The sequence below is a fragment of the Acinetobacter sp. YH01009 genome, from assembly GCF_013420765.1.
Taxonomy (GTDB): domain Bacteria; phylum Pseudomonadota; class Gammaproteobacteria; order Pseudomonadales; family Moraxellaceae; genus Acinetobacter; species Acinetobacter amyesii.
Genome location: NZ_VOYE01000004.1, coordinates 115,344 through 173,014, shown reverse-complemented (window position 1 = coordinate 173,014; position 57,671 = coordinate 115,344). Strand labels below are relative to the sequence as shown.

Annotated in this window: 57 protein-coding genes, 4 tRNA genes and 2 pseudogenes (2 of these 63 cut by a window edge); 20 read left to right on the top strand and 43 right to left on the bottom strand. The window is 40.0% G+C overall.

Annotated elements, in window-relative coordinates; translation table 11 throughout:
- The 8 genes from FTT76_RS06595 to FTT76_RS06560 all read right to left on the bottom strand — a co-directional run.
- On the bottom strand, window positions 1-1,743 hold the 5' portion of the coding sequence (locus FTT76_RS06595) for a bifunctional aconitate hydratase 2/2-methylisocitrate dehydratase (RefSeq protein ID WP_180007287.1). 897 nt of this gene lie to the left of the window's left edge; the window shows 1,743 of its 2,640 coding nt (coding positions 1-1,743); its start codon is at window positions 1,741-1,743; the stop codon falls past the left edge of the window.
- Between the two features lie 297 nt (window positions 1,744-2,040).
- Window positions 2,041-2,310, bottom strand: coding sequence for a hypothetical protein (locus FTT76_RS06590; protein ID WP_078193937.1), 270 nt, complete (start codon window positions 2,308-2,310; stop codon window positions 2,041-2,043).
- A gap of 296 nt (window positions 2,311-2,606) precedes the next feature.
- The gene (locus FTT76_RS06585; RefSeq protein ID WP_180007288.1) at window positions 2,607-2,966 is read right to left on the bottom strand and encodes a hypothetical protein; all 360 of its coding nucleotides are present in this window, start codon (window positions 2,964-2,966) and stop codon (window positions 2,607-2,609) included.
- 112 nt (window positions 2,967-3,078) lie between these two features.
- Entirely contained in the window at window positions 3,079-3,516 is a 438-nt protein-coding gene (locus FTT76_RS06580; protein WP_180007289.1) for an I78 family peptidase inhibitor, read from the bottom strand.
- A gap of 499 nt (window positions 3,517-4,015) precedes the next feature.
- Entirely contained in the window at window positions 4,016-4,432 is a 417-nt protein-coding gene (locus FTT76_RS06575; RefSeq protein WP_180007290.1) for a heme-binding protein, read from the bottom strand.
- A gap of 103 nt (window positions 4,433-4,535) precedes the next feature.
- A complete protein-coding gene (gene hemL / locus FTT76_RS06570) occupies window positions 4,536-5,834 on the bottom strand; it encodes a glutamate-1-semialdehyde 2,1-aminomutase (protein ID WP_180007291.1) in 1,299 nt (432 codons plus the stop codon).
- 35 nt (window positions 5,835-5,869) lie between these two features.
- Entirely contained in the window at window positions 5,870-6,490 is a 621-nt protein-coding gene (gene thiE, locus FTT76_RS06565; RefSeq protein WP_078188828.1) for a thiamine phosphate synthase, read from the bottom strand.
- Between the two features lie 596 nt (window positions 6,491-7,086).
- Window positions 7,087-7,470: a DUF962 domain-containing protein gene (locus FTT76_RS06560; RefSeq protein WP_180007292.1), complete on the bottom strand. Its 384-nt coding sequence runs from the start codon at window positions 7,468-7,470 to the stop codon at window positions 7,087-7,089.
- 321 nt (window positions 7,471-7,791) lie between these two features.
- On the opposite strand from FTT76_RS06560, the gene FTT76_RS06555 reads away from it, so the two are divergent.
- Entirely contained in the window at window positions 7,792-9,252 is a 1,461-nt protein-coding gene (locus tag FTT76_RS06555) for an inorganic triphosphatase (RefSeq protein WP_180007384.1), read from the top strand.
- A gap of 224 nt (window positions 9,253-9,476) precedes the next feature.
- On the top strand, window positions 9,477-9,908 hold the full coding sequence (locus FTT76_RS06550) for a hypothetical protein (protein ID WP_168378945.1): 432 nt from the start codon (window positions 9,477-9,479) through the stop codon (window positions 9,906-9,908).
- Window positions 9,909-10,008: 100 nt separating this feature from the next.
- Here FTT76_RS06550 and FTT76_RS06545 read toward each other — a convergent pair whose 3' ends face one another.
- Window positions 10,009-10,179, bottom strand: coding sequence for a hypothetical protein (locus FTT76_RS06545; protein ID WP_180002979.1), 171 nt, complete (start codon window positions 10,177-10,179; stop codon window positions 10,009-10,011).
- Window positions 10,180-10,609: 430 nt separating this feature from the next.
- Window positions 10,610-11,242 carry a hypothetical protein gene (locus FTT76_RS06540; RefSeq protein WP_180007293.1) on the bottom strand — a complete coding sequence of 211 codons (633 nt, stop codon included), beginning with the start codon at window positions 11,240-11,242 and terminating at the stop codon, window positions 10,610-10,612.
- Between the two features lie 106 nt (window positions 11,243-11,348).
- On the opposite strand from FTT76_RS06540, the gene FTT76_RS06535 reads away from it, so the two are divergent.
- Both FTT76_RS06535 and FTT76_RS06530 read left to right on the top strand, forming a co-directional pair.
- Window positions 11,349-11,750, top strand: coding sequence for a DUF3144 domain-containing protein (locus FTT76_RS06535; RefSeq protein ID WP_180007294.1), 402 nt, complete (start codon window positions 11,349-11,351; stop codon window positions 11,748-11,750).
- A 172-nt stretch (window positions 11,751-11,922) separates the two neighbouring features.
- Window positions 11,923-12,987, top strand: a complete 1,065-nt coding sequence (locus FTT76_RS06530; protein WP_180007295.1) for an amidohydrolase — start codon at window positions 11,923-11,925, stop codon at window positions 12,985-12,987.
- 81 nt (window positions 12,988-13,068) lie between these two features.
- On the opposite strand, the gene FTT76_RS06525 is transcribed toward FTT76_RS06530, so the two are convergent.
- Window positions 13,069-15,837: a pitrilysin family protein gene (locus FTT76_RS06525; RefSeq protein WP_180007296.1), complete on the bottom strand. Its 2,769-nt coding sequence runs from the start codon at window positions 15,835-15,837 to the stop codon at window positions 13,069-13,071.
- 149 nt (window positions 15,838-15,986) lie between these two features.
- Window positions 15,987-16,808, bottom strand: a complete 822-nt coding sequence (locus tag FTT76_RS06520; RefSeq protein WP_180007297.1) for a PhzF family phenazine biosynthesis protein — start codon at window positions 16,806-16,808, stop codon at window positions 15,987-15,989.
- A 104-nt stretch (window positions 16,809-16,912) separates the two neighbouring features.
- Between FTT76_RS06520 and FTT76_RS06515 the strand changes: the two genes are divergently transcribed.
- Both FTT76_RS06515 and gloB read left to right on the top strand, forming a co-directional pair.
- A complete protein-coding gene (locus tag FTT76_RS06515; protein WP_180007298.1) occupies window positions 16,913-17,521 on the top strand; it encodes a flavin reductase family protein in 609 nt (202 codons plus the stop codon).
- Window positions 17,522-17,630: 109 nt separating this feature from the next.
- A complete protein-coding gene (gene gloB, locus FTT76_RS06510; RefSeq protein ID WP_180007299.1) occupies window positions 17,631-18,362 on the top strand; it encodes a hydroxyacylglutathione hydrolase in 732 nt (243 codons plus the stop codon).
- A gap of 89 nt (window positions 18,363-18,451) precedes the next feature.
- Here gloB and FTT76_RS06505 read toward each other — a convergent pair whose 3' ends face one another.
- Window positions 18,452-18,718, bottom strand: coding sequence for a hypothetical protein (locus FTT76_RS06505; protein ID WP_257223241.1), 267 nt, complete (start codon window positions 18,716-18,718; stop codon window positions 18,452-18,454).
- Window positions 18,719-19,158: 440 nt separating this feature from the next.
- On the opposite strand from FTT76_RS06505, the gene FTT76_RS06500 reads away from it, so the two are divergent.
- Window positions 19,159-19,362, top strand: coding sequence for a hypothetical protein (locus tag FTT76_RS06500; protein ID WP_078188846.1), 204 nt, complete (start codon window positions 19,159-19,161; stop codon window positions 19,360-19,362).
- Between the two features lie 297 nt (window positions 19,363-19,659).
- On the opposite strand, the gene FTT76_RS06495 is transcribed toward FTT76_RS06500, so the two are convergent.
- The 6 genes from FTT76_RS06495 to FTT76_RS06470 form a co-directional block, all read right to left on the bottom strand.
- A tRNA-Leu gene (locus FTT76_RS06495) sits at window positions 19,660-19,744 on the bottom strand.
- 73 nt (window positions 19,745-19,817) lie between these two features.
- Window positions 19,818-19,902, bottom strand: a tRNA-Leu gene (locus tag FTT76_RS06490).
- Between the two features lie 36 nt (window positions 19,903-19,938).
- Window positions 19,939-20,012, bottom strand: a tRNA-Trp gene (locus FTT76_RS06485).
- Between the two features lie 37 nt (window positions 20,013-20,049).
- A tRNA-Leu gene (locus tag FTT76_RS06480) sits at window positions 20,050-20,134 on the bottom strand.
- 107 nt (window positions 20,135-20,241) lie between these two features.
- Complete coding sequence (locus tag FTT76_RS06475; RefSeq protein ID WP_180049397.1) at window positions 20,242-21,066, bottom strand: protein kinase; 825 nt, start codon at window positions 21,064-21,066, stop codon at window positions 20,242-20,244.
- Window positions 21,044-22,555 carry a DUF3336 domain-containing protein gene (locus FTT76_RS06470; RefSeq protein ID WP_180049395.1) on the bottom strand — a complete coding sequence of 504 codons (1,512 nt, stop codon included), beginning with the start codon at window positions 22,553-22,555 and terminating at the stop codon, window positions 21,044-21,046. The genes FTT76_RS06475 and FTT76_RS06470 overlap by 23 nt, the downstream gene beginning before the upstream one ends.
- A gap of 189 nt (window positions 22,556-22,744) precedes the next feature.
- Here FTT76_RS06470 and FTT76_RS06465 point away from each other — a divergent pair, with 189 nt between their 5' ends.
- Complete coding sequence (locus tag FTT76_RS06465) at window positions 22,745-23,623, top strand: ATP-binding protein (RefSeq protein WP_180007302.1); 879 nt, start codon at window positions 22,745-22,747, stop codon at window positions 23,621-23,623.
- Between the two features lie 153 nt (window positions 23,624-23,776).
- Here the strand turns inward: FTT76_RS06465 and FTT76_RS06460 are convergent.
- Both FTT76_RS06460 and tsaD read right to left on the bottom strand, forming a co-directional pair.
- Window positions 23,777-25,108, bottom strand: a pseudogene (locus tag FTT76_RS06460) (esterase-like activity of phytase family protein).
- A 126-nt stretch (window positions 25,109-25,234) separates the two neighbouring features.
- A complete protein-coding gene (gene tsaD / locus FTT76_RS06455) occupies window positions 25,235-26,251 on the bottom strand; it encodes a tRNA (adenosine(37)-N6)-threonylcarbamoyltransferase complex transferase subunit TsaD (protein WP_180007303.1) in 1,017 nt (338 codons plus the stop codon).
- A 146-nt stretch (window positions 26,252-26,397) separates the two neighbouring features.
- On the opposite strand from tsaD, the gene rpsU reads away from it, so the two are divergent.
- A complete protein-coding gene (gene rpsU / locus FTT76_RS06450) occupies window positions 26,398-26,613 on the top strand; it encodes a 30S ribosomal protein S21 (RefSeq protein WP_001136722.1) in 216 nt (71 codons plus the stop codon).
- 39 nt (window positions 26,614-26,652) lie between these two features.
- Window positions 26,653-27,099, top strand: a complete 447-nt coding sequence (locus FTT76_RS06445; protein WP_078193617.1) for a GatB/YqeY domain-containing protein — start codon at window positions 26,653-26,655, stop codon at window positions 27,097-27,099.
- A gap of 103 nt (window positions 27,100-27,202) precedes the next feature.
- Here the strand turns inward: FTT76_RS06445 and FTT76_RS06440 are convergent, their stop codons facing one another.
- From FTT76_RS06440 to FTT76_RS06375, 14 genes are all read right to left on the bottom strand, one after another.
- Window positions 27,203-27,760 carry a GNAT family N-acetyltransferase gene (locus FTT76_RS06440; RefSeq protein ID WP_180007304.1) on the bottom strand — a complete coding sequence of 186 codons (558 nt, stop codon included), beginning with the start codon at window positions 27,758-27,760 and terminating at the stop codon, window positions 27,203-27,205.
- A gap of 46 nt (window positions 27,761-27,806) precedes the next feature.
- Complete coding sequence (locus FTT76_RS06435) at window positions 27,807-28,166, bottom strand: hypothetical protein (protein ID WP_111885700.1); 360 nt, start codon at window positions 28,164-28,166, stop codon at window positions 27,807-27,809.
- Window positions 28,167-28,287: 121 nt separating this feature from the next.
- Window positions 28,288-29,727 (bottom strand): M48 family metalloprotease, encoded by a 1,440-nt coding sequence (locus FTT76_RS06430; protein ID WP_180007305.1) that lies wholly within the window; start codon window positions 29,725-29,727, stop codon window positions 28,288-28,290.
- Window positions 29,728-29,812: 85 nt separating this feature from the next.
- The gene (locus tag FTT76_RS06425) at window positions 29,813-30,784 is read right to left on the bottom strand and encodes a D-glycerate dehydrogenase (RefSeq protein WP_180190164.1); all 972 of its coding nucleotides are present in this window, start codon (window positions 30,782-30,784) and stop codon (window positions 29,813-29,815) included.
- A gap of 20 nt (window positions 30,785-30,804) precedes the next feature.
- The gene (locus tag FTT76_RS06420; protein ID WP_180007307.1) at window positions 30,805-31,452 is read right to left on the bottom strand and encodes a hypothetical protein; all 648 of its coding nucleotides are present in this window, start codon (window positions 31,450-31,452) and stop codon (window positions 30,805-30,807) included.
- A 174-nt stretch (window positions 31,453-31,626) separates the two neighbouring features.
- On the bottom strand, window positions 31,627-33,516 hold the full coding sequence (locus FTT76_RS06415) for a M48 family metalloprotease (protein ID WP_180007308.1): 1,890 nt from the start codon (window positions 33,514-33,516) through the stop codon (window positions 31,627-31,629).
- Between the two features lie 91 nt (window positions 33,517-33,607).
- Window positions 33,608-35,146: an amidophosphoribosyltransferase gene (purF, locus tag FTT76_RS06410; RefSeq protein ID WP_078193623.1), complete on the bottom strand. Its 1,539-nt coding sequence runs from the start codon at window positions 35,144-35,146 to the stop codon at window positions 33,608-33,610.
- A 24-nt stretch (window positions 35,147-35,170) separates the two neighbouring features.
- Entirely contained in the window at window positions 35,171-35,758 is a 588-nt protein-coding gene (locus FTT76_RS06405; protein ID WP_078188866.1) for a CvpA family protein, read from the bottom strand.
- A gap of 5 nt (window positions 35,759-35,763) precedes the next feature.
- Complete coding sequence (locus FTT76_RS06400) at window positions 35,764-36,765, bottom strand: quinone-dependent dihydroorotate dehydrogenase (RefSeq protein WP_078188867.1); 1,002 nt, start codon at window positions 36,763-36,765, stop codon at window positions 35,764-35,766.
- A gap of 90 nt (window positions 36,766-36,855) precedes the next feature.
- Window positions 36,856-37,335 (bottom strand): type II secretion system protein GspM, encoded by a 480-nt coding sequence (gene gspM, locus FTT76_RS06395; protein ID WP_180007309.1) that lies wholly within the window; start codon window positions 37,333-37,335, stop codon window positions 36,856-36,858.
- On the bottom strand, window positions 37,335-38,474 hold the full coding sequence (gene gspL / locus FTT76_RS06390; RefSeq protein ID WP_180007310.1) for a type II secretion system protein GspL: 1,140 nt from the start codon (window positions 38,472-38,474) through the stop codon (window positions 37,335-37,337). The genes gspM and gspL overlap by 1 nt, the downstream gene beginning before the upstream one ends.
- 27 nt (window positions 38,475-38,501) lie before the next feature.
- Window positions 38,502-38,957 carry a histidine phosphatase family protein gene (locus tag FTT76_RS06385; RefSeq protein WP_078193626.1) on the bottom strand — a complete coding sequence of 152 codons (456 nt, stop codon included), beginning with the start codon at window positions 38,955-38,957 and terminating at the stop codon, window positions 38,502-38,504.
- Window positions 38,958-39,036: 79 nt separating this feature from the next.
- On the bottom strand, window positions 39,037-40,110 hold the full coding sequence (locus FTT76_RS06380; protein ID WP_180007311.1) for an NAD(P)H-dependent glycerol-3-phosphate dehydrogenase: 1,074 nt from the start codon (window positions 40,108-40,110) through the stop codon (window positions 39,037-39,039).
- A 60-nt stretch (window positions 40,111-40,170) separates the two neighbouring features.
- Complete coding sequence (locus FTT76_RS06375; RefSeq protein ID WP_218948455.1) at window positions 40,171-40,761, bottom strand: nitroreductase family protein; 591 nt, start codon at window positions 40,759-40,761, stop codon at window positions 40,171-40,173.
- Between the two features lie 212 nt (window positions 40,762-40,973).
- Between FTT76_RS06375 and FTT76_RS06370 the strand changes: the two genes are divergently transcribed.
- On the top strand, window positions 40,974-41,363 hold the full coding sequence (locus FTT76_RS06370) for a hypothetical protein (RefSeq protein WP_078188876.1): 390 nt from the start codon (window positions 40,974-40,976) through the stop codon (window positions 41,361-41,363).
- Window positions 41,364-41,492: 129 nt separating this feature from the next.
- Here FTT76_RS06370 and rhlB read toward each other — a convergent pair whose 3' ends face one another.
- Both rhlB and FTT76_RS06360 read right to left on the bottom strand, forming a co-directional pair.
- A complete protein-coding gene (rhlB, locus tag FTT76_RS06365; protein WP_078188878.1) occupies window positions 41,493-42,644 on the bottom strand; it encodes an ATP-dependent RNA helicase RhlB in 1,152 nt (383 codons plus the stop codon).
- Window positions 42,645-42,743: 99 nt separating this feature from the next.
- Window positions 42,744-42,956 carry a cold-shock protein gene (locus FTT76_RS06360; protein WP_005014923.1) on the bottom strand — a complete coding sequence of 71 codons (213 nt, stop codon included), beginning with the start codon at window positions 42,954-42,956 and terminating at the stop codon, window positions 42,744-42,746.
- Between the two features lie 413 nt (window positions 42,957-43,369).
- Between FTT76_RS06360 and FTT76_RS06355 the strand changes: the two genes are divergently transcribed.
- The 6 genes from FTT76_RS06355 to FTT76_RS06330 all read left to right on the top strand — a co-directional run bounded on the left by FTT76_RS06355 (window position 43,370) and on the right by FTT76_RS06330 (window position 46,919).
- Entirely contained in the window at window positions 43,370-43,564 is a 195-nt protein-coding gene (locus tag FTT76_RS06355; protein WP_078189214.1) for a sulfurtransferase TusA family protein, read from the top strand.
- Between the two features lie 143 nt (window positions 43,565-43,707).
- Entirely contained in the window at window positions 43,708-44,577 is an 870-nt protein-coding gene (rpoH, locus tag FTT76_RS06350) for an RNA polymerase sigma factor RpoH (protein ID WP_078188879.1), read from the top strand.
- A 169-nt stretch (window positions 44,578-44,746) separates the two neighbouring features.
- Window positions 44,747-45,112, top strand: a complete 366-nt coding sequence (locus FTT76_RS06345; protein ID WP_180007312.1) for a DUF423 domain-containing protein — start codon at window positions 44,747-44,749, stop codon at window positions 45,110-45,112.
- A 57-nt stretch (window positions 45,113-45,169) separates the two neighbouring features.
- Window positions 45,170-45,367, top strand: coding sequence for a sulfur carrier protein ThiS (gene thiS / locus FTT76_RS06340; protein ID WP_180007313.1), 198 nt, complete (start codon window positions 45,170-45,172; stop codon window positions 45,365-45,367).
- Between the two features lie 12 nt (window positions 45,368-45,379).
- Window positions 45,380-46,165, top strand: a complete 786-nt coding sequence (locus tag FTT76_RS06335) for a thiazole synthase (RefSeq protein WP_180190163.1) — start codon at window positions 45,380-45,382, stop codon at window positions 46,163-46,165.
- A gap of 67 nt (window positions 46,166-46,232) precedes the next feature.
- On the top strand, window positions 46,233-46,919 hold the full coding sequence (locus tag FTT76_RS06330) for a hypothetical protein (protein WP_180007314.1): 687 nt from the start codon (window positions 46,233-46,235) through the stop codon (window positions 46,917-46,919).
- A gap of 80 nt (window positions 46,920-46,999) precedes the next feature.
- Here FTT76_RS06330 and FTT76_RS06325 read toward each other — a convergent pair whose 3' ends face one another.
- Complete coding sequence (locus tag FTT76_RS06325) at window positions 47,000-47,611, bottom strand: glutathione binding-like protein (protein ID WP_078188886.1); 612 nt, start codon at window positions 47,609-47,611, stop codon at window positions 47,000-47,002.
- Between the two features lie 215 nt (window positions 47,612-47,826).
- Between FTT76_RS06325 and FTT76_RS06320 the strand changes: the two genes are divergently transcribed.
- The 3 genes from FTT76_RS06320 to trmB all read left to right on the top strand — a co-directional run bounded on the left by FTT76_RS06320 (window position 47,827) and on the right by trmB (window position 52,391).
- Window positions 47,827-49,269, top strand: coding sequence for a SulP family inorganic anion transporter (locus FTT76_RS06320; protein ID WP_180007315.1), 1,443 nt, complete (start codon window positions 47,827-47,829; stop codon window positions 49,267-49,269).
- Between the two features lie 289 nt (window positions 49,270-49,558).
- Entirely contained in the window at window positions 49,559-51,499 is a 1,941-nt protein-coding gene (locus FTT76_RS06315; protein ID WP_180007316.1) for a sensor histidine kinase, read from the top strand.
- A gap of 175 nt (window positions 51,500-51,674) precedes the next feature.
- Window positions 51,675-52,391, top strand: coding sequence for a tRNA (guanosine(46)-N7)-methyltransferase TrmB (gene trmB, locus FTT76_RS06310; protein WP_078188891.1), 717 nt, complete (start codon window positions 51,675-51,677; stop codon window positions 52,389-52,391).
- A 103-nt stretch (window positions 52,392-52,494) separates the two neighbouring features.
- On the opposite strand, the pseudogene FTT76_RS06305 reads toward trmB, so the two are convergent.
- From FTT76_RS06305 to pepN, 5 genes and pseudogenes are all read right to left on the bottom strand, one after another.
- A pseudogene (locus FTT76_RS06305) lies at window positions 52,495-53,192 on the bottom strand (GMC family oxidoreductase); the annotation flags it as partial.
- Window positions 53,193-53,237: 45 nt separating this feature from the next.
- Entirely contained in the window at window positions 53,238-53,921 is a 684-nt protein-coding gene (locus tag FTT76_RS06300; RefSeq protein WP_180007317.1) for a class I SAM-dependent methyltransferase, read from the bottom strand.
- Between the two features lie 62 nt (window positions 53,922-53,983).
- Complete coding sequence (locus FTT76_RS06295; protein WP_180007318.1) at window positions 53,984-54,760, bottom strand: Rossmann-like and DUF2520 domain-containing protein; 777 nt, start codon at window positions 54,758-54,760, stop codon at window positions 53,984-53,986.
- 227 nt (window positions 54,761-54,987) lie between these two features.
- Window positions 54,988-55,200, bottom strand: coding sequence for a hypothetical protein (locus tag FTT76_RS06290; RefSeq protein WP_180007319.1), 213 nt, complete (start codon window positions 55,198-55,200; stop codon window positions 54,988-54,990).
- Between the two features lie 332 nt (window positions 55,201-55,532).
- Window positions 55,533-57,671 carry the 3' portion of an aminopeptidase N gene (pepN, locus tag FTT76_RS06285; RefSeq protein WP_180007320.1) on the bottom strand. It continues 471 nt past the right edge of the window, so only the last 2,139 of its 2,610 coding nucleotides appear in the window; its start codon lies beyond the right edge, outside the window — the gene reads right to left on this strand; it ends in the stop codon at window positions 55,533-55,535.

Here is a 57,671-nt window from a genome sequence, read left to right as displayed (position 1 = left end):
GCCAGAGAAGATGTTCTTCTTACCTTTTTTCTCTACAGTTAAGTCGCCTTCTTGGATCGCAACGTAAGGAATCGCATGTACTAGGTCACGTAGAGTGATACCAGGTTGCATTTTACCTTTGAACTTAACAAGAACAGACTCAGGCATGTCTAGTGGCATAACGCCAGTTGCAGCAGCAAACGCTACAAGACCAGAACCCGCTGGGAATGAAATACCGATTGGGAAACGAGTATGCGAGTCACCACCAGTACCAACTGTATCTGGAAGAAGCATACGGTTTAACCAAGAGTGGATAATACCATCACCTGGACGTAGAGAAACACCACCACGGTTCATAATGAAATCAGGAAGCGTGTGCTGCATTTGAACGTCAACTGGTTTTGGATACGCAGCTGTATGACAGAAAGATTGCATAACTAGGTCAGCAGAGAAGCCTAGGCAAGCAAGATCTTTAAGTTCGTCACGAGTCATTGGACCTGTTGTATCTTGAGAACCAACAGTAGTCATCTTAGGTTCACAGTAAGTACCTGGAAGTACACCTTGACCTTCAGGAAGACCACAAGCGCGACCAACCATTTTTTGAGCTTGAGTGAAGCCTTTACCAGTAGCTGCAGGTTGAACTGGAGTACGGAATAAAGTTGAAGGTGCAAGACCAAGAGCTTCACGAGCTTTAGTTGTTAAACCACGACCAACGATAAGGTTGATACGGCCACCAGCACGTACTTCATCTAAAAGAACTGGAGTTTTAAGTTCAGATTCAGCGATTTGAACGCCGTCTTTGAACGCCGTTACTTTAGCAGCAGCGTGGTCGATTTTAAGCGTGATTTCGTCGCCCATGTTCATGTTTTGAACATCGATTTCTACTGGCAATGCACCAGCATCTTCCATAGTGTTGAAGAAAATCGGAGCGATTTTAGAACCTAAGCAATAACCACCGTCTTTTTTGTTCGGAATGTGAGCAATTTCGTCACCAAAGAACCAAAGTACAGAGTTAGTTGCTGACTTACGAGAAGAACCAGTACCAACAACGTCACCTACGTAAGCAACTTGGTTGCCTTTCGCGATAAGCTCTTTGATTTGGCTAAGTGGACCAACTTCGCCAGGAACTTCTGGATTGATACCGTCACGTACGTTTTTAAGCATTGCGTTAGCATGTAACGGAATGTCTGGACGGCTCCACGCGTCTTGTGCAGGTGACAAGTCGTCTGTGTTCGTTTCGCCAGTTACTTTGAAAACTGTAAGTTTGATTTCTTCAGGAACGTCTTTACGGCTAGTGAACCATTCAGCATCTGCCCAAGATTGCATAACTGCTTGTGCATTCGCATTGCCCGCTTTTGCTTTATCAGCAACGTCGTGGAACGCATCAAATACAAGAAGAGTTTTCTTAAGTGCGTCAGCAGCTAATTCAGCAAGCTCTGCATCATCAAGAAGTGCAACTAAAGGAGCAACGTTATAACCACCAAGCATAGTACCTAGTAGGTAAACCGCACGTTCTTTAGTTACTAGTGGAGAAGTCGCTTCACCTTTTGCCAAAGCAGCTAAGAAAGCAGCTTTAACGTATGCAGCTTGGTCAACACCCGCTGGAACACGGTTTTCTAGTAAATCAACTAAAAATGCTTCTTCGCCAGCTGGTGGGTTTTTTAATAATTCAACTAATGCAGCTGTTTGAGCATCGTCAAGTGGCTTCGGTGGGACTCCGAGTGCGGCACGTTCTTCAACGTGTTGGCGGTAAGCTTCTAGCACGGTGTTATTCCTCTTTTTTAAAAAATTATTTACGCATTCCTGCTTTAAATAAAGCTACGCAAATAATATGGACTGCTAAATTTTACTAAAATTCCAGTTAAAAGTTAATGCACTACAAGTGTTTCTTCGTGATGCCCGTTATTTTATAAATAAATGATCCTCATATCGTTTATACATTAAGCAAAATCAATACTTAGAACACGCTTTTCTTGCGCATATTAACTTTTGACTAAAATTAACCATCAAAAAACAGGCAACTAAATGTTGCCTGTTTTTATCAGTATTGGATATTCCACCTTAGTGGACAGTGGTTGCAGTGATATATTGCTGAAGTTCCGCTCGATCGCCTGTAAATCTGAGGCACCATTCGTCCTGACATGTGGTTTGATGTTGATTACTTGCAAAGCTGATATCGACCAAATAGCGTTGAGAAAATTCATCTATTTTTTGGCGTAATGTGACTTTATCTCCAATGCTGAGCACGTAGTTCCCACCACCGATAATTGCTACGCCTTGTTCATCTTCTAGGAGTAGATCTGAGTGATGCATATAACCTATAACGTCCATATTCTGCTCCTCTACTGTTTTTTATTCTCCATTTCATTATTCATTAAAAAGATTTGCTTTTCTATATTTATGATTTAGCAAGTTGTCACAATTTGTATTCCGCTCTGCTTAGGCTATTTTAAAATCTTTAAGCATCTCATATTCAAAGTAACCCGAAGATAAATATGCATTCGCAAAATAAGCATGAACTCCATCATATGGCTAAACAACGGATAGTTGCCCTGTTGTAACTACTCACTGCTGAATAGAGCCTTTAGGTTTTGCTTTACGCGCTTTCTCGCATAAAAAACCGTTCCTTAGAACGGTTTATAATCTGGCATTTCGGTATGCGGTGTTGCGATACATTTTTCAGTAAACTCAGCACGAATTTTTTCACGTGCTGTTTCAACATCAGTATTAATCTCAGCTTGCGGCAAGGCATAAACTTCATCAATGATGTTCAGGATAAATCCTTTGGTGGTTTCATCCTCAATTTTGTTGGCATGCTCAACTGCTTTGTCTTTTTCAATTGCATTTTGACGATCTAACATAATCGTACGTGCAGCATTACCTACACTGCGGCAGTAACCCTGCCACTGCTCTTCAGGGGTTAATGGTTTTTTTTCAGCACAGCCGACCAAAGCCACCATAACGGATAAAGCAAATAACTTTTTCATGAACTTCTCCTTACGAGGGGCAATATAAAAGATCGTAATGGATTTGTCATTTAAATTAGTCGCAACCGAACAAACAAAAAAAGCCCTTTCGGGCCTTTTTTATAAGTTTGCATTAACCACAAGTTGCTTGAATAATCTTTTGATTGATTGGATTTACAGTAACAGTTACGCGCTCTACACGATAATCCATTGTCACAGGCTGCCCAGGTTTGACTAGACGGACAATTTGAGCTTGGCTAATCGCCTTGATCTGATCTTCTGTCAATTTTGCTTGACCAATCAGAGTGTTGGCCTTTTCAGGTACACATTGGGTCTGACTACTACGGAATAATGCCCATTCTTCAACCACTTGCCCGTTTGGCAGATGGCAATACCCCACCTGACCATTTGCTTCATCACGAATCTCAAGTTTACCTTTTTGCTCTACACAATATTGGCTGGCTGGATTTGCTATACCAATTTTTTCTGGCATATTTTCAGTTTGCTGTGTTGTGCTACAACCCGCCATAAGTGCTGTCAGTGCAACTAAAATCCATATATTTTTCATCATGTCTATTTCTGAATATAAAAATTTAACTTATCAAGTTTGTGGTAAATAAACGAGTTGTTTATTGCAGTTTTTAGCAAGCACTCTTTTTCTGTGATTGGGTGTGATATCCAAATTGGGCAACAACACATCCATTGTTCAATAATTAGGAAATCCATGAAAGAAGAATAAAGGATTAAGCTGTATTGGGTTATGAAACCCGTTAAAAACCATTGCTGAACGTTGTCGGGGTAACAAACTAGGATAGAGATTCTATTTAATTGCTGGAATCTATAATTTGGAACTGCGTAAAAATGACTTATAAAAGAGGTCTATTAATTGAGTAAGATATAATCTTACTTCAACAAAGTTATACATAAGTTACTAACATGCTTAATATTTCAGCTCAATCTTAGATTTTTTTCGACTTAATGCTATGACCGAGATTTATCGACATCTAAACCAAAATATATTAAGGCCAATGATTTCGACAAGACTGAAGTATCTATTACGCTCACAATATTTAGTTTTGCTGCGCTAAAAAAGCTTGAATCGCCTGCTGTGCAATTTCAGCATCCTGAAAAGACTTTACGCCAGACACGCCCATTGCACCAACCAACTGCCCTTCATACATAATCGGCTCACCGCCTTCCAGCATGCCTGAAAAGGTATCCATGGTCAGAAAGCCCATTTGACCGCCTTTAATAATGTCTTCAAAAAGTTTTGAAGGACGGCGGCTAATCGCAGAACATTTGGCTTTTTCTAAGCATAGGTTTGCTGTCATTGGCGATGCACCATCCATGCGTTTCATCGCTAACAAATTGCCTGTCTCATCCGTAACCGCAATGCTGACATTAAAACCATTTTCGACTGCATAAGCATGTGCTGTGTTTAGTAAAAATTCTGCATCTGCCAAAGTTAAATAATGCTTGGTTTTCATTTAAAAATCCTTCTCTTAAAAAACTGAACTTAAAACAACAAAAAAAGCCCACAGCAGGCTGCGGGCTTTATTCTAAAGCAGAATTTACCAATTTAAATGAAAATTACTTCATTTTGGCAAAAACTTCTTTCGCCATTTCAATGGTAAATGCAATATCTTCATCGCTATGCGCGCTTGAGAAGAAACCTGCTTCAAATGCTGAAGGTGCTAAGTTTACACCGCGCTGTAACATACCGTGGAAGAAAGTACGGAAAGCATCTACATCACATTTCAGAATTGAATCAAAACCGGTGATTTCAGTTTGATCAGTGAAATAAATACCGAACATGCCGCCCACTTGCTGCGTAAAGAACGGAATGCCCGCTTCGTCTGCAGCTGCCTGTAAACCAGCAAGCAAACCTGCCAATTTTTCAGTCAAAGTTTCATAGAAGCCCGGCTGACGCAAATGTTTAAACATCTCAATACCGGCACGCATAGCCAATGGGTTACCAGACAATGTACCTGCTTGATAGACCTTGCCCAGTGGTGCAATGCATTCCATCACTTCGCGTTTACCCCCAAATGCGCCAACTGGCAGGCCAGCACCAATAATTTTACCCAACGTGGTTAAATCAGGTGTTACGCCATAATGTGCTTGCGCACCGCCAAGACCGACACGGAAACCTGTCATTACTTCATCAATGATAAAGACCGAACCATGCTCATCACACACATCGCGAATTGCTTGCAAGAAACCCTCTATAGGTTTCACCAAGTTCATGTTGCCTGCAACTGGCTCGACAATTACACCTGCAATTTCTGAACCGAATTTTGCAAAGCATTCTTTAAGCATCGCAATATCGTTATACGGCAGTGTTAAGGTATGTTTAGCGAAATCAGCTGGAACACCTGCAGAAGTTGCTTCACCCTCACCCTTTGTCAACAAGCCTGAACCCGCTTTAACCAAGAGTGAATCTGAGTGACCGTGGTAGCAACCTTCAAATTTTACAATCTTGTCACGGCCGGTATAGCCACGAGCAAGACGAATGGCTGTCATAGTCGCTTCAGTCCCTGAATTAGTCATACGAACCAATTCAATAGACGGCATAATTTCGCAAATAATATCCGCCAAAGTCGTTTCATGAACGGTTGGCGCACCAAAACTTAAACCATCAACAGCCGCTTCTTGAACCGCTTTAATAATGTCGGGCTGCGCATGACCTAAAATCATTGGGCCCCAAGAGCCGACATAGTCGACATAGCGTTTTCCGTCTACGTCATAGAGATATGCGCCTTGCGCTTTTTCGATAAATACCGGTGTACCGCCTACACCATTAAATGCGCGTACAGGAGAGTTTACGCCGCCAGGAATATGCTTGCTGGCTTGTTTAAATAATTGTTCTTGCTTAGCAGATAAGCTCATAAAAATTCTCTACTTATTCAATCTAAAAAATAAAATTAAGCTTGTTCAGCAAAAAGCTCAGACCATTCATAAACACGACTGCTTACAGCAGACATTGAACGACCTAATACATCACTAATCACAGCACAAAGATCAGCACCCGCTTCAATCACTTCAGCAGAATTTTCTACAGTTAAACCACCAATTGCACAAATAGGTACATTTAGTTTCGCTTTGGCTTGTTTTAGCGTTTCTAAGCCAATATTGCCTGCTTCAGGCTTAGTTTCAGTCGCAAAAATGGCGCCAAAAGCCACATAGTTTGCACCGTCTGCAATCGCCTGCTCAGCCAGTTCTAAAGAATTATTACAGCTTCGACCGATCAAAACATTTTTAGGTAAACGTGCTACAGCTTCAGCAATTGAACCGTCATCTTGCCCTAAATGTACACCCACACCATATTGAACTGCAGTTTCTAAATCGTCATTAATAACAAAAGGCACTTTGTATTGATTACACATATTTTTCATGTATTCAATTTCATAAGCCTGATCTTCCTTTGCCACTTTTTTACGGCGATATTGCAAAACAGCAACTTCATAAGTTGCCATCGCGCCTTCGAGTTTGGCTAAAAGCAATTCGATAGGATCATCATTGGTAATGAGGTATAAACCACGCATAGTTCAATCACAACTTAAAACTTTTGAATATTATAACGATTAGGTCTATGAAATGTTGCTTGGGGCATAAAATTTTAATGCTTTGCCGCTGAGAAAGTTATATTCCTTTTCACAGGACTGCTTATATAAATGTTTAATTGAATTTTCTGTAGAAAATGGCAAAAAATACCTATTTTCAAGTATAGAACAAAACTGATACAAATTATTTAATACTGCAACAGAAGAACACAAAACGCAGCGCATAAAAACACAACACTTTATAAAAATAATAATGAGTAACCTATTAGACTTTTTGGTGCTTGGTAAGAAACGTTTTGGGGAGCGTTCAGAGCATCAAAAAGTCTAGCCTATTTTTTTTGTGAACATTTTTGTGGTTAAATCTTTCAAACAATAGACCTTTTCTAAGGCCATAAAAAAAGCCTAGAGAAGGTCACTCTAGGCTTGGAAAACTGGGGTTTATCGTCTATTTATCTTTCAGATAAACAGTGAATAAACAATATGAACATTATTAGACTAATCACTCTAAACTTACAAGTCATTTACTCAAAAAAACTACGCCAAAATCAATATAAATTAAACGTTTGATTAATAAATAATTAACTATCAATCTTATCTAAATTACGGTCTTTTAAGCTTAAGTTCCCCTTCACAATATCAGACAGCATGCGCCAATCGGAAATAAAGCTGTATAAAGGCTGCTTGAAACTTGCCGGCTTATTTTTTTCAAAGAAAAAATGTCCGACCCATGCACAAGCATAGCCTGAAACCAGGCCATAAGCAAAATACTTTGGTTGTCTTTTTAAAATTGCTTTTGCAAAAAAATAGAGGCCTATACTGCTGCCGGTGGCATGTAAACGTCGACTCATGATATTTCGATGTTCAGTCAAATAAAACCGATAAAATTGCGAATACTCACGAATAGGTAACTGAAATTCGGGCTTTAAATCTCGATTAAACTCGGGTTGTACTTGTGAATTCATGTTGTGCTCATCCTGAACTTATTTTAACCAACATAGCTTAAAACTCTCCCACTTTAAAGGCGTAAAATTTTATTTTGATCCCATGAAAATCGAACCATTGTGAATTATACAATTGATGGAATATCCATCTTTTAAAACTTTTCTTAGTCCCAAAGCTGAGTTTTCAAATCCGTCAAGTCTTACTTCTCAACTGTTTTTCGCTACAATCGATACGCGTTTAGCTGATAGAAAATTTACGCGCATTTTAGTTTTTCATTTTTATAAAAATTTAAAGATCGCTTCATGCCAGATCATGAAGTTGTGACATCAGGACAGAAAACCATGGTTGAAGTTGAATTAAAGTTCCAGATTCCAGAAGCACGTCGAACTGCATTATTAAAAGCACTCGATCCAAAAAAATCGGAACAAATTCAACTTAAAGCTAAATATTTTGATACCCCAGATCGACAAATGGCCCAGCAGCATGCAGCCTTGCGTCAACGTTTAGAAGGAACGCGCTGGATTCAAACCTTGAAAGCTGCTGGTAAAAGTCACATTGAACGGTTTGAACATAATTTAGATTTGGGTGAATTTGAACAAGCCCCTGCCCTAGATTTATCTGTTTATAGCAATGAAGCTGAAGTTCAGTCGGTTTTAAAAACCACTTTAGGTGATCAGCAAGATTCGCTACAACTTCAGTTTGAAACTGAGATTCTGAGAACTTATCGCGTCATAGAGTTTGAAGATGCCAAGATCGAAGTTAGCTTAGATATCGGCTGTATCCGTAGCAACAATACAGAAACAGAGGTTCACGAAGTTGAATTTGAACTTAAAAGTGGCTCTATTCAATCACTCCTTGCCTTTAGTTTTGAATGGGTTAAAAAGTACCATTTGTGGTTAGATGTTCGTAGTAAAGCTGAAATCGGGAATTTGCTAGCATTGAATCAAACGGTGAGTCCAGCAGTTGAGGCTAAAGAATTTCAACTCAGTAAAAAAGATACTGCCGCAAAAAACTTACGACTTTTAATTGCACAGGACATGCAGCACCTTCTGCCTAATATTGCCGCAATTTCTGCAGGCGTTGCTCAGGCAGAGCACATTATACAAGCTCAGAAAGCACTCCATCATTTACAATTAACCATTTCGCTGTTTAAAGATTGGAACAGTGATATCGTTGAAAAATGGGCTGTGCAATTGGGTGCATTTAAGCAGCAATTTGAACAATTACACCATTTTGAACACATGCAAAATACCTTGGGTGGCCTTTTACAAAACCCAACGACCTCAGAAAATTTAACCAAAGATATTTTGTATGCCAAAGAGAAGTTAGGCAATTTGGTTAAATCGACTCAAAATGTGCATCATTATCTTGAGCTTTTAATGTTTAGTTTGAAAGTCGATGAAGCACCGCAACAACATGATTTTAAATGGTATGCTCAAACTACCCTTCAAAACCAATATAAAGCCCTGCAAGAGGCTTTAAATGATGCCGACATTAACAATTTTGAAAGCTTAGATGTGCTTTCTCAGCGCATACAAGAGCTTAAATTTAGCTTCCCAATTTTGACGTCTATTTATGATGTAAAAAACTTGCAGAAATATAGTAAAGCGCTCAATGATGCACAAGTCGCGGCTCAGGAATATCAAGTCCTTTCCTCTTCTGCACAATATATTCAGCAAACAGAGCTGGAAGCTAGTGATTGGTTTGTTCTCGGCTGGTTGACTGCAAAACAAGAGGTTTATGCAGATAAGCTATTAGAAGCGACCGAGCAATTCCTTGTCAGTCGAAAACTCATTAAATAAAACCTAAGGGAGATTCAATGAGTCTCCCTTTTTTATTTGTATCCTACATTGTCATATAGATATTCATTTGTTGAACATTCAGGTTCATAGTCGGCTATTTTCAATTCATCATTTCCTTAGTTTGACTCAGTTACATTGAAATATTTTGAGAAGCTATTATTTTTGTTTTCTGGATAAAAACTTTTAAAATAAGCTATCTGAAAACTTAGATTCAGGGTGGTTTTATGTTGAAAAGTCACATACCTGTAATTTATCCCCTATTTTCATTTTCACTTATTTTTATATTTTTCCCAATACTGAGTGCTTGTAGTGAACAACATAAGCCTGTGCAAAGTACCGAATTAAGGCGCACGGCATCCTTACAAGTCGAAAAGCCGCTTTCTCCAACTCAAAACTTTGATCAGACACGACGAACCTTTAAAGTCCTGCGCAATAATAATGAGGACTATGGTGATGAGTCTTACCAAATCAAAACCGATGCTGGCACACTGAGTATTTACAGCATGAACTTGAATCCGCAACAAGGTCAGCTACTATCTAGCGTCAAGTCTGGAGAATGTCTCACCCTATCGAGTCAAAGCGACAATTTAATTGCGGTTGACGGTTATATCAGTGTGATGGAATTGGGCGACATTAAAATTCATCCCTGCAAATAAACTTCAATATAGTATTTGCATATCAGTCATTCAAAAAAACTAAGAAAATTGCCTTAAGGCTACACTGCTATTGGGGGTTTAATTCATAATCCATACTGATTTAACCTTGTGCTAATAACCCCCATGATTTCATGGCATTACTCACCATGCGTTGTAATTGTGTCAAGGCCATACCATCACGTGCTTGTATCGTCATCCCTTGCAATAAGGTCATATAAAAATCAGTCAATTGCTCTGCATGAGCCAAACTTTCAATTTCGGCATTTGCCATAGTGGCTATTTTCACATTAGGGCGTGGATTACATAATCCAAAGCATCCTTGTGCAGCGAACTAAATTCACGTTCTAAGTAATATCGTCAACATATTTAATTAACTGATGTTACGCACGTAAAAGTAATTACGCATTTTTAAAATGATTTTTAAGTCTATTCGACGGAGTCTTACATCTAGGGTTTAAATAAAGGGATTAGCCTTCGGCTGGAAGTACTTTTGTTTCGGCAAAAGTACCCAAAACCATTGTCATCCGCAAAACTCGTTCACTAGCGTCTACTTATTCAAAGTATCGCAAAAACATCTTTAAATAGATGTAGTTCTGTCTCAAACACTTGCGGATGACGTTGCCGCGTATCGCTCTTTTATTTGAATCAAATGGCGCTTCTGATGTTACTGCGTAACATCAGTAATTAACGATATTTATTAATTAACGATATTTCCCAAAGATTTTCCACGTATTGTTATCTGCTAAAGGGTCACTATAGCTATCGCTACGGGCTTTACGTGGTTTGTCACGGGCATCCACCAATTTAAACTCGTTTTCGACACTAAGTACAATGCCATTCACATAAAAACGAGTACGGGTATAATCACTTTGCCCATGTTGAAATACATAGGTTCTGAGGTCAATAAATTCACGGTGTCCGACCAAGGCTGCAGTGTCATCGCTGTCTAGCCAATGTCGCATCGCTTGAATTTGATCTGCTTCAAACTGCCCACATTTTTCAACTAAGCTGGCAATACCACGAAAGGTTTTAGATTCTTTCGCACGTGTTTTGTTGATTCGAATACGATCCACATGAAAATAAAAAAGCGGCAGATTCAAATGACTCGGCAAATGGATTGCATCAAGGACTTCATCTTCCACAAAGGGTTGAAATAAGTCTTGAGCACGTTCAATTAAGCCTGTCCACTGTGCATAATATTCGGCTACTTCAGACTGTGTACCATAATAAATGGGCAGCCCTTCTACATTGGCTAAGGTTGAGGGCGGCCAAATATTTTGTCGAAGTAATGCAATATCACTTTTCAGACTTTGCACTGCGATTGCGTCTTGCATGAAGCATTCCATTTTACTTAGGCTATTTTTAGATTAAGTCAAAGGTTTAGTTTCTGCAAGGCTTTGCCTATAATACTGCATTAGATTTTTATGCTAGGACACATTCATGGTTCAAAAGATTGAAGCTACTGATGTAACCGAAGAAGAAGCGTTGAATGCAGCTTTCTTTGAACGTGCGGATGAATTTATTAAACAAGCCAATGAATTTTGTCGTGTTGAAAAAGGTTCTCAAGTTAAACCTGCAGAAATGCGCGGCCAAGTGAGTGCTGCCATGTTATTTGGTACTGCTCGCTTTAATACTTGGGTTGCTGCAAATGGCTTCAAAGATGGCAAAGAAATGCGTGATGCCAAAGATCAAGTGATGTCTTATATTCTTCAACAATTTCAAATGATGCTTGAAGATAATTATGATGAATATTGCGAACAGTTTGAAAACTATCTTCGCTTCCGTCATAACGAAGAATTCCATGCAAATAAGCATGATGACCACCACGATCATCAGCATTAATCAAAAGCCCTTCGGGGCTTTTTTTATACAACTTCTCTTTCACAAAGCTTTGATTTAATATTCAGTCATAACGTTGTATTTTCATCATTCAAACTATTTTCAGTACCTTGCGTATTCGGAAATACAATGAAATACGCAAGAAATGGACATGGTTTTAAGGACAAGGATAGCAATGCAGACGCTCGATTTTGCCATCGTGGATTCACATATACATCAATGGGATCCATACAATACCCCACATGCCGCTTCACTTGCCGTGAAATTATTGGGTAAACATCCCTACTTGCTCGACAAAATGATGCGCTTAGTTAAGCCGCAAGAGTTAATTGACACAGTTGGTTTAACCAAACATGTGACGACACCGTATTTGCCTGAAAATTATAAGCAAGATGCAGGACATTATCTGGTCGATCAAATCGTACATGTAGAAGCGAGCTGGCATGACCATAAAGGCAAAGGGGTGGTTGGTGAAACAAAGTTTATTGAATCTTTAGACTTTAATGCTCAAAAGATTAAACTTGGCGCCATAGTCGGCACTGCAGACCCATGTGACAGTAGTTTTAAGAAAATTCTTAAAATGCATAAACAAGCCTCCCCACATTTTCGTGGCATACGAAAAATGGCAGCTGTACATGAAGACCCAAAAGTTCACGCATGGACCAATGAGCCCCATCTCTATACCAATAAAAAATTTATGAAAGGTTTTGAAGCCCTTGCTCAAATGAATTTAAGTTTTGATGCATGGGTTTATTCAGACCAAATTCGTGATTTAACCGCTTTAGCACGTGCTTTCCCTGAAACATCTATCGTTCTGGATCATTTTGGGACACCTGTCGGTGCCTTTGGACCTGTCGGCTCACATACAGGCTTAACCCAAACTTCACGTGACAATATCTTGTTTCGTTGGAAAGATGATTTAGCTGAACTGGCAAGTTGCCCAAATGTTTATACCAAAATGTCTGGATTATTCATGCCGGTGCTGGGTCATCAGTTTCATAAAGAACAACGCCTTGCATCCAAACAAGAGATTTTCGATTGCGCCTTTCCGCTTATTTCTCATGCTCTACAATGCTTTGGGAAATACCGTGTGATGTTTGGCTCTAACTTCCCGATGGATAGTGTGAGTGCATCCTTGGTGAATATTATTGACGCCTTTTCAGATGCGGTCGCGAGTTATGATCCTGATGCACTGACTTTAGTCTTCCAACAAAATGCCCGTCAGTTCTACCGCCTATAAGTTCGTTAAGAAAATCTTGCTATCAAGTTATCCATTGCAGCTCAAAAAAAATCCTCCATCTGGAGGATTTTTTTATTCGGTTTATTTTTGAGTAGATTTTACGGCTTGACCATATTGGTCAGACATCACCTCAACCAAATGTTCAGGTTGAATATATTTTGTGATGACAGCATCAACATCCGCTTTGGTCAAACTAGCAATGCGTTGATCACGCTTTTCACGATAGTTTAAATCACGACCTTTTTCTAACTGTGGAATCAACATACTATGAATGCGACGGTCATCTTCAAGTGCAGTTAAACGCTTTTTCAAAATACTGGCTTTGGCCGCTTCTACTTCCTGTTCCGTCACGCCATTTTTCAATAAGTTTTGCAACACTTTATGAACAGACTGAGAAACTTGTGCTGATTTACCCGCAGTGTAGTTTGCATCAATACTCAGTACACCTGAATTCACCCATTCATCAAAATTAATGTCTGCACTAAAACCATAAACCAGTGCATTCTTTTCACGTAACTCTTGGGCTAGACGTGAAGACAACTGTGAATCACCAAGTATGTGGCGTAATACTTGTAACGCAGGAGAATCGGTATGCTCTACACCTACAGGTAGAGTCATAATGGCTTGGTAACTACCAAACTCACGCTGTTCAGACAATGCATGCACTTTCTGTGCAGGATACGCTGTAAATGTAGACTCTAAGCGTTGATATGGCTCGCTGGTTTTCCAATCTGCAAATTCTTTTTTCAGAATTTTTTCTATTTGCTTGGTATCAAAATCACCTGTTACCGCAATTTGTGCGTGCTGTGTTTTAAAGAATTTTTGATGTAACTGCTGCACTTGATCACGTGTAGCCGACTCAATTTGTTTTTTCGCAAGTTCCGGTTCGAAGTGATAACGAATATCCCCCGGCTGATAGATCTCGACAATACGCGACAGAGTCATTGCTGCAACGGTATCCGGCTCTGTATAAGGTCGATCCAAACTCGACAAACTTTGCGCTTTGATTAAATCAAATTGTGATTGTTCAAATGCTGGTGCTTTAATAACATCAATGACATATTGCAAAAAGTCAGCAAATTTTTCTTTACGTGCAACCACTTGAATCATGAGACCATTATCATTTGCACTGACCGTTGCACCCCCACCAACATCAATAATTTTATCGGCAATTTTCTGCAAACTTTGATCTTTAGATGCACGGAACATGAGGTAAGCTGTCAAATCTAGTAACTCCCCTTTGTTCATTAAGCTTTGTGCTGTACCAAAATCCAAAGCAATCGTGGCATAGGTTTTGTCATCACGGGTTTTAGTTGGAAACAACGCATACTGAATGCCGTTTTTAAATTTAGCGCGCTGAATCTGCTTTTCTTTCTGATTTAAATATTGCTTAGACTCTGCAACATATTGCTTCACTTCAGCACGATAAACACTCGCATCTTTCAATGGCTCTTCTGCAGGCGCTTGCTGATCTAAAGTTTCAGCAGGTTTCGACGCAGCCTGTTGCTGTGCTTTCTTCTGGTCTTCAGGTGTTGGTAGAATATTTCCTGTGACACGGTATTCAGGCTTTAGAAAATCCTTATACACTTGATTCACGTCGCTTACACTCAGCTTTTGTACTTTATCTAAGTCTCGGAAATATTGAGACCAGTCCCCGTTATAAGCCACAGTATAAGAACTGAGACGTTCGCCAAGAGCCGTAGCGCTATTCTTAACATTGTCAGCCATATTTCGAGTCAAGCTTTTAACACGGTTTAGCTCAACATCATTAAAGGCTTTATTCTGCTCTACACCTTGTGCCAGACTGGTTACCACTTTGTTAGCATCATGACTTGGGCCATATATCGCCCCCATAAACACCAAATTAAAATCTTTATCTAACCATGTGGTGGATTGAACTGCGGTTGCTGTCCCTGTTTCCACCATGCTTTGATACAAATGTCCACTTGGCTGTAAGGTATACAAAGTTGGAGATACCGCCAAAGCAGTTTTAATCGGTTCGACTGCACCATTTAAATAAATATTAAATTTGCCAAAGTCACTACCCTTATGAACGGTAAATTCGCGTTGCTTTAATTTCGTTCCATCTAATTTAGGGACTTTGGCCTGTTCAGGAATTTGACGTGCGGCAATTGGGCTAAATTGTTGATCAATTTGTTTTAATACAGCCGCTTTATCAAACTTACCAGAAATCACCATCACTGCATTATTTGGCGCATACCAACGGCGATAGAACTGGTTTAATTCGTTCATATTGATCGATTGAAGTTCTTTCAAATCACCTATCGGTAAGCGGCCTAAAGATTGATTGCCATAGGCTTCTTTTAAAACTTGGTCGATTAACACTGAAAATGGCTGATCTAAACGAATTTCACGTTCACGCTTAACGATATCAATTTCTGTCGGTACAAATTTTTCCTGAAGTACCAATTTGTCCATCCGTTCTGCTTCCAAATGCAAAACTTGATCGATTGAACTTTGTTCAGGACGAATCACATTGGTGTATTTCGTTGAATAATAATCCGTACTGGCATTGGTCATCAGCGTGAATTGGTCTAAGCGACGCTGAAATTCATCACCTTTGACATTTTCAGTGCCTTTAAAGGCCAAATGTTCGAGCAAATGTGCCAAACCACCTTTGCCCGCAGGGTCATTTAAAGAACCCGTGAAATACACCGTATTCATAAACACTTTGCTTTCTTTATCGTTTTGCGCCAAAACCACACGAAAACCGTTATCTAATTTATATTCTTCAATGGCTTGTTCAGTTTTAACCAATACAGGTTGAGCAAAGAGGCTTGTACTTAAACCTGCAAAAAAAAGTGAAAGCGTTAAATGTTTAATACGCATGTAATTCAAGTGTCCTTTATATTTAGCATCGATCAGCGCAATGCTGTCGATCAGATTGGTTTTGATTTTATGCTGAGCTTTTCAGGATTAATAGTTACTTTTTATTAAATACATGCCGCAGATTTCGACAGCATGTATTTGATTTATGTTCAGATATAAATGTCAGACTGCATATATAAACAAGCATAGCCTGAGATTTCTATACGGTCATTTTCGAGCATTTGACAATGTAACTCACCACCACGGCTTGATGCTTGATACGCCAAGATCTGACGCTTGTGTAGACGTTCTGCCCAAATAGGCACGATTCCGGTATGAATAGAACCCGTAACAGGATCTTCATTGATGCCATTACCCGGTGCAAAATAGCGTGAAATGCAGTCATATTGCTGGGCTGCCGCAGTGATTGCAACATCAGTAATCGTACCCGGCGCTGTAATTGCGGTGCGGATTTTGCCGAGTCGTTTTAAAATTTCAAAATTCGGTTGTTCATCCAAAACCTGTTGAGCCGTTTCGTATTCCACGATATACGCCTGCGCATTCAGATAAACCTGCTTAAAAGGTTGACTCAACCCTAGACGTAGCTCTTCAGGATATTCGCTCACGACCTGTGCCCGACGCACAGGGAAATTCATCAGAATTTTTCCATCTTCAGCTTTATTTACGCTAAAAATACCGAGATTTTTGACATGAAATTGGATGTTTTTTTCTACAGTATAAAACTCAAAAAGCACATAACTGCTGGCCAATGTCGCATGTCCACAAAAATCCACTTCAGTGGTCGGCGTAAACCAACGAATTTCATAATTGCTGCTGTCGATTTTTTTCACAAATGCAGTTTCAGACAGATTATTTTCCAAAGCAATCTGTTGCATCAAGTGTTCATCTAACCATTCATCCAACACCAAAACCGCCGCTGGGTTGCCTTTAAATAACACTTGGGTAAATGCGTCCACTTGATACATTTTCATTGATAGAACTCCTGATTTAGTGATTTATATTAAAGGCTTTTGAAAATATTTCATGCGTTATATGCTATGTAACAGCACTTTTTAATAAAACATCTAAGTTTTAGATGCACTTAAATATAGGTACAATTTTGAAAACGCATATTCACCCTGTTCCTTTAGAAAAATCATACCGACTTTTAAATCATGGCCCGACTGTGCTCGTCTCTGCTCAGGATCAAACCCATACTGGTGTGATGACTGCAGCATGGGCATGCGCCTTAGAGTTCAACCCTGCAAAAGTGACGGTAGTACTGGATAAATCAACTAAAACACGTGAGATTATTGAAAATTCAGGTTATTTCGCCTTACAAGTACCGACACTGAAACAACTCAAAATGGTCTATGCACTTGGCATGATGAGCCAACGTGATGCGCCAGAAAAATTACGCCAATGTGGCGTGGAATTATTTCAATTTAATGCCTCTGATATTCCTGTGGTTGAAGGTTGTGCTGCTTGGCTACTGTGCAAACTTATTCCTGAACCTCACAATCAACAAGCACATGATCTGTTTATCGGCGAAGTCATTGCTGCTTATGCAGACGACCGCGTCTTCCGTAACGGACATTGGTATTATCATGAAGTAGCAGATGAATGGAAAAGCCTACATCATGTTGCTGGCGGGCACTTTTATACCATTGGTAATCCTGTATCTGTAGACGAGACACCAGACTAAAATAGCGCTATGAACTCTGTCGTTTATTTAGGGTTGAAAATCGATAATCATACCTTTTGAGCATTTTCATGCTAACTTTAACTTAATTTAAAATATTGAATGAATGGATATGGCGTTTAAAATACATACATTGGATGTCAAAAATTCACTGCAAAATTATATTTGGCTGCTTGAACACACCGAAAGCCATGATGTCATTGCAGTAGATCCTACTGAAGCCGCTTTGGTCGAGCGCTATTGTCAGGAACATCAGCTCAATCTTACGCAAATTTGGCTAACGCATTGGCATAAAGATCACGTCGGTGGCGTACCGGAACTTATTCAAGATAAAAACATTGCTGTTTACGGCCCCCGTGCAGAATTAAGCCGTATTCCATGGGTGAATTATCCTCTCGATCATAATGACCGTTTTGAATTTCATGGTCTTGAAGTCGAAATAACAGCAACGCCCGGCCACACCCTCGGTCATATCGTATATTTTATCGATGACATTCATACACTGTTCTGTGGCGATGTATTATTTGCTATGGGCTGTGGACGTGTATTTGAAGGTACTTTTCAACAAATGTACGATTCATTGAACCGTATTGCCGCATTCCCTGCAGAAACTCAAGTGTATTGTACTCACGAATACACCCTATCGAATGCGCAGTTTGCGCGGCATGTTGAACCTGACAACCTTGCCATACAACAGCGGTTTGATGAGGTTGAATCCCTACGCATGCTCGGGAAATGTACTTTGCCAAGCAGCATTGAATTAGAACTAGAAACCAATCCATTTTTACGTGCAGAAAGTGTTGAAGCGTTTCAGCGCTTAAGAGAACTCAAAGACAATTTTTAATTGGATTGCGAGTTATAAGCATTTAAGATTTCATCACAAATAAACTGTTTTATTTGTGATGAATATTTCGGGCCGATTCATCATTTTATTTATAAAATTTGATTGGTTGCAGCAAAATCATCCAATTCGGCTTGAGTCACAACTCGTACGGCTTGCATTTCATCGATACGTACCATCAATAAACCACCTAATGCAGGCTGATAACGTCGCGCACTGCCAAAAGGCGTATATGCCACTTTGGATTGCTCCGAAAAGACCAACCAATCTTCATGTCCAAGCATCACCGCAACAGGCGTCTGCCCTGCTTGTTGCATCTGTTCAATTTTTGCTTTGACATCGTGCTCAATGTTTTGCATGCGTTCAATCTATTTATATCGATGGGATATAGTATAAAAGCATTTCGACAAATCTTGATGTGAAATAGCTTTGCATGCTCACCTATCCAGTTAATTTGGCTGTGAACAAGTCTTTATTTGCAATCAATACTGCACACCTAATCCACTATACTTTCTAAGTTAAGTCATCGCTTATTTTGCACACAGCTTCTCTATAGGCATAGGATAGATTTTAAGCCAGCAATTAAAACCCAAATTTTCAAAATACGTTATATTTACTTACATTAAGTTTAGATTGTTATAAAACAGCGAGTTAAATGAATTTATACAATTTATAAGCCGATAATCTGTTTATTTATCCATCAAAATTTCATATTTTAAATAAAAGTTTTCCATTTCCCCTTTAAAAAATATTTTGACACCCCTATTTAATATTTTAATGATTGATAAGGAGTTCGCTCGTGAAAAAAGTGGTTAAAGCAAAAAATTTAGTTGCCTTCCGTCTTTGGTTAGAAAAGTTAGGATATTCTGTTCGTACACTGGCAGATAATCGTGGATTTACATTCAGTTTTAAAAAAGAATATGGTCTAGTGACTGTAGATTTGTCTGGTAATGCTTTGGCCATGCAGCTCGGTGAAGAGTTTGAAGATCATCTAAAGGCGTAATCTTCTCTATAATTTATTCGAACGATTTGAAATAAATGATTTAATTCGAATCCGCATTTCTAAATTTGCCCGTATATGCGGGCTTTTTTTCACCTTTGTTTTACTGACTCATTTTTAACGAGATAAATTTCAGACAATAAAAAAGCAAGATTAGACATCTTGCTGTATCTCTTGGTTCATCATCTTTCATTAGATTTATTTCATTAGATTATGTTTTCAAAAAAACCACGTTTGGGACACTGATTTTTTCGAATTTCAAAAACAAAAAAGCAAGGTATAAAACCTTGCTTAATCTAATGGTGGGGACGGAGAGACTCGAACTCTCACACCTCGCGGCGCTGGAACCTAAATCCAGTGCGTCTACCAATTTCGCCACGTCCCCAACTCGGGTGCTGACAATGTCAGACTTTAATTTGTTTTAAAAACCTGTTTATTTGGCAACTTAATAAATTAAGTGGTGGGGACGGAGAGACTCGAACTCTCACACCTCGCGGCGCTGGAACCTAAATCCAGTGCGTCTACCAATTTCGCCACGTCCCCAACAGGGTTGCTGACAATGTCAGACTTTTTAAAACTTGGCAGAGGATCAAGGATTCGAACCTTGACGAACGGTTTTGGAGACCGTCATGCTACCATTACACCAATCCTCTGTGACCTTCATTACCAAACTCATGTTTAGTAATTCAGTGGTGGGGACGGAGAGACTCGAACTCTCACACCTCGCGGCGCTGGAACCTAAATCCAGTGCGTCTACCAATTTCGCCACGTCCCCGATGGCTGTGTATATTATAGAGATCACCCCTACATGACAAGCCTTTTTTATAAAAAAGCATCTTGTTTGTTTAAATAAAAAACAATAGTGCTTTTTTTGTATTTTTCTTAAGCAAATTCAGCAACTAAGTCGCTTTTTAAGCGATAAAAATCCACCAATCTGTCATTTTTTTGCTTCATCAACATGTGTTGCAATAGCTGACTAAACCCTTGATATTGCATTGGCAGATCAAGCTTTAAGCGTTGGCAATGTAAATAGGCCCAATCTTGATAGTTTTTCGCCTCTAAACGCTGTGATGTCAGCCATTCCAAGAAAATAATCCCCAGCGCATAGATATCACTGTGCAAAGATTTTGCTTGTCCATGGAAAAGTTCTGGAGCCATATAACGTGGTGTCGCAGTTAAGGCATTTTGCTGGTCAACAGCCAACGGGAGCGCTTGCTCAAAGTCGATGAGTCTGCACTGCCCTTGCCAATTCACAAAATGCTCTTGTTTTAAATCTGCATGTATCCAACCGTGCAAGCTTAATCGTTCAACCACATCGATTGCTTGCCATAGCACTTGCCTCACCTGCTCAATGCTCAAATTCGATACAGGCTGTAAGAACCAAGGCTCAGCATTGGGCAGTATTAATAAGTGATCAATAGGCTCTTGCTGAATACTGAGATGCTTCTCTTTTATCACTTGAAAAGGTAACGTGATGCTGTTTTGTCTAGACGCTTGACTGAATAGTTTATACAGCTCAATTTCATGACCAAAACTAGCTGCATGTTCAAGGCTGCTGTTACTGACTTGCGCCTTGAGCCAATAAAGTTGTTGATTGAATTGAAATTGATATAGACGACGGCCAAAAACCAAACTTTTGGATTTGGTTTTTGGCTCATAAATGATTTGCGTTAAATCTGTGGATTTAAACCGCAATAAATTCTGCATGGCGTTGATTGGGTGCATTTTGATAATTTAATAATTCCAAACAATGCTGAATGGTCTTACCGATGCGGGCTTGCGTTTCGATTAATGAAATTTTCGGCCATGTGGCTCTTTCACCTTCACGCTGCAAGACCTTAAACAGATAAGGTCGCGGATTTTGCAACATATAACTATAGTGTCTTAAGCCATATTTCCCAACAATATTGACATCACCATAATAACGCTGATCCACCACACCATAACCATGATCAAGCAAACGTCTTACCGGTGGAATACTTCCTGCACGCTCACGGGCAAAATCCATCACCCCTTTACTAATCACCTTGCCTTGACGACGAACGATCCGCTCAGGCCAACTCAACATGCTTTTACGAAAACGTGAAGCATCATCCTGCATAAATGGCACAATATGCGGATTGACCTGACTGGCGATACTATAATTAATATTATATAGACGCGCCATTTTCTCCTGTGGGAAATCACTGCGCACACTACCATCCACCCAACGTGTAGCCGACATATATGGCGTAAATTGCCCGTCATAACGCTTACTGGTCAGTCGTACCGGTGGAAATAGAATAGGCACTGCACAAGATGCCAACACCGCACTCCATACCAACAAATCGGGTGAGGTATACGCATTCATAATTCTTGCATCTTGTGATGCATCATAAGGCGCAACTGCCACATTGATATGTAGACCTGATTGCTTATATGCTTCGGCAAAAGTTAAGTCACCTAAGTTTTCAACCAAAAACTTTTTCAGATATTTTACATCTGCCAAACCGCCATTACCCTGCACTAACTCAGTCAATTTACGAAAGTGAAATGCCTCACTAAAGAAGTTTTGTCCGTTTAATAAATTGGTAAATTCTGACGGTTTAGATACACCCAACATCCCGGTCATAATGGCGCCAGCACTGGAACCAGACAGAACTTTTGGCATTAAATCTTGTTCCATCAGTGCTTTACACACACCGGTATGAAACAAACCTAAAGTTGAACCGCCTGAAAACATCAAAACAGGTTGACCATACGCTTTTTGGCTTTGTTCAAAAAATTCAATTTTTTGTGCGGCATTGAGACAAACGCATTCTTCGGATGCGATAAAAGCCAAACTTTGACTCACCTCATCAACATAGTCTTCAATAATTTTTTTGGTGCCGACGTAGGCTACTGTAAACAGCAAGGGATGGGCAATATTGCCCACATCATAAGTTAAACCTTCACTTAAAATATACATCAAATCTCGAGTACGTTTCTGAGCTCGATATCGTCTCAGCAACCCTAAACGATGAGTAATAATTTCTGCATCAAAATACGGTGAACTATTATCGAGTTTCCATTCTTGCGCACCCGATTCTTCATCTATTTTAAGTGCGATATCTTTCCATTCTTCATAACATTCAGCACGGTCGAGCTGACGCTTTAATTTTTTTATCCGATATGCCTGATGTGGATTAATACTTTTTGAAAACTCTGTAAACAACATGACTATCCCTCAGCACATTTTAAACTGTTCACTCGGCTAGATTTATAACAACTTTTTGGTTGTTCGAATAGCGCAGATCTGCCAGAACAATCATTTAACTTTGACATATTTCAGCAATTATAACTGCATTATTGATGTACACTGCTGTCATATACTAACCAACAACAAGACACGACAAGCTGACTTATCATGGCTACAATTGATTTACCTGACAACATCCTTCAATCGCTATCTACTGTACTCTTACAACTACAGCACAGTTTGCCTGAGCTTAAACAAGCACCCGATTTTTCGAGTATCGCGTTTAAATGGCAAGATAAACAGCTTAAAGCCATTCAACAGCCCAAAGTCATGTATTTAGAAGATTTAAAAGGAATTGAACGTCAAAAAGAAAAAGTGATTCAAAACACTTTACAGTTTTTAAAAGGCTTACCTGCCAATGATGTTTTACTCACTGGCTCTCGTGGTACAGGTAAATCATCCATCGTCCGTGCTCTGCTCACCCATTATGCAGACCAAGGTTTACGTTTAATTGAAATTGAGCGTGATGATTTATCTGATTTGCCAGAAATTCAAAAGTTAATTGAAAATCGTCCTGAAAAATTTATCGTATATTGTGATGATTTGGCATTCAATGCTGAAGATGAAAACTATCGCAGTTTAAAAAGTGTTTTAGATGGTTCATTACAGTCAGGTTCAAGTAATTTTATAATTTATGCTACGAGCAACCGTCGTCATTTATTACCTGAATTCATGCATGAAAATACACCTGTAACTAAGGTAGATGTTCCTCAATATACTGAGCTCCATCCACAAGAAGCGATCGAAGAAAAAATATCCCTTTCTGACCGTTTTGGACTTTGGCTCTCGTTCTACCCAATGGATCAAAATTTATATCTCGAAATTGTGGAACACTATCTTGCCAAGGCTGATTTAGCCATGACCAGCGAAGTTCGTGCTGAAGCCTTAAGATGGTGTCAGTCTCGTGGGCAGCGTTCAGGCCGTGCTGCTTATCAGTTTTCAAAGCATTGGATTGGGTCTGAAAATCTAAAGGCTTTGGAAAAATAACGTCTACAATATTTTTATGATCTGAAAATATAAGTTCTGCAAAGCAAGTCAGACAATTTCAGCTAAAAGCAGCCACATCCTCGTTGGCTGCTTTTAAATGCTAATAAACTCTTGATTGAACCAATTGCTTGAAAATCATTAAGAACACACCACTTATGGCGCTAAATTGAGTTGACCAATCACATATAAGGTATTGCAATCAATCACACTTTTCTCCGCATCAAGGTATTTTTGCTCCAAGATCCCATCCGTTTCTGTAAAACCATAATCATCATCATTTATAATTGCCAAATGCTGTTCATCAATCACCCTCAAGCCTTCAACTTTATCGTGTGGATAATGTAAAGTTTCGACTAAATCGACAACTAAGCTCTTTGCCACAGGCAAAATATTTAACTTTTTGAGTGCTTCCCAACCATCATTAAGCAGATATTGTTCAAGTGTTTGCCCATCAATGAGCAATCCTAAAGATTCATTTTGCTGAAAATGATCACTTAGTTGAACTTTTTCTAGGTTTGTCGCCGCATCGAGATATATTTTATAGATTCGTTTAAAAGCGTTTGAATTATCTTTATAAAAATCATCATCACGTTCAGCTACTAAAAAGCATGTCTCACTCAGCGCAACAATAGCTGTATTTGAGTTTGACCTAAGTTCTTGCCGATATAAATATTGTGCAATTGACCCATCGTCTAAATTGACCACCACAATACGAACCAAGTCTGACGTTGTGACTGATGAATCTGGATTACTCATCGTCGACTGCATGATGCCGACCAATTTTTTTTGATCTGGTGTAATCGTCAAACCTTCCATCCCTCGATTTTGCTTACGATTGGCAAATGCATTTGGAAGAAAATAACCCGACTTGCAACGCTCATCTTATTTGTATGCATTAATACGGTCTATTTCCACGCCTTCGCTATTAAAATGAACGAGATGAGGCCCATATTCATCACTCACCCAAAATGTGCCATCTTTTAATGCAACCAAACCCTCAGAATCTAAGCCATATTCATCTGTGCCAATTGCTAAAACCACACCATTTTGATCATAAGCCACTTCTTTTGTTGCACCGAAATGCTGATTTGGCAAACCTGTTATAGGTCTCCCAGTTGGATCTTTGAGTAATATTTCTTTCAATTTTTTAATCGATCCATCGAGCTGCAATTCAAAAAGTCTGATTTTTGGCGTATAGCTTGGATCTAAGAATATCTTGCCTTTATCTCCATTCACATCATAGGTTGTATTCGGACCTCGATCCGTAAGAGCATAAAATTGATATTTTTGAGTGGGATGTGAGAAAATTTCCGACCCAAAACCTCCACAATGAATTTCAATAAAATGGTCTTGTTTTGCCCCATCTGGAATATTGTGGATATCCAAAGTTTCATAGGGTAAAGAAACACCTTTATAAAATTTCTTTAGGTCAATATGACTTTGATTTGGTTTTGATTGATCCAAAGCTTCATTATTTTTTGTCATTATTTCACATGGCTCTAATTATTTATTGAGCCATCATATCCACAATATTGTTCTAAAACCACAGTCTCTTTTTTGAAACACACAATAAAAAAAAGAGGCTAATTTAGCCTCCTTTTTAAACGATTTTTACGCTTCGTTTGGATTACCTAATTCCGTCATCGGCCAACGCGGTGTAGTCGTAACAGACAAACCATCATGCTGGCCCGCTTTAAGACGCTGATAACCAGCAAATGCAATCATTGCGCCATTATCTGTACACAGTGCAGGTTCTGCATAAAACACATTTGCACGGATTTTTGCCAAATCAGCTTCTAAGCGCTCACGTAAACACTTGTTTGCACTTACACCACCGGCAATAACTAAACGTTTTAAACCAGTTTGTTTTAAGGCTTTGACTGATTTTTTCACCAATGTATCAACCAACGCTTCTTGGAAAGATGCAGCGATATCCGCCTCACGACCTTCGCCTTCAACTTTTTTCAATTGAACTGAAACGGCAGTTTTTAAACCACTAAATGAAAAATCTAAACCTTGGTGTAGCATTGGACGTGGAAATTCAAAGGCATTGATGTCGCCATTGATCGCCAATTTCGAAATATTTGGACCACCTGGGTATGGTAGACCCATCATTTTAGCGACTTTATCGAATGCCTCACCTGCTGCATCATCAATCGACTCACCCAATAATTCATATTGACCAATTCCATAAGCAGCCATCAATTGAGTATGTCCCCCAGAGACTAAAAGTGCCACAAATGGAAATTCTGGTGGAGTTTTAGACAACAGCGGCGCCAACATATGACCTTCCATATGATGTACACCAATTGCAGGTTTATTCAGTGCAAATGCCAACGTACGACCAAACAATGCGCCTGTCATTAATGCACCCATCAAGCCCGGCCCGCGAGTATATGCAATGGCATCAATTTCTGATTTATCAACTTTACTTTCTTCAAGCAGTTGTTTTAATAACGGAATTAACTTACGCACATGGTCACGTGAAGCTAATTCAGGTACCACACCACCATATTCTGCATGCAGTTTGATTTGGCTATACAATACTTGTCCGCGTAATCCTTGCTCACTATCGTAGAGTGCGAGTCCTGTTTCATCACACGAAGTTTCCAAGCCTAAAACGATCATTAAACTGCCTTTTGCCCATTTCAAAATATTGCGAAACCTATTATAGACTTGTGATATGAGATGTAAATGAGTAAAATACTGACCTTCACTTGTGATCAAGGGTAATTCGACCCGAGATCTTATCCATAACTTAATGAGGATTCTTCATGCCACAAGTTAAATTGAAAGAAGGCGAACCAGTAGACGTAGCTATCCGTCGTTTCAAACGTTCATGCGAAAAAGCGGGTGTTCTTGCTGACGTTCGTAAACGTGAATTCTACGAAAAACCAACTCAAGAACGTAAACGTAAAAAAGCTGCTGCTGTTAAACGCTACCAAAAGAAATTGGCTCGCGAATCAGTACGTACTACTCGCCTTTACTAAGATTAATTTGTGATTGATTGACTAACCTGGACAAGATAAATGACTACTTTAAAAAACCAAATAACTGAAGTTTTAAAAGCCGCTATGCGTGCTAAAGAAATGGACAAGTTAACGGTAATACGTAGTCTACAGGCAGCAATCAAGCAAATCGAAGTCGATGAGCGCATAGAGCTTGACGATAAGCAAGTTCTTGCGGTCATTGAAAAGCAAATCAAACAACGCAAAGAATCGGTTAAAGCCTTTTTAGGTGCAAATCGAGATGATTTAGCTAGTAAGGAACAAGCCGAGATTGAGGTGTTATCTCAATTTCTACCAGAAGCTATGACTGAGGAAGAACTTGATTCCATCATTGCGCAAACAATTACTGCGCAAGAAGCTACTAGCATGAAAGATATGGGTAAGGTGATGAACTCTCTACGTCCGCTCATAGCCGGACGTGCCGATCCTGCACAAGTTTCAGCTAAAATTAAAGCGAAACTCTCTTAATCTTTCATCTATATTGTTTGATTTGGTCTATTTAAGTACGCTGATGACTTAAATAGCCAAATTATCCAAATTCAAATTTATTCATCATTTATAATTTTCTTTCTTATCTAACGATTTCATACTTACAAATATCTCGCCAACTTCCATCTACTGGATTTTGAATTGCAGCTTGTTCGATTTCAATCAATTTAAAATTTGCTCGTTCACATAGACGTCGTGCTTGCTTGTTTTCTACATCTACAAAAGCGTTTAATTGCTGAAATCCTAGATCATTCAATAATTGATCCACAAATAACTGCAAAGCTTCTGTCATCAAACCCTGCCCTTTAAATTCAACATTTCCCCAAAACCCAACGTTAGCTTGGTTTTCCATCCAATTGATTTGATGAATATCCATGACACCTAGAAAGTTATGCGACTGTTGCTCACGAATCACATAAACAAAATTTTCCTGATTTAACGCAGCCAACACTCTCGAATCACAAAATGCCAATGAAGCATCTAAATTAGGTTCTTGTAAGGACCAAGCCAAACTTGCAGGAAACATTCGTAAGGTCTCTATACTTTGACAGATCGCTTCATAAAGTGCTTTTGCATCGTGACGCTGAATCAACTGAAGCGTGATTCTGCCATGACTTATATCAAAATCATCGAGTTTCATTTTTTTCAGTTTCTCGCAATGATTTAAAATGTTTGTAAAACCAATTTTAATTTAGGGCACACTGCACATTATATTTTTTTAATAATTGCATCTCTTTTGATGCGATCACCTGCTGAATCACATCCTGCTTATTCATATTACGGTACTCACGATCTAAAAATGCACGATTTTCGTCTGCAGCACGATAAAGATCATTCACATAAGTCTGAACAATACCGCAGTATTTCACTTGCTGGTCTGCTTTAAATCCCTGTTGCTGCGGGTCTAACTGACTAAAAAATTGGCGTACATCAGTTTTATATTTTTCGTTAATATCATTCACAGCAATCACATATTGTTCTGCGCTAGCTGCTGCAATATTCGTTGCTAAGCCCAACAGACAGGCCGCCAAAATCATATTTTTCATTTGTAAGTTCTTAATCATAAACTTTTTACATCCAGCTAGTTTACACTGATTAATCTAAGCCACTAAAACTACAATTTGCACTTTATAATCGACATAGATAAGTGCATCACAGTTGAAATCTTTATATTTTTAATTTCCGTTCATTTTGCATTTCGTCTACACGCTGCTTGATTTTTGCAGAAAGACTTTTCGAGTCTTTGGTGATGCGCTGCGCCTGTAGCAAAGATTTAATCGCACGTTCTTCATCCCCGCCCCAATACTCTACTTCAGCTCGATAGCGCAGCACATTAATAGAACGGAAGCTTGCGTCTTTGTCTGCATCAGCCATTTGCAACATCAGTCGCCAACCACTCAAGTCACGTGGGTTCGCTTGTAAAAATCGCTGTAGAATCAGTTGTGCTTGCGCATATTCTTTGTTTCGAATCAAAGCCTCTGCATATTTATAATTTAATGCACGATTTTCAGGCATGATGATTGCCGAACTTTTCACAGCGTTCACGGCATCGGCTGCTTTATTTTGGCCCAACAGCACATCGGTCTGCAAAATAGTAAAAAGTGCATGCGATGCATTTTGTTTTGCTGCTTCATTTAATAACTTTTGAGCAGCACTAAAGTCACCTTGTTTAATATGCAAGCTCACCAAAGCCAACTCAGCTGCATAATTCTTTTGTGCCACCATTGTATTTAATTGCAATTCAGTTACCTGACCTGAGAGTACTCGACTATACCAGCGCAGAATTTCAAAATCTTGATCAACCAAACTAGTTTTAACTTGAGGCAACTGATTGGCACGTAAGCGCGCCTCGCTCATACGTTCCGTGGTTAAAGGATGTGTCAACCAAAAATCAGGCAGAAAGCTCACTCGACTCGTAGAGCGATGCATCACTTCAAAAAAGTCAGCCATGCTTTGCGGATTGTATCCTGCACGGTACATATACTGCATCCCGATGCGGTCTGCTTCACGTTCTTGATTGCGGCTATAGGTTAGCTGTTTATCCATCAAAGCGGCTTGTGAACCCATCATTACAGCCGCACCGACATCACCATCTGCCTGTGAGGCCACCAAGGCTCCGACCAAAATACCGGCTAGTGACAATAAACCTTGCCCTTTAAAAGCTTCTTGTGAACGACTGTAATGACGTTGTGAGACATGTGCAATTTCATGCGCCATCACCCCTGCCACTTCATCCATGTTGCGAGCTGAATTAATTAATCCAGCATTTAATGCAAATAAACCTCCCGGCACAGCAAAAGCGTTAATTTGTGGATCATTAATTAATAACAAACCGACCGGTTGGTTGAGTTGGGTTTGGCTCAAAATATGCGTAAAGACAGATAAAAGACGATCTTCCATCCACGGATTTTCAGTCACAGGAAGTTGACGATGCACCTCACGATACACCTTCTCGCCAATGGCACGCTCTTTTTGTTGATCCAACAAGCCGACGCCACTACCTATTTCAGGCACAGAAAATTGTGGGGATGAACTAAAATCTACGGACTGCGTCTGCGCCAATGTCGAACAAAGCCCGAGACCACATGCCAGTAAAATCTTTTTCAAAGTCTATTCTCTAAATTTCATATTCGTACTTCATCGAATATAGCATTGAATTTTGGTGAATTATGGAGAAAACTGTTGTGATTGTTTATTCAAATTTTGGATTGACCACATAGCGCGGCGCGCGCTCATGTACCAAAACATCCACTAAATTTTGATAAGCCAACTCTGCCATACGTTTACGGGTTGCCGCTGTTGCTGAACCCACATGGGGCAATGTCACGACATTGGCTAATGTAAATAAAGGGGATTCTTGAAGTGGCTCTTGCTCATACACATCTAAGCCTGCTGCAAATATTTGACCACGACTTAATGCATCGATTAATGCGGCTTCATCAATCACTGAACCCCGTGAAATATTGACCAATACCGCATGTGATTGCATCAAGGCCAACTCACGCTCACCAATTAAAGCTTTCGATTCTGCATTTAAATCCACTGCAACGACCACAAAGTCAGCACGTTGCAACAAATCATCCAAATCGCAATATTGCGCTGATAAAGATTCAGCCAATTCAATTTTTTCCCGGCGATTATGATAGAGCACATTCATATTAAAGCCGTAGCGAGCACGACGCCCAGTCGCTGCTCCAATATGTCCTAAGCCAATAATTCCGATGGTTTTAGCAAAGACATCCATGCCAAATTGCTCAGGGCCCACTGTACGCTTCCACTGCCCTTGTTTGGTCCATTGATCCAATACAGGCACTTTCCGTGCTGCACTCATCAGCAAGGTAAAGGCTAAATCTGCTGTAGTTTCCGTCAATACATGCGGAGTATGGCTCAACCATATATTTTTTTGGTTTAAAAATGTAAGATTATAGTTATCATAACCGACACTTACACTTGAGATGACTTTTAATTGTGATGCATGCTCTAAATTCGAAGCATTCAACAAACGTCCCGCACCGATCATGGCGTCAGCATCTTTTGAATGCTCAAGAATTTGCTGATTCACATCACCCAATTTAGGGCTAATTTGGAAAACTTTAAATTGCTGTTCTAAACGTTGAATTATTTCTTGATCTATTTGACTAAAAACCACTACTTTTTTTTGCATAAATTTTCCATTTACGTAATTTAAGTATTTTGTCCTGCCTTATTTTGCATAAATTGCCATAAGCGTTTTTTCAATAAAGGCTGTTCAATCATTTGCTGTAAAGATGCCAATGGATACACCTTCGCATGCTCTAAATGCGGAATATCGCCTAAGCAAATAACATTTTTATCCAAGCTCATCGCATCAATAAAGCCCTGCACATAAGATGCTGCACCACGACCATCTTGCAAATTCACCCAACCAAATGGCCACTGTAAAGCAAAGAAATCGGCACTGACTGCGCGCTGAATATTGCTCCACAAAACTTGCTGCTCTGCAGTTAATTCGGTGGCATCAATGACAATGACACAGTGCATTAAACAGATGGCTTCTAAGTTAAACGAAGGGATTTGAACAATCGGACGAACTTCAACATGTTCAAAAACCTTTGGTTCATCCTTAGGTGCTTCTACAGGTTGATTTACAACAACATCAACGTTGTTTTTAAGCTCAGTCTGTGATGAAACAGGCGTTGGCTGAGGCTCATTTTTGAGTAGAATTTCAGAGACTATTTCAGGAGCCGCCTGATCTCGCCAGATATTTGAGCTAAATTGCTGACACGGTGCCGCCTGAGGAATCCATACATCAATTCCCATTGCCGCCATTATGCTTCGCTGATGCCCAATCATGCTTTCATTTTCACCTATTCAAGGCTTGATATTCTAACGGGATTCACTCTGTTTTGCTGAACTTTTATAAATCAATTAGATCATACTATTTCTTTAAAGATTCTTTAGAATTGCTCAGACTAATTTTGACTTAAAATTAAACAATTTATTCATAAATCAAGCCGCTATAAATAATTATACGATCATCAAACTATTTTTCTTTTGCATTAGTTCAACTATCTCAGCTGATTCAAATCCAATACGCCAATATAATAGTTGCAAAACATCCAACTCATCTTGCGTGATAATTCGATCATTCCATAAACATATTTCAGCAACCCCAAGAATGCTTAACCGCTCACGCAGCAGCAGCCCAGAAATATCATTTAGGATTTCAGCCAAATCAATTGGCTCATCAGATATATCGCGATAGAACTCAAGTTCTTCTTTCGTTAAGATTCGATTGAGGATTTTTTCACGCACTTCGAGTTGGTTGTCACTGTTAATTTGTTGCACATGCAACAAGGCATCAATCAAACGCACAATACTCGGTTTTACATCTTCTAAAGACGTAGGTGTATGTGCAGGCAACAGATTCAACTCATATTTCACTGTTTCAAGTAGTAAGGCGTCGAGTAATCCAATTTCACCATCTTCTTGAATAATCTTGGCAAGCTTGGTTAAGAACTGCCGTGAAATTGTTGCAGGCATAGTGCCAATATTTTTACATGCCTCATGAAAAATGGAGATATGCACACGACCATCAAGATTCAATAATGCATCTACAATCGCACGACTCACTTCAGCTTCAGTCGGAATAAACTCTCGATACTGACGAATCATTAAAATAGCAACCATCACCTCACGCGAACCCGTTGCTGTTTGCAAGGCACGTTGGATCAATTCAGGCCGCTGCCAATTTTCACGAATCTCAGGGTTCAACGGTTTAATTGCATCTCGTATCGCAAAACTAATCGGTGACAAGCGCAGTAAAGGTAATGGTTGTGGCGAGTTCCATGGTGTTGCAACATCTGGACTAGCTTCTTCTAGTGAACGGAATAAATAAAATAGCGGCTGGTTTCGCAGTTTTTTTAAATTTTCTAGTTGCAGGTCATGAATGAGCGCCGGATTTAATTCAAAAATACGCTGTTCAATACTTGGGTGAATATTCATCCAGTTTTGCGGACTGAGTGAGTTTGCAAAACACATATGAGAAATCGATTCCGCATATTCACTATGAATTTGCGAACCTGAATGATGCACATAAATCCTTAATAAGGTTTGAATATTAGCATCATTTTGAATCAGACGTTTAGTTTTCTGGTCATTACGATAGGTTCGAGAACCCAAAGAGATATATTTAATAAAGCGGGAAATCAAAACACCTAAGCTTCCGATCAACCAAATGACCGCGCCAATCGCTACAAAGAGGGTTTCAAACTTATTGTCCCGTGCTTGTCCATTTTTATAGAAGCCACGTTTTGCAATTTTACTGCCCCACTGACTAAAGGTCGTCAACCCGCTATATAAGATTTTCAAACGGGTATTTTCTGCAGCTTCGCCCGACAAGATTTTATTAAATTCATGGCTCAGCAAACCATACATTTCCATCTCATCTAAGGTTTGTAAGGCACCCCAAGTTAAAATGATCGATGTATCTCGAGGGCTAAAACCAGCGGTGAGCGCATTCACGCCCACTTCATCAGGTAGGACATAAAGTGCGGGAGTATCGATTAGAAAGGTATCTGCCAGCTGCTCAGTCATACGCAGTGCAACACTTTCTTCTGGAATACTTTCTATCAGACTCAGACGACGCGCACCTAACTGTTTGGCAAGTGAATAACCACCTAAGCGAAAGGTGTAAAAATCATAGAGAACTGAAACCAACATAATCAGCAGCACAGCCGCCACTAAAAATGGGCTAAGGACATGCCAATAGATAGACTGAGTGGAATCATAATAATCCACAATTAAACCGACAATTACATTAATAATTGCGACGGTCAAAAACACTGCCGCCATACACATGGTGACAGGCCAAAACATATTTTTGTTTTTTATAAAATCATAACCCACACGTCTCAATGTAATACCCTTAAGCTACATTGTCTTTTGTTTGCTCATCATAAATGAAAAAAGCGGGAAATTCCCGCTTTTTCAGTGTGTTTTCAGCAGATTATTCTTCGCGAACACCTGTTAAATCCACAGAAGCTGCATCAATGTTAACATCAATATAGGCTGGCTTTTCATTTTTTGCAGAGTCATTACGCTTACGCTCTAAAGCTGCCAAATATTCAGCATCAATACCGCCTGCCACATATTTACCATCAAATACCGAGCAATCAAAGTCCTGTAACTCAGGGACTTTCTTGGTGCGTACTGCAGATTTTAGATCTTCCAAGTCTTGGAAAATTAGGCGATCAGCACCAATAATTTCACGAATTTCTTCAACGCTACGTTCAGACGCAATCAGTTCAGATTTGGCAGGCATATCGATACCGTACACGTTTGGATATTTCACCATCGGTGCAGCAGACGCAAAGAATACTTTTTTCGCACCCGCATCACGCGCCATTTGAATGATTTCATTACAAGTCGTACCACGTACAATCGAGTCATCGACCAAAAGTACGTTTTTGCCTTGGAACTCTAGCTCTACAGGGTTAAGCTTTTGACGCACAGATTTCTTACGAAGTTGCTGACCCGGCATAATGAAAGTACGACCGATATAACGGTTCTTCATGAAGCCTTCACGGAATTTCACACCTAAAGTATTTGCAAGCTCTAGCGCCGAAGTACGTGAAGTATCAGGAATTGGGATCACGACATCGATATCGTGCTCATCGCCCCATTCACGTAGAATTTTCTGAGCAAGTTTTTCGCCCATTTTCAAACGTGCTTTGTAAACTGAAATACCGTCAATGGTTGCATCTGGACGCGCAAAATATACGTATTCAAAGATACAAGGACGATATTCAGGGGCTACTGCACACTGCTTGGTCGACATCACGCCATCAGCAGTAATATAAATTGCTTCACCCGGTGCAATATCGCGCTCAACTTTAAAGCCAAGCGCTGTAATTGCGACAGATTCAGACGCAATGATATATTCCATACCATTTTCAGTTTCACGAGAACCGTAAATTAATGGACGAATACCATTTGGATCACGAAAACCCACAAGGCCTTGACCTGTGATCATAGCAACAACCGCATAACCACCTTTGCAACGTTCATGCACACGTGAAACCACGTGGAATACATCTTCAGCACTTGGTGTAAGTTTTGCGCGTTTTTGCAATTCGTGAGCAAATACGTTTAATAATACTTCTGAGTCTGAATCGGTGTTCATATGACGTAAGTCAGTCTTGAACAAGTCATCATGAATTTCAGCAGCATTAGTTAAGTTACCATTATGTGCAAGCGTGATGCCATAAGGTGAGTTTACATAGAATGGCTGAGCTTCAGCACTGCTTGAAGAACCAGCAGTTGGGTAACGAACATGGCCAATACCATAATTACCCTGTAATGCACGCATATGACGTGTGTGGAACACATCACGCACCATACCCGTATCTTTACGCAGGAATAAACGACCATCCTGACAAGTTACGATCCCGGCTGCATCCTGTCCACGATGTTGTAACATCGTTAACGCATCAAACAACATTTGGTTAACAGGTGATTTACCAGCTATACCAACTACTCCACACATAGCAACCTCGCAGACAAGCTAGGGTTAATAAAAAGGATTATTTGTTGACTCACCCGATCCAGAACGTCCGTGCTTGTTCTGCGACTCAGATGGTAGGTCTGAAGATTTCTGAGCATCTTCAGACTGAATATGATGAAGTGCTTGATTTGCAGCATCTTTGGACAATTCGGTTGCCCAAGGCGCATATGGCAATAATGACTGAACCATTTTAGATTGTTTCCAATGTGGTGAACTTTCTACCCAAGGACCTAGCCCCTGCATAGTGATCAGCACCACCAACAATCCTTTTAAGCTTCCAAAAACACCACCTGCCAGTCGATTTAACGGACCGAGCTTTAATGTTTTCAAAATACTGTTCAATAACCATGTCGCGACCCAAGTCATGACTACAATCAACAATACAATAAATGCGAACGCGGCAATCTTTTGTACCACTGGATCTGTACTTAAAGATGTCATCGAAGGTGCAAGGACGGTTGCATACTTTGCCGCAATGACAAGTGCAAGAATCCATCCAATGAAGTTCGCAAAGGCTTTTACAAATCCTTGACGCAAACCGTTAAGCCCTCCAATGAGCAAAATAATCAGTATAAAGATATCAATGGTATTCATGATATTTACAATGCGTCTACGCAGTCTTTTACAAGTGTCGGACCTGTATATATGAGGCCACTATACACTTGTACAAGGCTTGCTCCTGCTTTTTGTTTCGCAACAGCATCCGCGCCCGACAAAATACCACCCACACCGATCAATGGAATTTGACCGTTTAATACTTTAGCAAAAGCCGCCAAACATGCCGTACTTTTCTCAAAGACTGGCGCGCCGGATAGACCTCCAGCTTCATCACCAAATGGAAGGCCTTCAACACCTTCACGTGACAAAGTCGTATTGGTGACAATCAGACCATCAATTTTAAATTTTAACAATTGTTGTGCAATAAAATTAATGTCTTCTGGTTCTAGATCTGGTGCAACTTTAAGTACTAAGGGTACATAATGTTGATTTTCATCCGCCAACTCGAGTTGACGTTTCTTGAGTGTCTCTAAGAGTTCAGTCAAAGCATCACCGCTTTGTAAGCTGCGAAGATTTTTTGTGTTAGGAGATGAAATATTAACCGTAATATAAGAAGCGTAGTTATAAACTTTTTCTAGACAAATCAGATAATCGTCAACTGCTTTTTCAACAGGTGTGACTGCATTTTTACCGATATTGATCCCAAGTACACCCTTAAATTTTGCAGCTTTGACATTTTCGATCAACTGATCCACGCCATCGTTGTTAAAACCCATACGGTTAATAATGGCTTTTGCTTTCGGTAAACGAAATAAACGAGGTTCAGGGTTACCTGACTGTGGAAGGGGTGTAATTGTACCAATTTCAATAAAGCCGAAGCCCTGGCTCGCCAGCGCATCGATATAAGCACCGTTTTTATCAAGACCGGCTGCTAAACCAACTGGATTCGGAAATTCGATTCCCATACATGTCACTGGTTTAGACGCCACGTTTTGACGCATCATTCCCATCTTGTGAGAAGATTTCAACAGCGATAATGTCAGCTCATGTGCACGCTCTGGTGCTAAAGTAAACAACAAAGGGCGGGCTAGAGAATACAACATATCTATAAAAGTCTACTGCTTTTTAAGTCGGCATATTATAGGCACAGCACAAATAAAACACCATGCTTAGCAGATCTTTATTTTTACCGATTATTGTACACTCGCTGTTAATTTGATCTGTCCCGCTTCAGAACTTAATTCCATCTTTTCAATACTTAAACCCATTTGAACCAATTGCGTCAAAAAATTGGCCAGAATTGCATAATTTTCATGCATCACAGCAATCTGTATTTTCTCGCCGACTTGTTGAGATGCTACTGACAAGCCCTGTTGTTGCGATACACGCTGAACTTTTTCCAACGCGCTCAGTTGTGTATCACCTGCTGGTTTCATCGTGACGGCATTACTTTGCATCCAAACAACAGTATCTTTGAGTTCATTCACGCGCTTTTGTTGAAAATTTGCAGCTTTGTTCATATAAAACAGTGCCGAACCAATCGCTGCCACTACAACAAAAATCGTGGTAAAGATCACCATAACTCGTTCACGAGTAGACAGTTGGTCTAAATAATCAGTGATGCGCTCAATTTGCCCATCTATACGTTGCTGTAGGTTTTCCATTTTTGTCATTATTGTATTTTCACCAATCCAATCGCGCCGTTGGCACTTGGTTGAATATTCCCTAATTCGACTTTAAAACCTTGTTGTTTTAATTGATTGGTTAGGGTTTGCAGTACTTCTGCCGAATTGGCTTTTAGCTCCATATTTAACATCGAGGCTTCATAGCTCACACGATTTGCAGAAATTTGGTTTTGCATTAAAACTGGCCCGACACGGCTCAGTAAGGACAGCGCCTGCGCATTGCCTGTTTGACTCTGACGCAATTGTGACTCGAACTGGCTTTTCAGCGTTTGTTCAGTGACAGGATAGCTTTGCCCAAACCAATATTTAAACTGATCAATCGCTTGTGCCGCAGTGATATTGGCCACTTTTTTGTATTGATACCAACGAACTGCATCATAGCTAAACTGTGTAATTAAAGCCGCGACCAAAACTGCTGCACATGCTTTCCAATAGCCACCCACACCACTATTGGCTTTGGCTTTCGGCAAAACATTGAGTGGATGTTGTTTCGGTTTTTTTATATTGGGTAGCTCATAATGAAAAGATTCAATGTGATCATGCGTTACAGCGGCTTCAAGACTATGCGTCTGATCTGAACTTAGATTTGAAATCTTATAGTTCGGCTGACCAATTTGATAATCTAAATACAATGCCAAATCATCAACAGACAGACCGACATATTCACTATTTCGGACCAATAAATGACCGCTGACATTTGCCAAAACATGTTGCCCTGCTTCTGGACTTGGCAAGACCAAAAAGTCAGGTAATAACGAAATAACTTTTACAGGAATTAGCGTCAAAGCATGCTGCATCGTTTCGACTGCACTATGTGCAATCCCCATGACCGTTAATTCATCTGGACTTTGAAAATGATGCAATACTTTCATTGCATCCAAAGGCAAAATCACATATTCCTCAAGTAAATATTTTACGCCGTCTGGGCCAAGTTTTTTATATTGGTTTTTTGGAAAATTTTGCTGAATGATTTGTACATCACGACTCGGAAAGAAAACAACCGCTTCCTTTCCCGCATGCGGCTGAATTTCCTGAATTAACTGCTCAAGTGTCGATGACTGCTTCCAGAAATCCCCTTCTGACCATTGCCAAACCCCATTGGCTTCGGGCATCCATAAATACAACATTAATTTTTCTGCCGTTTTAATTGGTTTTTATGTTGATGGTATAAACGTTTTAATTTGTGTCGATAACCCTGGAGCAATGACCGCTTGTTCATAAATACGCGCTTCTGCCAATGCATAGGGATTAAAATATTCTGAGACCAAAACACTGGCCATATGTGCCACAACGTTCATATGGCACACCACAACAATAGACTCATACGGTAAATGTGACAACCATTCCACTGCAACTTTGGCATCATCTTCAGGTTTGATGGCATTACAAATAACCACAGGTACATGTGGAAAATGTTTTTGCAAAGATGAAAGTGTTTGCTGCGCCCGCAGTAGCGGACTCACCACAAAAACGTCTGGTTGAATTATATCTTTCAAATATGCTGCAGTTTCTGCCGCTTGAGTTTGTCCGCGCGCTGTTAAAGGACGCTTTTCATCATTCCCCATTACTGGCGGAGCAGCTTCGCCATGCCTAACCAATGTCAGTTGCATAAAATTTCCTTATTCTATTCCGCACATTATATACAGCCAGTATGACAAAGCTATGTGTATTGCATATTAATCAGCAAACTTAAACTTGCTGATGTGGCAAGACAAATTCAACATCACTGCGATGGCCATTTTTCATCAGTGACAATGCAATATTCAGTGCCGGCGCACCTTCAAAAATCACTTCATACAATGCACTGGTAATTGGCATATATACACCCAACTCCTCAGAGCGTGCGCGTACTTGCACAATGGTATTAATCCCTTCCGCAGTTTGTCCGAGTTCTTTGGTGGCTTGTTCTAAGCTTTTACCACTACCGAGTGCAAAGCCGACTTGGTAATTGCGGCTGAGTGGACTACTACAAGTTGCAAATAAGTCACCGACACCAGATAAACCTAGGAATGTTAATGGGTTTGCGCCTAATTTCACTGCAAAACGGCTCATTTCTGCCAAAGCACGTGTCAAAATCATACTCTTGGTATTTTCACCGACACCATAAGCCGCAGCTAGACCCATCGCGACTGCATAGATATTTTTCAGAGCACCGCCCAATTCCACGCCATGCACATCATCACTTGCAAATACACGGAATAATGCACTGTGCAGCGCTTGTTGAACAGCATAACGAACCAGTTCAGATTGGCTTGCAATCACAGTCCCCGCAGGTTGCCCCGCAACAATTTCCTTCGCCAAGTTTGGCCCTGAAAGCACACCATAAGGGACTTCAGGAAGTTCTTCACGAATAATATCGCTCATAAAGCTAAAGGTATTGGCTTCAATACCTTTGGTTAAAGACACCACTGCTTGTGACGTGATAAAAGGCTTGATCTGCTGTAAAACACTACGGAAAGAATGGCTCGGAATGGCCACCAAAATAATGTCACGATTACATACTGCTTGTTCTAAATCTGAAACAGCGAGCAAACCTGCTTCTAATTGAAAATCTGGCAAGTAACGTTTATTAATATGTGTTGCATTGATATCCGCAGCCACCGCCTCATCACGAATCCATATCATGGTGTCACAGCCATTACGTACTGCAGTATTAGCCATCGCAGTACCAAAACTCCCACCACCCAGCACCGTAACACGCAGTGCCGTTTTTTGGTCTACTGACACAGGGCTAACAAGACTTGCAAAATCAAGTTCTGACATTGTTCTTTTATCCTAATTTCTTTACTGATCGATCTTGTTCAATCGACCTATTTTTCACTTTTATTGGTTTGCTTTATGCCAATGGCTTACAAAGTCAGCAGACTGTATTTCAGCACGCGGTGGAATGGCTTTCACTGCTGTACCGATATAAATAATGCCTGAAATCAAATCGTTTTCCGTTAAGCCTAAGGCTTGTTTAAACAATTTAGATTCAACCACCGCCCCACTACGCCACATGGTTGAAAAGCCCTGTGCTTGTAGAGAGAGCAAAAAGTTTTGTACTGCTGCGCCTGAACTTAAAATTTGTTCGAAATGCGGAACTTTGGGATGATCTTGTAATTGAGTTAAAGCCAAAACCAATAGTGGCGCACGAAATGGATGGTGTTTCACACGTTCCAACTGCGCTTCTTCTGTTTGTCCAGTATCGGCTAAAGCATGTGAAAGCAACTCACCAAATGCTTCACGTTCAGTTTCAGGAATAATCACGAAACGCGTAGGCTTAAGACGATGATGATCTGGCGCCGTTAAAGCGGCTTGAAACGCATTTTCCAATTGCTCAGCATTCGGCGCAGGTTCAATTAAATGACCAATCGACTGACGCTGATGAATATTTTGATGAACTGTATCAACTGCTGATTTTAGAATTAACATCTATACACTGTACTTTAAAACGTTTGCTCAAGATTAGCATATTCTCAATAACTTACTCTAGAATGTTTACATCAGACTCGGTGCTTATTTGTTAAGTCAGCTTTATTCACAGATTTACTATAAAAAAACCGCATAACTTGTACAGCAGTTGCCTGTTCTATAAGAAATTTTATGTTCAAATAAATCAAGTTGTTTCTAACTCGGGGCACCGCATGAAAAAATTCAACAAAACTGTTGCCATTGTTAGCACGCTAAGCGCAACTGTGCTTTTAGCTGCATGTACATCTACGCCAACAAAATCTTTAGCGATTCAAAAACCAAATAATCAATATGAAGTGACTGCCGTAGGTAAAACCAGTTTAGCGGCAAAAAATAATGCAATTGCAGCTGCAAATAGTACCTGTGGTAAAAATGCGACCCCTGTCGTGGTGGATGAAAAGCAAGAATACAACGGTGTTTTAAAAGGCGTGGTCGATGAAAAGACAGGTCAAATGATTCAGGCTGCGGCTGGCGTACTTGGCACCATTACAGGAAATAGCGGCAGTATCAGCAAAGATGATGATTACCAAACTGTACTGACCTTTAGTTGCCGTGCCAACTAAAACGTTAGTCTGTGATGTCGTTTTGTCATTAACTCAAAATGAAATTATCGTCATGAAATAATTGTTATGAAATAGTCGAGATGAAATAAAAAAAGCCTGCAAATCTGCAGGCTTTTTTTGAAGCAAAAATTAGCAATAACCGTCTAAACGGGTTAAAGGTAATTTTTGACCAATGGCTTTTTCAATTTCAGGTAGTGAAAAAGCATCATCTTCAGACAAGAAACTAATACTGACACCACGTGTTCCTGCACGACCTGTACGACCGATACGGTGTACATAATCATCAGACTGTTCAGGAAGTGTAAAGTTCACGACATGAGAAACGCCATCGACATGGATACCACGACCTGCAACGTCTGTTGCAATCATGATGTTATGTTGACCATTTTTAAACTGATCAAGCATTTTCAAACGCTTATCTTGAGCGATTTCACCTGACAACATCACCACTTTATAACCGTCTTTTTTGAGATGATCATAAAGTTTACGCACTTGATCACGACGGTTGGCAAAGATCATGACCTTTTCAATTGGTTCATCTCGTAAGATGTCTTCCAATAATTTATATTTATCAGACTTCGCCACCATGTAGACACGTTGCTCAACGTCTGCATTGGTTTTCTTTTCAGGCTCAATTTCAACTGTAACGGGTTCAAACAACCACTGCTGTGCAAGATTGAGCACGTCATAACTAAACGTCGCAGAGAACATTAGTGTTTGGCGTTGTTCTTTACGTGGTGAGAAACGCACAATACGTTTAACTGAAGGAATAAAGCCCATATCTAAAAGACGGTCAGCTTCATCAATCACTAAAAATTCAATTTGATCGAGCCAAACTTCTTTTTGTTCCACAAAGTCAATTAAGCGACCTGGAGTTGCAACCATAATGTCGACAAAATTACGGTTTAATAGATTTTTTTGTTTATCGAAATCTACTCCACCCAATAAAGTCATGACATTGAGATCAGTGTATTTCACTAATTCTTTGGCATCACTTTCAATTTGCAATGCAAGCTCACGGGTTGGTGCAAGAATCAATGCACGCGGCTCACCGCGGAAGCGTTGTTCTTTAATTGGATTATTCAACAGATCATTTATCACGCTGACCAAGAAAGCAGCTGTCTTCCCTGTACCAGTTTGAGCACGGCCAATAGCGTCATGTCCAGCCAATGTAAATTTTAAAACCTTTTGCTGAATAGGCGTCATATCCTTAAAACCCAAAGCATCAATGGCTTTTTTAAGGTTCGGATGTAAATTTAAGGTTTCAAAACCTGATGACATATAGATGTGCCCTAAATGAATAATCACAAAATTATCGAAGCATTATAAACAAAAAACGCCCCAATTTACATTGGAGCGTTTCTGAGTACATTTAGACGATTAGTCTAAAGGTTGTACTTCTTCAGCTTGGAAGCCTTTTTGACCTTTAACAACGCTGAATTCTACTCGTTGGCCGTCACGAAGTGAACGGTGGCCTTCGCCCATAATTGCGCGAAAATGAACGAATACGTCGTCGCCGCCGTTACGTTGAATAAAGCCAAAGCCTTTAGTGTCGTTGAACCATTTAACAACGCCTTGTTCACGAGCTGTCATAAGTTAATCCTTATCGTATTTAAAAAAGAAGGACCACCCGGTGTTGCAAACAGCAGACCAAACAAGGTTAAAAAATATTTTTATTTCTAAGCTTGTAATCATTCTGTAAAACTATCAACAAAATCCCGGTTACATCCAAATATATCAAGAGTTAAGAGGCTTCACAGCCAACAAAAATCTTAACAACGCAACGAGCTTAACACGGGTTTACCGCAAATAATAGATTTTTTTGATCTATTTTCCTTTTGAATATTCTTATTTTTTCACATCGTTTGAGTTATAAATCACAAAGGATTTTTGCCTATTTTAGGTTGGGATTTGGCACTGTATTTGCTAATATTTCCATTGAAATGTAAACATGTTGGATCTGCTTCGTGAGTGACAGCCAAAATTCGCTTTTAACTGTAGATGCAATGGGTAAACCATGCCCGATGCCACTATTGATGCTCAAAAAAGCTTTAAAGAAAAGTCCAGACCAATCTTTATTGTTAAAGTCATCCGATCCGCACAGCCAACAAGATGTATCACGATACTGTCAAATACATCAGTTAAACTGTGAAATGCGCAAAATTTCCGATTCTGAGTTTCATTACTTAATTGAATCTTAAAAAGATTCAGTTAAACTAAATTGCTTCATAATTGAATAAAAGTTTACATTTCTATACCCAATTTTCCATAATTTACGGAAATATTGGATTAAGATGAATCTTAGTTATTGGGCTTACCCATTTTTAGTTCTCAAGGAGAAAACATGAGTGACAGCAGCAATCAATTGATGCCCCTGTCATTATCGGCACCTGGGGTGAATCTTGGTGCTTATATTAGTACTGTTAATCAGATTCCAATTTTATCGGCCGAACAAGAAAAAGAGCTGGCCGAGCGTTATTATTATGACCAAGATTTAGACGCAGCTAAAATGCTGGTGATGTCGCATCTTCGTTTTGTTGTACATATCGCACGTAGCTATGCAGGCTACGGTTTGCCACAAGGTGACCTGATTCAAGAAGGCAACTTGGGCTTAATGAAAGCGGTAAAACGTTTTGACCCAAACATGGGCGTACGTCTTGTATCTTTTGCTGTGCATTGGATTAAAGCAGAAATTCATGAATATGTGATTCGTAACTGGCGTATTGTCAAAATTGCGACCACTAAAGCACAGCGTAAATTATTCTTTAATTTACGTAGCTTAAAAAAGTCATCTAAAAAATTAACTTTGGCTGAAGCACAGTCGATTGCCAATGACTTAAATGTGACACCCGAACAAGTCTTAGAAATGGAAGGTCGTTTAACTGCTTATGATGCTGCATTTGAAGCTCAAGGTGATGACGACGATGAAGGTTCGACTCATGTCGCTCCTGCCCTTTATCTCGAAGATAACCGTTACGACCCTGCGCGTTTAGCGGAAGATGAAGACTATGAAGAACAAAGTACTTCAGCTTTACATGAAGCCATGGATCAGCTGGATGACCGTTCACGTAACATCTTACAACGTCGCTGGTTAGATGACGAAAAGTCGACGCTGCATGAATTGGCGGCGGAATATAATGTATCTGCTGAACGTATTCGTCAGTTGGAAAAAAATGCGATGGAAAAAATTAAAGTCGCAATGTCTTCAAACTAGGTTGAAGGCTTTTCCCTGTCATTCTAAAAAAGAGCATTTCGATGCTCTTTTTTATTTCTCAAAATTATTGAATGACAAACTGCAACACAAAAACTTTGGGCATTTATGCTTTAACCCTGCGCGCTAAATATGCTATGGTTATGCGCAAATTTTGTTAAGGTGAATGCACATGTGGATTGCCATTTCCGCACTTAACTTAGCTTTTGCTGTGATACTTGGTGCCTTTGGTGCACACGGATTAAAAGCGCGCGCGACTGAAGCCCAATTGGCTTGGTGGCAAACTGCAACGGACTATTTCTTTTATCATGCACTAGGCTTACTTGCCCTCGCGATCTTATCCAAAGTCATTCCCCAACTTCCAATTAAAGCTAGTTTCCTCCTTATACAAGTTGGTATTTTCTTCTTCTGTGGTTCTTTATATGTGATGGCTCTAGGCTTACCACGTGGTCTCGGAGCCATTACCCCGATTGGTGGAGCGCTGATGATTGCTGGATGGCTCATATTGGCATGGAATGCGTTTAAATACGCAAAATAATCAACAGCAGATATTGGCCTTATGCAATTGGCAAGGCTGCAAGAACGGAATCCACAAATGCAAATTTATTTAAACGGCGAAGCTACACAAACCGAATGTGTCAACCTCTTGCAATTGGTTCAACAATTACAATTGGAAGGCAAACGCTTCGCTGTTGAAAAAAATGAAATGATCATCTCGAAAAGTAAATTGGAACAAACCCCAATTACTGAGCAAGATCATATTGAAATTATTCATGCCGTAGGTGGCGGCTAAAATGGAGCTCCCATGGAAGATACACCCCTAATCATTGGTTCACGTACATTTAATTCACGACTTTTAGTTGGTACAGGTAAGTACAAGGACTTAACGGAAACTGACCAGGCCATTCAAGCCAGTGGTGCTGAAATTGTGACCGTTGCCATTCGCCGTATGAATATTGGTCAGCATCCAGACCAGCCGAACTTGCTTTCAGTGGTTCCACCTGAGAAATATACGATTTTGCCAAATACAGCAGGTTGTTTCGATGCGAACAGTGCGGTCCGTACTTGCATGTTGGCACGAGAACTCTTAGATGGTCACAATTTGGTTAAACTTGAGGTTTTAGGGGATGAGAAAACCCTATATCCAAATATTACTGAGACTTTAAAAGCTGCACGTACGTTGATTGACGATGGCTTTGAAATCATGGTTTATACCTCAGATGACCCAATAGTGGCACAAGAACTCGAAAGCATGGGCTGTGTAGCCATTATGCCTTTAGGTAGCCTTATTGGCTCAGGTTTAGGCATTCTCAACCCACATACTATTTCGATCATTAAAGACAACGCCAAAGTGCCTGTCTTGGTCGATGCCGGTGTAGGTACCGCAAGTGATGCAGCGATAGCGATGGAATTGGGCTGTGATGGCGTATTAATGAATACGGCAATTGCAGCAGCTCAAAACCCTGTTCTAATGGCTTCAGCGATGAAAAAAGCAGTCGAAGCCGGTCGTGAAGCATTCCTAGCAGGACGTATGCCGCGTAAACGCATGGCAAATGCCAGTTCACCTGAAACCGGATACTTCTTTAAATAAGAACTCATTCACGGTATAAAAGAGGACTCTATTGAGTCCTCTTTTTGATTTTGAAAACCTGATAACAATGAAAAAATCCCATATATTGTGTACTTTGAGTCTTTGTGCCGCATCTAGTTGGCTGTCTGCCCAAGTGCCTAGCACAGCCAAATCACTTGCGCCTCAAGGTTGGAACATTTTGATGACTACGACTGGCGACCTAAACAAAGATCAAAAGCCAGATATTGCGATGATCGTGGAAAAACAAAAAGTCGATGTGGCGACCTATGATGACGATGGCAAAGTCGTTCATAACCATCCACGAAAACTCATCGTGTTTTTTAAAACCGCAAAGGGATATCAACGTATCGTTGAAAACAATAGCATCCCTGTCGCTCAGCAACCCAATTCATGCTTACTTGACCCACTTGCTGAAGCAGAAGACATCCAAATCAGTAAAGGCAATTTACTCGTTCATTTTAGTTATTTTATGGCTTGTGGTGGCTGGGAATGGCCCCGACATAGTTATACCTTCCGTTGGCAAAATCAACGCTTTAACCTGATTGGTTTTGACTACAGTAGCTTTCACCGAGCTTCAGGTGAAGAAACATCGAAAAGCTATAATTTTTCGACCTTAAAACGTAAGGAAATTGTAGGCGGCAATATGTTTGAAGATGCCAAAACTCAAACCAAATGGTCAACCTTCAAATCACCACAGCAACTGACGCTTAAAAATATTAACTTTGATGATTTCTATACACAGTTCGAGTACTAAGTTGAACCTGAGCAATGCCAATCTAGCAATAAACAAACCGCCAATTTCGGCGGTTTGTTTATTCAATTTCAAAACTTAACTTAAGGAATTAAACCTTCATCACGCATCGCAATTTGAACTGATTGACGCTCTGCAACTTTGTTGCGTAAAGCAATGATATTTTTATATGGCGTTAAATCATGACCGATGCCATTTGACCAATTTGTCAGTACAAAGAGATAAGCATCTGCTGGGCCAAAGTTATCATCGACCAAATAGTCGTTATCCGATTCACCAATCGCTTTATCGATGTATGTCAATAAACGATCAATTTCTGCATAAGCTTTTTCTTTAGCGTCTGCATCTAGTGGAGCACCAAAGAATACGGCATAAGCATCATGTAATTCTGAGTTCAAATAGCCAAGCCATTCTAAAACTTTGGCACGACCTAAACCTGATGGCGGAATTAAATCTTGTTTTGGATCATGCTGTGCAAGAAACGGTAAAATTGCCACGTTCTCGGTCAGGATCAAACCTGGGTTAATTTCTAATGCAGGTACATAACCTTTTGGGTTGATCTCGTAATAATCCACCCCTTTTTCTGTTTTATGGTTTTTTAGGTCAACACGGACCAAATCAAAATCGACATTAATTTCATTTAAAATTATATGTGATGCTAATGAACATGCACCTGGAGAATAATAAAGCTTCATATCTGATCCTTGTTATGTACTATTCAATGTTTTAAATCTCTTCTGTCAAACTTTCAAGTGATCAAACCTGTAAATTGCAAAAAAGCGTAAATGCTGAAACACATATACTCATTGACTATTGTCCATAATTAAGAAGATTTCAAGTCAATCTGTTATGCATTTTTATACTCAGTTGTTTTAACATAGCCGCGTTTAAGATTTGATGAAAAGTTACCGTGTTACAACTTAAAAAAGAACAATGGTTTTCCAATATTCGTACCGATGTGCTCGCAGGCTTGGTGGTTGGACTGGCGCTAATTCCAGAATCGATCGCCTTTTCAGCTATTGCTGGGGTTGACCCTCAGGTTGGTTTGTACGCTTCGTTTTGTATTGCCGTCACCATTGCCTTTTTTGGTGGTCGTACAGCAATGATTTCTGCTGCTACGGGTGCGATGGCCTTACTTATGATCACATTGGTCAAAGATCATGGTTTGCAATACCTTTTGGCTGCCACGGTTTTAACTGGTGTGATTCAAATCATTGCTGGCTATTTTAAAGTCGCAAAACTTATGCGCTTCGTCTCGCAGTCAGTGGTGTATGGTTTTTTAAATGCTCTCGCGATTTTAATTTTTGTCGCACAGCTACCTGAAATGTCAAAGATGGATAGTTGGGGCTATGTGTTTATGCTTTTAGGGCTTGCGATTATTTATCTGTTTCCATATCTACCTAAAATTGGCAAAGCTATTCCATCACCGCTGATTTGCATTATTGTCCTCAGTGGCTTGGCATTATTTCTAGGTGCAGACCTGCGTACTGTGAGTGATTTGGGTAAGTTTCCAGAGACTCTACCTATTTTCTTGATTCCTGAAATTCCTTTCAATCTTGAAACCTTCACGATTATTTTCCCTTATTCCATCACCCTAGCAACAGTTGGCCTATTAGAAACCATGATGACCACGACAGTGATCAATGAAGTCACTGGAACTGAAGGTGATCGTCATCAGGAATGTTGTGGTCAAGGGATTGCTAATATTGTCAGTGGCTTTATGGGCGGCATGGCAGGTTGCGCCATGATTGGGCAGTCGATTATTAATGTCAGCTCAGGTGCGCGAACTCGCCTCTCCACTTTGGTTGCAGGTATATTTTTGTTGTGTTTGGTGGTGTTCTTAAAAGACTGGCTGGCTTATGTCCCAATGGCTGCCTTAGTCGCGATTATGGTCATGGTGTCGTTTACCACTTTCCAATGGAATTCAGTCAAGCAATTTTCAAAGCATCCAATGTCTTTTAATGTCGTGATGATTACTGTGGTGATCGTGGTGCTTGCAACACATAACTTGGCGCTTGGCGTATTGGTTGGTGTGCTCCTCTCTGCGTTGTTTATTATCAATCAATTAGAAAGTTCGGTAAAAGTCATATCAGAACTTAAAGACAACGTCCGTAGTTACACGGTCTATGGACAAATTTTCTTTAGTAGCTCTGAGAGTTTTTATCAATTTTTTGATTTTCAGGAGAGGGTTAGTCATGTGCGAATTGATCTGAGTCATGCCCATATTTGGGATATTACCTCAGTCAATATTTTAAAAAATGTCGTGCAAAAATTTGAGTCAAAACACATTCAAGTAGAGGTCTTTGGCTTAAATGAAGCAAGTAGCACTTTACTTGACCGTGTCAGTGACTAATGGATTTTTGAATATTCACTTTGAATCAAATCAATTTTCAATAAAGTGTGACCTATTGAAACCCTATGCAGGATGTATATAGCAAAGGGTTTCAAAGATCGAAGCTCTGATGTGTAATGACATTACATATAATACTAAGCCTATAAAAAAGAGAAAAATTCACCATTCATTCGATTTAACTGTATAATTCATCTCATAAAATTATAACTATTAAAAATAAAACAAAGATTTGATGTGACTTTCTATATATTTTTTTAAATTGTGGATACACAAAATTGGGGGAATTTTGATGGTTTGGTTTTGGTCACGACACTGCATTCAAGCAAATCGGCTGCTGGTCTTAGCGAGTCTATTTTGCCTGCTATGTTGTATCGCTATACCCAGTTTTGCCAATGCCACCCCACAGATCTCAAGCAGTCATTGTCCTGTTGAAATTACCCATATTGCCACAGCTAAAAGCGCTGTCGAGCAAGAGCGCCCACGTACAGGTTGGCAAAATCTGCAAAAGCTTCCAGACACTTGGAATAAACGTTGGCCGGATTATCATGGTATCGCTTGGTACAAAATCCAATTTAAGTTGAACTGTGACCTCCATCAGTTAAATCAACCCATTGCTATCGCTATACAAGGCATCACCCAAAGTGGACGGGTTTATATAAACGATGCCCTACTTTGGCAAGATTATATTTCAGCAGAACATTTTTCGCGAAGCCAACATCAACCTAGACTATTGAACTTGCCTAGCTCAAGTTTAAAGCAAGGTGTAAATACCATTTGGGTGCAAGTGTATGGTTCGGTGACCCAAAAATCAGGACTCAGTTCAGTTCAAATTGGGGAATACCCGCAAGTCTATGACACCTTTAAAATTTGGTTACTCGAACAACGACAATTAGTCGAACTCAATACGATGATTAATTTCGTCGTGGCTGTGTTCTTTTTTTTAGCATGGCTCGCCAATCGTAATGAAAGAGCTTACTTATGGTTAACCATCACAGGCATGGCTTGGGTATTTTATAGCCTGTGTATTATTTTTAATGGACCAATTTCATTTCTAACCACCGTACAGGTCGACCGCCTACAAAATATCATTTTCTGTTTTTATACGGTTTTTGGCTGTATTGGTGCGTGGTATTTTGCAAACCATCCTTTCCCGAAAATTCAAAAGCTGTTATTAAGCCTTGCCACTATCGCAGCACTCTGTATCGGTTTTGCACCAGAGGCTTATTTAAAGACCGTCATCCAAATTTGTTTTAGCTTCTTTGTTTTGGTCTTTGTGGCCAAATGTATTAGCTACCCCTACTTGGCGTATAAAGCCAAAATGGCTGAAACCTATTTGCTTGCAACGCTGTATTTGATTTATTTACCAATTGCGGTACATGATGCGCACTTTATGATGACCATGGAAGGCCATGCGCTCTCACCATATACTGGCCCACTAACCACCCTCGTTTTGGGCGGCGTACTGGCTTTGCGTTTAGCTCGACACACCCGTCAAATTGAGCGTTTTAATAAGACCTTAACTGAAAATGTACAACGAGCTGAACTGAAACTCGCTACCTCACTTGGTCAACAACATCAACTCGCGCTTGAAAATGCACGACTTCAAGAACGAATTCATTTATCTCATGACTTACATGATGGTTTAGGCGGATCAATTGTCCGTTCAATTTTACTGTTAGAACAAAATGACAAAATTGAAAAACCACAAATCATGTCGATGCTTAAACTGTTCCGTAATGATTTAAGACAAGTCATCGATTCGGGTTCAAGTATAGGGACGAAAGTTCCAGACACCCCGATCGAATGGGCGGCGCCGATTCGCCATCGCTTTGTACAGCTCTTTGAAGAATTAGACATGAGCTCAAGCTGGAAATTTGCTACCGAATGGATTCACTCACCCTCTGCGACCCAATGTCTCAATTTGACTCGTGTCGCAGAAGAAACCCTGACCAATATTCTAAAGCATAGTCAGGCAAGCAAAGTTCAGGTCAGTTTGTGCGAAACAGAGACTCAACTGATATTACGTATTGAAGATAACGGTATCGGCTTCAACCCTGACGAAGTTGAGCAAGGCCTACATGTCGGCCTACATAGTATGCAAACACGAATCCATCGTATCGGTGGTGAATTTAAAATACAGTCACAGCCGGGTTGTACCGTTATTGAGGCCATTTTGCCATTTAAACCTGATGGTGCTGACAGTGAAGATCTTGATGAAAAAACAGCCTAGATTAATGTTAATTCATGACTTTTGAGCTAAGTAATTCACTGTACATGGCAAATGCTCAGCACGGCTTCCGTCGGTGAGATTGAGCAAAAAGCGGATATATTCACGGTAAAAAATTTGACTTGTGCAACTCAGGACTTAAAATACCGCATTCGAATTTTTTACATTTGCCAAAGTTATGTCGAACGATCAATTAGACCAGCACGCTGTAGATCTGGATAACCTAAACGAACACCGTGAAATCGTGACGTTTATGCGCCGCTCTGCGCCACTTAATACTTCGCAACGTACTGCGCTGGAACAATATGGTCATCTAATTTTGGAATATCCTGTTGGGGATTTGCGTCAGCATTTTGAACACCCTGAACGTCCATTAACTGTTGAGATCGGTTTTGGTATGGGTCGCTCTTTGGTACTGATGGCAAAAGCAAACCCAGAACGTAACTTTGTCGGCATTGAAGTACATGTTCCGGGTATCGCTCAATGTGTGTATGAAGCAGGTCTTGCAGGGTTAACTAACCTTCGAGTATTGGATGCTGATGCCATCCAAGTGCTACGTGAAATGCCAGACAACAGTATTAACACTGTGCAATTATACTTCCCAGATCCATGGCAGAAGAAACGTCATTTCAAACGTCGTTTTGTATCTCATGACCGTATGCCATTGGTTGAAGAAAAATTAGAAATCGGCGGCACATTCCACTCAGCGACTGACTGGGAACCGTATGCTGAATGGATGATCGAAGTTCTTGAAGAACGTCCACGTCTTGAAAACCTTGCAGGTAAAGGCAATAGCTACCCTCGTCCAGACTGGCGTCCGCAAACTAAGTTTGAACGTCGCGGAATTGAAGCAGGCCATAAAATTAATGACTTCATCTTCAAAAAAGTAAACTAACTTTGGAATAAAGCAAAAAACCACCGTTAGCGGTGGTTTTTTATTGCTGTTTTTGATCTAAGATTTATCTGTGTTGTATCAAATCATATAAAATGAATAACCACTAAGCTACTTGCGCTTGGAGCTGACTTTGTCGAATCATATCCACGGCTTTTTCAGCAATCATCACTGTCGGTGCATTGGTATTGCCATTTACCACAGAAGGCATGATAGATGCATCGACGACACGAAGGTTTTGAATGCCGTAGACTTTCAATTCAAGGTCAACCACAGACATCTCATCTACGCCCATCTTACAACTACCGACAGGGTGATAAACCGTATCCACACGCTGACGTAAGATTGCACGTATATCATCCGTTTTGACCAGTGAGGTAAATAAATCTTACTGATAATGACTCGATAAAGACGGCGACATCATTAACTGCTGCGTCAACTTAAAGCCTTGTACCAAATCTTCTAAATCCTGTTCATCCCCTAAAAAGTTTGGATCAATCAATAATGGATCATTGACACTGGAACCACTTAGTTTGATCGTGCCGCGACTTCTTGGATTGAGCAGACACACATGACAGATAAACCATGTCTTGTATGAAATTTCCGTGCATGGTCATCTACTAACGCCACGACAAAGTGTAATTGCAAATTTGGTATTGCCAAATCGGGCGAAGACTTTAGAAAACCACCACATTCTGCAAAATTTGAAGCAATCATGCCTCGTCGTTCCTTACGATAGCGACTGATCTGCTTGAACATATCAATTGAGCCGGGTAAAGACACGCCAAATGTACCTTGGTATTCAATGATCGATGGATTTAATACACTCAAAACTTGGTCTTTATTCTTTTAATCCATAGACGTTTTAAAAGCACTGTAAGCCGCATAGCTAAAGATTTGACTGAAACAATAAATTTGATCAAAGCCTATTTCCGTCAGTAAGCTTTGATAGTGCTGCTGGCTAATCAGTTCAAAATCATCTTCTAAACGCTGCATCATTTTTGTCGCTTGCGCAGCAGATAAACCTTGCATTTGGCAAAATTCAGGCAGGACACGCTGCTCAAAATTCGAATGAGTTTGCATCAAGTCAAAACTTAAAAAAATGCCCTGCGGTTTAAGCAGCTCAAATGCTTTTGCTAAAAAATTCGTTTTCTCTGACAACGCAATGAAATGCGTCACCAAGATACTCAGCACCGCATCAAAACAACTTACTTCCTCAAAAGCAGTATGACTGCCCAAAACAAAATTGACGCGATGCAACTGTCCAGCGGCTTCAACGCGTTGCCGTGTTTGATTCAGCATATTTTCAGACAATTCTGTAACGGTAAATGACCATGTTGGATTCAAGGCCATGAGATAGCCCAATTCATAGCCCGTCCCACATCCAATGATCAGTACATGGGCATCTTCAGCGACATGGCAATTCAACACCGCCTGAATCTGTTGATGGACAAGTTCATAGCCGGGAATTAATTTTCGTATATGTGCATCATAACTTTCGACCACTTGCGGACTATTAAAATCTTTTGCCATGTAACATCCTGTTTGACATGTATGTCTAAGCTAATAAATATTCATTGTTCTATATGGATTATTTATTTCTGATGAAGTTCAAAAATCTGCTGACTCAACATTTCATAGACCGCTTTCAGGTCGACTTGATCAGCTTGCTCAAGCATATTGGCATGCATCTGCATGATATTTTGATCTCCACGCATTGCAGGGCCTGTTTGCATGTTCCGTGGTTCAGCCTGAGTGGCTTTCTTCGCTGTCTCTAAAATCAATGGATAAAGCAAGCTAAAATCGACGTATTTTGCATCGACAACCTGCTTTGCCATGTCATAACAATAATTACTAAAATTACATGCGAACACCGCAGCAAGATGCAGACTTAAACGTTGTGCCGAATCATATTGATAAACCCTTTGACTCATGCTGTTTGCTAAATCTGTAAGTGTCCTCAAATCTGTAGAATCCGCCGCTTCTACAAAGATCGGTGTCGACGTCCAGTCCACATCTCGGTCTAAACTAAAGGTTTGTAAAGGATAAAACACACCTGCTCGCGAATGCTGTTGGGTCAGTACCGTGATATTGGTGCTACCAGACGTATGCACAATCAAAACCTGTGGCACATAGGCTGTAACTTGCTGAATAATGGTTGCAATCGACTGGTCGCTCACCGCAATGATCAAAAGATCAATCTCAGCATTCAACTCAGTTGGGGTATGAGTGGCTTCTGCACCTACTCTGGCTGCAAGTTTTTCTGCATTATCAAGATTTCGCGCATAAACTTGCACAATGTGATGTTGTGGATGAAGCACATTGAGCAAATGATGTGCAACACGACCTGCACCCACAATACTGACTCGCATATAGTTCTAACTCATTTTGGATGGCTACAGCATGTCAGGAAAATATCCGACGTGCAAATCGAGTCGTATCGATAGAATGATTTATTTTCAATACTTCCCATCAATTTCGCTCAGATAAGCACAAAAAAAGGGATGCGCTCCACCCCTTTTGCTAGATATCAATCTGAGTGTAATTCATATCATATCGCTTTCAATCTAGACAATATCCACGATATGCACTTTCGTTTTTAAGACTTACCAATGATCTGATTCAGTGTCTGTAGATAGTGTTCTGCATCTCTGCGCGCATTGAATTTCTTTTCAAATACACCTGTGTTTTGCACACTGTTAGGTGTGTATTCTACCGACACAACAAAGGTATCAAGCAAATCTCTATTAATCCGAATTGCAATAATATGATGTGAGTTTAAATAAAAACCTTCATCAACCTTAACTAACATGACTCGCCTCAAAAATCTTGCATAATGAAATAGATAAAAATATCTAAACATTCATAAACTTGGATGCCTTATCGCATATAGTTAGAAATACGATAAACCCACACCATTGTAACGCCATTATGTGATTTGTATTGCAAATATTATGTAATTTAAATGAATAATTAGAGAAAATCATTCAGTTTCAGTCATCTAAACATGATTGATTTTCAATCCTAGCTAAAGATTGGATAAAAAGACTGGATATAAAAAAGCCTGCTGCCATAGCCATGGCAACAGGCTCATTTCAGTACGACTGATTTAACTCAAATCAATCGTACAAAGAGGTTGAACGATTAAACACTTAACATGCTGTTTAAGGTTTCTGACACATTCTTCGATTTCACAACAGGTTTAAGCGCTTCAAGTTTCGTTTTGACTTCACTACGCTGCGGTTCTGCCAAAGTGTACCAACGGGACAAAATTTGCAGTAACCGTGAACCGACAATTGGATTCTTCTCATCGAGGAATTTTGCCAATTCAACAATGTGCTGCACACCAAAGCTCCATGTATTAACAGGATTGCTATTTAAACCGCCTGTAACCGCACGAATACGGTTCGGTACTTTCAAGTCATAGTCAGGATGAGCAGTAAGTGCTTTGATGGTTTCCGCAGTTGCTTTCGGATGAGCCGCTTGCAACATAAACCATTGGTCCATCGACAAAGCTTCATTTTTAAAGCGTGTATAGAAGGTTTCTAAAGCTTGCTGTGCTTGTGGTGCATCATTCCAAACCAATACTTTTAAAGCACCAAGGCGTTCAGACATATTTTGCGTGGTTTTAAACTGTTCAAAGGCTAAATCAAATACTGACTTATCCCCCTGACGCGCCATCATATTCAAAGCGATATTTTTCAGCGCGCGCACACCCATTGCCTGACTGAACTCTGCAGGCGCTTCTAATGTTTGATAAATATTTTTCCAGAAACCGGTAAATGACAATGCAACAGCGGTAAGTAAAGCATTGCGCTTTTCTTGGATCATGGCTGGATTGTAGTTCTCATCAATACGGCTGCCCAAATAGCCCTCAGCCGGAACATCCAGCAAGCGTGAAGCCAATAACGGATCTTTGCAGACCAATTGAGGCAGCAGCTTAGGCGAACTGATCGCATCTAAATAAATTTGCGCATCATGATCTTTCAGCAGAATGTTTTCGACCAGGCTCTGCGCCGCCTGCCATTGGTTAAAGCCATTGGTTTCATACTGTAGAAGGAATGCAAGCTCTTCATCTGAATAGTTAAATTCAAGATTAACAGGTGCAGAGAAGTAACGTAGTAAAGAAACAACAGGCTGAGTTTTTACACCGCTAAATGTAATGGTTGCAGTATCGGTATCAAATAAATACACGCCATCTTTGATGCCATTTTCAACCAATGCATCTGAGCTGAGAACTAACTGTTCACCACTCGTCGCATCAAACAATGCCAAAGCCACAGGAATAGGCACAGCTTTTAAATTTGGATATTTCGGATGAGCTTTTAAGCTTTGTTTGAAGCTTAAAGTATAGGTTTGGTTTGCAGCATCGTACTCACCTTTTGCTTCAAGTTTTGGTGTACCCGGTTGGTTATACCAAATCAAGAAACTCGACAAATCTACACCAGAACCCGCTGTCAGAGCTGCTACCCAATCTTCAACAGTCACAGCTTGACCATCGTGGCGTTTGAAATATTCGTCAGTACCTGCACGGAATTTTTCTTTGCCCAAGAGTGTCGCCATCATGCGGTTAATTTCCGCACCTTTTTCATACACAGTTGCGGTATAAAAGTTATTAATTTCAACAAAATGATCTGGACGCGGTGGATGTGAAAGCGGGCCTGAATCTTCTGGGAACTGATGAGCTTTTAACACAGCAACGTCATCGATCCGTTGTACCGCAGCAGATTGTAAATCTTCTGAGAACGACTGATCACGGAATACTGTCAAACCTTCTTTTAAGCAGAGTTGGAACCAATCACGACAGGTAATACGGTTACCCGTCCAGTTATGGAAGTATTCATGTGCAATCACAGACTGAACGCGCATGATCGCTGCATCAGTGGTGTATTCTTCATCAGCAAGCACACAAGAGGTATTGAAAATATTCAAACCTTTGTTTTCCATTGCACCCATATTAAATGCACTGGTTGCCACGATCATATAATTGTCTAAATCATAAGGACGACCATAATGTTCTTCGTCCCAACGCATCGAATGTTTTAAAGCTTCCATCGCAATATGACATTTTGGAATGTCTTTTTCTTCTGCATAGATTTCTAAAGCAACATTACGACCTTCAGACGTCACATAAGAATCTTTGAGTACAGCCAAGTCACCAATCACACAGGCAAATAGATACGATGGTTTTTTGGTTGGATCTTGCCAAACGGTATAATGACGACCTTCACCGGTTTCACCCGCTTCAATCAAATTACCATTGGCAAGTAATACAGGGAATTT

Excerpts from the sequence above, each read along its gene's own strand:
- trmB (WP_078188891.1), top strand. The coding sequence starts at position 51,675 with ATGTCGAACGATCAATTAGACCAGCACGCTGTAGATCTGGATAACCTA.
- FTT76_RS06370 (WP_078188876.1), top strand. The coding sequence starts at position 40,974 with ATGAAAAAATTCAACAAAACTGTTGCCATTGTTAGCACGCTAAGCGCA.
- rhlB (WP_078188878.1), bottom strand. The coding sequence starts at position 42,644 with ATGTCATCAGGTTTTGAAACCTTAAATTTACATCCGAACCTTAAAAAA.
- FTT76_RS06435 (WP_111885700.1), bottom strand. The coding sequence starts at position 28,166 with ATGAAAAATATGATTTTGGCGGCCTGTCTGTTGGGCTTAGCAACGAAT.
- FTT76_RS06550 (WP_168378945.1), top strand. The coding sequence starts at position 9,477 with ATGTTGAAAAGTCACATACCTGTAATTTATCCCCTATTTTCATTTTCA.
- FTT76_RS06385 (WP_078193626.1), bottom strand. The coding sequence starts at position 38,957 with ATGCAACTGACATTGGTTAGGCATGGCGAAGCTGCTCCGCCAGTAATG.
- FTT76_RS06540 (WP_180007293.1), bottom strand. The coding sequence starts at position 11,242 with ATGCAAGACGCAATCGCAGTGCAAAGTCTGAAAAGTGATATTGCATTA.
- FTT76_RS06325 (WP_078188886.1), bottom strand. The coding sequence starts at position 47,611 with ATGAAGCTTTATTATTCTCCAGGTGCATGTTCATTAGCATCACATATA.
- FTT76_RS06535 (WP_180007294.1), top strand. The coding sequence starts at position 11,349 with ATGGTTCAAAAGATTGAAGCTACTGATGTAACCGAAGAAGAAGCGTTG.
- FTT76_RS06445 (WP_078193617.1), top strand. The coding sequence starts at position 26,653 with ATGACTACTTTAAAAAACCAAATAACTGAAGTTTTAAAAGCCGCTATG.
- FTT76_RS06585 (WP_180007288.1), bottom strand. The coding sequence starts at position 2,966 with ATGAAAAAGTTATTTGCTTTATCCGTTATGGTGGCTTTGGTCGGCTGT.
- FTT76_RS06520 (WP_180007297.1), bottom strand. The coding sequence starts at position 16,808 with ATGAAAATGTATCAAGTGGACGCATTTACCCAAGTGTTATTTAAAGGC.
- FTT76_RS06400 (WP_078188867.1), bottom strand. The coding sequence starts at position 36,765 with ATGTTGTATTCTCTAGCCCGCCCTTTGTTGTTTACTTTAGCACCAGAG.
- FTT76_RS06295 (WP_180007318.1), bottom strand. The coding sequence starts at position 54,760 with ATGCGAGTCAGTATTGTGGGTGCAGGTCGTGTTGCACATCATTTGCTC.
- FTT76_RS06315 (WP_180007316.1), top strand. The coding sequence starts at position 49,559 with ATGGTTTGGTTTTGGTCACGACACTGCATTCAAGCAAATCGGCTGCTG.
- hemL (WP_180007291.1), bottom strand. The coding sequence starts at position 5,834 with ATGAGCTTATCTGCTAAGCAAGAACAATTATTTAAACAAGCCAGCAAG.
- FTT76_RS06555 (WP_180007384.1), top strand. The coding sequence starts at position 7,792 with ATGGTTGAAGTTGAATTAAAGTTCCAGATTCCAGAAGCACGTCGAACT.
- FTT76_RS06425 (WP_180190164.1), bottom strand. The coding sequence starts at position 30,784 with ATGCAAAAAAAAGTAGTGGTTTTTAGTCAAATAGATCAAGAAATAATT.
- gloB (WP_180007299.1), top strand. The coding sequence starts at position 17,631 with ATGGCGTTTAAAATACATACATTGGATGTCAAAAATTCACTGCAAAAT.
- FTT76_RS06505 (WP_257223241.1), bottom strand. The coding sequence starts at position 18,718 with ATGCAAAACATTGAGCACGATGTCAAAGCAAAAATTGAACAGATGCAA.
- FTT76_RS06580 (WP_180007289.1), bottom strand. The coding sequence starts at position 3,516 with ATGATGAAAAATATATGGATTTTAGTTGCACTGACAGCACTTATGGCG.
- FTT76_RS06530 (WP_180007295.1), top strand. The coding sequence starts at position 11,923 with ATGCAGACGCTCGATTTTGCCATCGTGGATTCACATATACATCAATGG.
- FTT76_RS06515 (WP_180007298.1), top strand. The coding sequence starts at position 16,913 with ATGCACTTAAATATAGGTACAATTTTGAAAACGCATATTCACCCTGTT.
- FTT76_RS06420 (WP_180007307.1), bottom strand. The coding sequence starts at position 31,452 with ATGATTGGGCATCAGCGAAGCATAATGGCGGCAATGGGAATTGATGTA.
- gspL (WP_180007310.1), bottom strand. The coding sequence starts at position 38,474 with ATGTTGTATTTATGGATGCCCGAAGCCAATGGGGTTTGGCAATGGTCA.
- gspM (WP_180007309.1), bottom strand. The coding sequence starts at position 37,335 with ATGACAAAAATGGAAAACCTACAGCAACGTATAGATGGGCAAATTGAG.
- FTT76_RS06590 (WP_078193937.1), bottom strand. The coding sequence starts at position 2,310 with ATGGACGTTATAGGTTATATGCATCACTCAGATCTACTCCTAGAAGAT.
- FTT76_RS06375 (WP_218948455.1), bottom strand. The coding sequence starts at position 40,761 with ATGTTAATTCTAAAATCAGCAGTTGATACAGTTCATCAAAATATTCAT.
- thiS (WP_180007313.1), top strand. The coding sequence starts at position 45,170 with ATGCAAATTTATTTAAACGGCGAAGCTACACAAACCGAATGTGTCAAC.
- FTT76_RS06355 (WP_078189214.1), top strand. The coding sequence starts at position 43,370 with ATGGGTAAACCATGCCCGATGCCACTATTGATGCTCAAAAAAGCTTTA.
- FTT76_RS06345 (WP_180007312.1), top strand. The coding sequence starts at position 44,747 with ATGTGGATTGCCATTTCCGCACTTAACTTAGCTTTTGCTGTGATACTT.
- FTT76_RS06525 (WP_180007296.1), bottom strand. The coding sequence starts at position 15,837 with ATGCGTATTAAACATTTAACGCTTTCACTTTTTTTTGCAGGTTTAAGT.
- rpsU (WP_001136722.1), top strand. The coding sequence starts at position 26,398 with ATGCCACAAGTTAAATTGAAAGAAGGCGAACCAGTAGACGTAGCTATC.
- FTT76_RS06380 (WP_180007311.1), bottom strand. The coding sequence starts at position 40,110 with ATGTCAGAACTTGATTTTGCAAGTCTTGTTAGCCCTGTGTCAGTAGAC.
- FTT76_RS06330 (WP_180007314.1), top strand. The coding sequence starts at position 46,233 with ATGAAAAAATCCCATATATTGTGTACTTTGAGTCTTTGTGCCGCATCT.
- FTT76_RS06575 (WP_180007290.1), bottom strand. The coding sequence starts at position 4,432 with ATGAAAACCAAGCATTATTTAACTTTGGCAGATGCAGAATTTTTACTA.
- FTT76_RS06300 (WP_180007317.1), bottom strand. The coding sequence starts at position 53,921 with ATGGCAAAAGATTTTAATAGTCCGCAAGTGGTCGAAAGTTATGATGCA.
- tsaD (WP_180007303.1), bottom strand. The coding sequence starts at position 26,251 with ATGATCGTTTTAGGCTTGGAAACTTCGTGTGATGAAACAGGACTCGCA.
- FTT76_RS06470 (WP_180049395.1), bottom strand. The coding sequence starts at position 22,555 with ATGTTGTTTACAGAGTTTTCAAAAAGTATTAATCCACATCAGGCATAT.
- FTT76_RS06360 (WP_005014923.1), bottom strand. The coding sequence starts at position 42,956 with ATGACAGCTCGTGAACAAGGCGTTGTTAAATGGTTCAACGACACTAAA.
- FTT76_RS06475 (WP_180049397.1), bottom strand. The coding sequence starts at position 21,066 with ATGCAGAATTTATTGCGGTTTAAATCCACAGATTTAACGCAAATCATT.
- FTT76_RS06545 (WP_180002979.1), bottom strand. The coding sequence starts at position 10,179 with ATGGCAAATGCCGAAATTGAAAGTTTGGCTCATGCAGAGCAATTGACT.
- FTT76_RS06335 (WP_180190163.1), top strand. The coding sequence starts at position 45,380 with ATGGAAGATACACCCCTAATCATTGGTTCACGTACATTTAATTCACGA.
- FTT76_RS06405 (WP_078188866.1), bottom strand. The coding sequence starts at position 35,758 with ATGAATACCATTGATATCTTTATACTGATTATTTTGCTCATTGGAGGG.
- thiE (WP_078188828.1), bottom strand. The coding sequence starts at position 6,490 with ATGCGTGGTTTATACCTCATTACCAATGATGATCCTATCGAATTGCTT.
- FTT76_RS06465 (WP_180007302.1), top strand. The coding sequence starts at position 22,745 with ATGGCTACAATTGATTTACCTGACAACATCCTTCAATCGCTATCTACT.
- FTT76_RS06560 (WP_180007292.1), bottom strand. The coding sequence starts at position 7,470 with ATGAATTCACAAGTACAACCCGAGTTTAATCGAGATTTAAAGCCCGAA.
- FTT76_RS06290 (WP_180007319.1), bottom strand. The coding sequence starts at position 55,200 with ATGTTAGTTAAGGTTGATGAAGGTTTTTATTTAAACTCACATCATATT.
- rpoH (WP_078188879.1), top strand. The coding sequence starts at position 43,708 with ATGAGTGACAGCAGCAATCAATTGATGCCCCTGTCATTATCGGCACCT.
- FTT76_RS06440 (WP_180007304.1), bottom strand. The coding sequence starts at position 27,760 with ATGAAACTCGATGATTTTGATATAAGTCATGGCAGAATCACGCTTCAG.
- purF (WP_078193623.1), bottom strand. The coding sequence starts at position 35,146 with ATGTGTGGAGTAGTTGGTATAGCTGGTAAATCACCTGTTAACCAAATG.